Origin of the sequence: Rhizobium sp. PP-CC-3G-465 (assembly GCF_004343445.1) — a bacterium.
GTDB classification, from domain to species: domain Bacteria; phylum Pseudomonadota; class Alphaproteobacteria; order Rhizobiales; family Rhizobiaceae; genus Ferranicluibacter; species Ferranicluibacter rubi.
This window is the reverse complement of the sequence record NZ_SLYH01000006.1, coordinates 167,332-211,839: the sequence shown is the minus strand read 5'-3', so window position 1 is coordinate 211,839 and position 44,508 is coordinate 167,332. Positions and strand designations below refer to the sequence as shown.

The 44,508-nt window shown below is 64.1% G+C and carries 42 protein-coding genes and 1 tRNA gene (1 of these 43 only partly in view); 16 read left to right on the top strand and 27 right to left on the bottom strand.

Annotated features, from left to right (window positions below):
* Positions 1-526: 526 nt before the first annotated feature.
* The gene (locus C8J33_RS20290) at positions 527-2,494 is read left to right on the top strand and encodes a M23 family metallopeptidase (protein WP_110800653.1); all 1,968 of its coding nucleotides are present in this window, start codon (positions 527-529) and stop codon (positions 2,492-2,494) included.
* Positions 2,495-2,541: 47 nt separating this feature from the next.
* Here C8J33_RS20290 and C8J33_RS20285 read toward each other — a convergent pair whose 3' ends face one another.
* The 5 genes from C8J33_RS20285 to C8J33_RS27590 form a co-directional block, all read right to left on the bottom strand.
* Entirely contained in the window at positions 2,542-3,618 is a 1,077-nt protein-coding gene (locus C8J33_RS20285) for a methylenetetrahydrofolate reductase (protein ID WP_110807778.1), read from the bottom strand.
* On the bottom strand, positions 3,615-4,232 hold the full coding sequence (locus tag C8J33_RS20280; protein ID WP_132665148.1) for a methylenetetrahydrofolate reductase C-terminal domain-containing protein: 618 nt from the start codon (positions 4,230-4,232) through the stop codon (positions 3,615-3,617). Before C8J33_RS20280 ends, C8J33_RS20285 begins: the two co-directional genes overlap by 4 nt.
* A 137-nt stretch (positions 4,233-4,369) precedes the next feature.
* On the bottom strand, positions 4,370-5,149 hold the full coding sequence (locus tag C8J33_RS20275; protein WP_132665147.1) for a formyl transferase: 780 nt from the start codon (positions 5,147-5,149) through the stop codon (positions 4,370-4,372).
* Between the two features lie 128 nt (positions 5,150-5,277).
* A complete protein-coding gene (clpB, locus tag C8J33_RS20270; RefSeq protein WP_132665146.1) occupies positions 5,278-7,884 on the bottom strand; it encodes an ATP-dependent chaperone ClpB in 2,607 nt (868 codons plus the stop codon).
* Positions 7,885-8,052: 168 nt separating this feature from the next.
* Positions 8,053-9,585, bottom strand: coding sequence for an NUDIX hydrolase (locus C8J33_RS27590; protein WP_245507224.1), 1,533 nt, complete (start codon positions 9,583-9,585; stop codon positions 8,053-8,055).
* A gap of 133 nt (positions 9,586-9,718) precedes the next feature.
* Between C8J33_RS27590 and C8J33_RS20255 the strand changes: the two genes are divergently transcribed.
* A complete protein-coding gene (locus C8J33_RS20255) occupies positions 9,719-10,129 on the top strand; it encodes a hypothetical protein (protein WP_245507223.1) in 411 nt (136 codons plus the stop codon).
* A gap of 64 nt (positions 10,130-10,193) precedes the next feature.
* On the opposite strand, the gene C8J33_RS20250 is transcribed toward C8J33_RS20255, so the two are convergent.
* The 5 genes from C8J33_RS20250 to C8J33_RS20225 form a co-directional block, all read right to left on the bottom strand.
* Positions 10,194-11,150 (bottom strand): DUF4167 domain-containing protein, encoded by a 957-nt coding sequence (locus C8J33_RS20250; RefSeq protein ID WP_132665145.1) that lies wholly within the window; start codon positions 11,148-11,150, stop codon positions 10,194-10,196.
* A 384-nt stretch (positions 11,151-11,534) separates the two neighbouring features.
* Positions 11,535-12,434 (bottom strand): peptide chain release factor N(5)-glutamine methyltransferase, encoded by a 900-nt coding sequence (gene prmC / locus C8J33_RS20245; RefSeq protein WP_132665144.1) that lies wholly within the window; start codon positions 12,432-12,434, stop codon positions 11,535-11,537.
* 2 nt (positions 12,435-12,436) lie between these two features.
* Positions 12,437-13,519: a peptide chain release factor 1 gene (prfA, locus tag C8J33_RS20240; RefSeq protein WP_110800660.1), complete on the bottom strand. Its 1,083-nt coding sequence runs from the start codon at positions 13,517-13,519 to the stop codon at positions 12,437-12,439.
* 280 nt (positions 13,520-13,799) lie between these two features.
* The gene (ptsP, locus tag C8J33_RS20230) at positions 13,800-16,064 is read right to left on the bottom strand and encodes a phosphoenolpyruvate--protein phosphotransferase (RefSeq protein ID WP_110730126.1); all 2,265 of its coding nucleotides are present in this window, start codon (positions 16,062-16,064) and stop codon (positions 13,800-13,802) included.
* Between the two features lie 71 nt (positions 16,065-16,135).
* Entirely contained in the window at positions 16,136-17,389 is a 1,254-nt protein-coding gene (locus C8J33_RS20225; protein ID WP_110730125.1) for an aspartate kinase, read from the bottom strand.
* A gap of 222 nt (positions 17,390-17,611) precedes the next feature.
* Between C8J33_RS20225 and ubiG the strand changes: the two genes are divergently transcribed.
* Positions 17,612-18,361, top strand: coding sequence for a bifunctional 2-polyprenyl-6-hydroxyphenol methylase/3-demethylubiquinol 3-O-methyltransferase UbiG (gene ubiG, locus C8J33_RS20220; RefSeq protein WP_110800922.1), 750 nt, complete (start codon positions 17,612-17,614; stop codon positions 18,359-18,361).
* Between the two features lie 24 nt (positions 18,362-18,385).
* Here ubiG and C8J33_RS20215 read toward each other — a convergent pair whose 3' ends face one another.
* The 4 genes from C8J33_RS20215 to C8J33_RS20200 all read right to left on the bottom strand — a co-directional run bounded on the left by C8J33_RS20215 (position 18,386) and on the right by C8J33_RS20200 (position 20,912).
* Positions 18,386-18,814: a DUF1178 family protein gene (locus C8J33_RS20215; RefSeq protein WP_132665143.1), complete on the bottom strand. Its 429-nt coding sequence runs from the start codon at positions 18,812-18,814 to the stop codon at positions 18,386-18,388.
* A complete protein-coding gene (locus C8J33_RS20210) occupies positions 18,811-19,674 on the bottom strand; it encodes a carbon-nitrogen hydrolase family protein (RefSeq protein ID WP_132665142.1) in 864 nt (287 codons plus the stop codon). The genes C8J33_RS20215 and C8J33_RS20210 overlap by 4 nt, the downstream gene beginning before the upstream one ends.
* A 13-nt stretch (positions 19,675-19,687) precedes the next feature.
* Positions 19,688-19,945 carry a glutaredoxin 3 gene (grxC, locus tag C8J33_RS20205; protein WP_132665141.1) on the bottom strand — a complete coding sequence of 86 codons (258 nt, stop codon included), beginning with the start codon at positions 19,943-19,945 and terminating at the stop codon, positions 19,688-19,690.
* Between the two features lie 100 nt (positions 19,946-20,045).
* Positions 20,046-20,912 (bottom strand): ComF family protein, encoded by an 867-nt coding sequence (locus C8J33_RS20200; RefSeq protein WP_132665140.1) that lies wholly within the window; start codon positions 20,910-20,912, stop codon positions 20,046-20,048.
* Positions 20,913-21,015: 103 nt separating this feature from the next.
* Between C8J33_RS20200 and C8J33_RS20195 the strand changes: the two genes are divergently transcribed.
* The gene (locus C8J33_RS20195; RefSeq protein ID WP_132665139.1) at positions 21,016-21,921 is read left to right on the top strand and encodes a class I SAM-dependent methyltransferase; all 906 of its coding nucleotides are present in this window, start codon (positions 21,016-21,018) and stop codon (positions 21,919-21,921) included.
* Between the two features lie 4 nt (positions 21,922-21,925).
* Here C8J33_RS20195 and C8J33_RS20190 read toward each other — a convergent pair whose 3' ends face one another.
* From C8J33_RS20190 to C8J33_RS20165, 6 genes are all read right to left on the bottom strand, one after another.
* The gene (locus tag C8J33_RS20190) at positions 21,926-22,123 is read right to left on the bottom strand and encodes a Flp family type IVb pilin (RefSeq protein ID WP_245507222.1); all 198 of its coding nucleotides are present in this window, start codon (positions 22,121-22,123) and stop codon (positions 21,926-21,928) included.
* Positions 22,123-22,443: a hypothetical protein gene (locus C8J33_RS20185; protein ID WP_092935373.1), complete on the bottom strand. Its 321-nt coding sequence runs from the start codon at positions 22,441-22,443 to the stop codon at positions 22,123-22,125. Before C8J33_RS20185 ends, C8J33_RS20190 begins: the two co-directional genes overlap by 1 nt.
* A 247-nt stretch (positions 22,444-22,690) precedes the next feature.
* On the bottom strand, positions 22,691-23,107 hold the full coding sequence (gene mutT, locus C8J33_RS20180) for an 8-oxo-dGTP diphosphatase MutT (RefSeq protein ID WP_132665138.1): 417 nt from the start codon (positions 23,105-23,107) through the stop codon (positions 22,691-22,693).
* 2 nt (positions 23,108-23,109) lie between these two features.
* Positions 23,110-23,886 (bottom strand): GNAT family N-acetyltransferase, encoded by a 777-nt coding sequence (locus C8J33_RS20175; protein WP_245507221.1) that lies wholly within the window; start codon positions 23,884-23,886, stop codon positions 23,110-23,112.
* Positions 23,887-23,927: 41 nt separating this feature from the next.
* Entirely contained in the window at positions 23,928-25,169 is a 1,242-nt protein-coding gene (gene argJ / locus C8J33_RS20170; RefSeq protein ID WP_132665136.1) for a bifunctional glutamate N-acetyltransferase/amino-acid acetyltransferase ArgJ, read from the bottom strand.
* Positions 25,170-25,382: 213 nt separating this feature from the next.
* On the bottom strand, positions 25,383-26,276 hold the full coding sequence (locus tag C8J33_RS20165; protein ID WP_110730116.1) for a peptidylprolyl isomerase: 894 nt from the start codon (positions 26,274-26,276) through the stop codon (positions 25,383-25,385).
* 270 nt (positions 26,277-26,546) lie between these two features.
* On the opposite strand from C8J33_RS20165, the gene secA reads away from it, so the two are divergent.
* The 5 genes from secA to C8J33_RS20140 all read left to right on the top strand — a co-directional run bounded on the left by secA (position 26,547) and on the right by C8J33_RS20140 (position 33,763).
* Positions 26,547-29,267 carry a preprotein translocase subunit SecA gene (gene secA, locus C8J33_RS20160; protein ID WP_132665135.1) on the top strand — a complete coding sequence of 907 codons (2,721 nt, stop codon included), beginning with the start codon at positions 26,547-26,549 and terminating at the stop codon, positions 29,265-29,267.
* A 30-nt stretch (positions 29,268-29,297) separates the two neighbouring features.
* The gene (gene aidB, locus C8J33_RS20155) at positions 29,298-30,122 is read left to right on the top strand and encodes an AidB family quorum-quenching N-acyl homoserine lactonase (RefSeq protein ID WP_132665134.1); all 825 of its coding nucleotides are present in this window, start codon (positions 29,298-29,300) and stop codon (positions 30,120-30,122) included.
* Positions 30,123-30,217: 95 nt separating this feature from the next.
* On the top strand, positions 30,218-30,859 hold the full coding sequence (locus C8J33_RS20150; RefSeq protein WP_132665133.1) for a LysE family translocator: 642 nt from the start codon (positions 30,218-30,220) through the stop codon (positions 30,857-30,859).
* 100 nt (positions 30,860-30,959) lie between these two features.
* Positions 30,960-32,486, top strand: coding sequence for a lipopolysaccharide biosynthesis protein (locus tag C8J33_RS20145; protein WP_132665132.1), 1,527 nt, complete (start codon positions 30,960-30,962; stop codon positions 32,484-32,486).
* Positions 32,483-33,763 (top strand): GNAT family N-acetyltransferase, encoded by a 1,281-nt coding sequence (locus C8J33_RS20140; protein ID WP_132665131.1) that lies wholly within the window; start codon positions 32,483-32,485, stop codon positions 33,761-33,763. The genes C8J33_RS20145 and C8J33_RS20140 overlap by 4 nt, the downstream gene beginning before the upstream one ends.
* Before the next feature lie 17 nt (positions 33,764-33,780).
* Here the strand turns inward: C8J33_RS20140 and C8J33_RS20135 are convergent, their stop codons facing one another.
* The 4 genes from C8J33_RS20135 to C8J33_RS20115 form a co-directional block, all read right to left on the bottom strand.
* The gene (locus C8J33_RS20135) at positions 33,781-35,454 is read right to left on the bottom strand and encodes an AMP-binding protein (protein ID WP_132665130.1); all 1,674 of its coding nucleotides are present in this window, start codon (positions 35,452-35,454) and stop codon (positions 33,781-33,783) included.
* A 132-nt stretch (positions 35,455-35,586) separates the two neighbouring features.
* Positions 35,587-35,820: a hypothetical protein gene (locus C8J33_RS20130; RefSeq protein ID WP_132665158.1), complete on the bottom strand. Its 234-nt coding sequence runs from the start codon at positions 35,818-35,820 to the stop codon at positions 35,587-35,589.
* A gap of 483 nt (positions 35,821-36,303) precedes the next feature.
* Positions 36,304-36,534: a hypothetical protein gene (locus C8J33_RS20125; RefSeq protein ID WP_110807777.1), complete on the bottom strand. Its 231-nt coding sequence runs from the start codon at positions 36,532-36,534 to the stop codon at positions 36,304-36,306.
* A gap of 482 nt (positions 36,535-37,016) precedes the next feature.
* Positions 37,017-37,101, bottom strand: a tRNA-Leu gene (locus C8J33_RS20115).
* Between the two features lie 251 nt (positions 37,102-37,352).
* On the opposite strand from C8J33_RS20115, the gene C8J33_RS20110 reads away from it, so the two are divergent.
* Positions 37,353-37,964 carry a YqaA family protein gene (locus tag C8J33_RS20110; RefSeq protein WP_092935439.1) on the top strand — a complete coding sequence of 204 codons (612 nt, stop codon included), beginning with the start codon at positions 37,353-37,355 and terminating at the stop codon, positions 37,962-37,964.
* A 106-nt stretch (positions 37,965-38,070) separates the two neighbouring features.
* Complete coding sequence (locus C8J33_RS20105) at positions 38,071-38,577, top strand: disulfide bond formation protein B (protein ID WP_281024623.1); 507 nt, start codon at positions 38,071-38,073, stop codon at positions 38,575-38,577.
* A 62-nt stretch (positions 38,578-38,639) separates the two neighbouring features.
* Here the strand turns inward: C8J33_RS20105 and C8J33_RS20100 are convergent, their stop codons facing one another.
* A complete protein-coding gene (locus C8J33_RS20100) occupies positions 38,640-39,197 on the bottom strand; it encodes an HNH endonuclease (protein WP_092935441.1) in 558 nt (185 codons plus the stop codon).
* A 135-nt stretch (positions 39,198-39,332) separates the two neighbouring features.
* Complete coding sequence (locus tag C8J33_RS20095) at positions 39,333-39,977, bottom strand: DNA-3-methyladenine glycosylase family protein (RefSeq protein WP_132665129.1); 645 nt, start codon at positions 39,975-39,977, stop codon at positions 39,333-39,335.
* Positions 39,978-40,033: 56 nt separating this feature from the next.
* Between C8J33_RS20095 and gluQRS the strand changes: the two genes are divergently transcribed.
* The gene (gene gluQRS, locus C8J33_RS20090) at positions 40,034-40,954 is read left to right on the top strand and encodes a tRNA glutamyl-Q(34) synthetase GluQRS (RefSeq protein ID WP_132665128.1); all 921 of its coding nucleotides are present in this window, start codon (positions 40,034-40,036) and stop codon (positions 40,952-40,954) included.
* Here the strand turns inward: gluQRS and C8J33_RS20085 are convergent.
* Positions 40,922-41,875 carry a YihY/virulence factor BrkB family protein gene (locus C8J33_RS20085; protein ID WP_132665127.1) on the bottom strand — a complete coding sequence of 318 codons (954 nt, stop codon included), beginning with the start codon at positions 41,873-41,875 and terminating at the stop codon, positions 40,922-40,924. The two genes, gluQRS and C8J33_RS20085, sit on opposite strands and share 33 nt — an antisense overlap.
* 180 nt (positions 41,876-42,055) lie before the next feature.
* Here C8J33_RS20085 and C8J33_RS20080 point away from each other — a divergent pair, with 180 nt between their 5' ends.
* The 4 genes in view from C8J33_RS20080 to C8J33_RS20065 are tightly spaced (at most 52 nt apart) and all read left to right on the top strand, a layout consistent with a single transcriptional unit that may run on beyond the window.
* Positions 42,056-42,889 (top strand): SDR family oxidoreductase, encoded by an 834-nt coding sequence (locus C8J33_RS20080; RefSeq protein WP_132665126.1) that lies wholly within the window; start codon positions 42,056-42,058, stop codon positions 42,887-42,889.
* Positions 42,890-42,941: 52 nt separating this feature from the next.
* Positions 42,942-43,139, top strand: a complete 198-nt coding sequence (locus C8J33_RS20075) for a twin transmembrane helix small protein (RefSeq protein WP_092935449.1) — start codon at positions 42,942-42,944, stop codon at positions 43,137-43,139.
* A 1-nt stretch (position 43,140) separates the two neighbouring features.
* Complete coding sequence (locus C8J33_RS20070; RefSeq protein ID WP_132665125.1) at positions 43,141-43,719, top strand: cob(I)yrinic acid a,c-diamide adenosyltransferase; 579 nt, start codon at positions 43,141-43,143, stop codon at positions 43,717-43,719.
* Positions 43,720-43,764: 45 nt separating this feature from the next.
* On the top strand, positions 43,765-44,508 hold the 5' portion of the coding sequence (locus C8J33_RS20065) for a rhomboid family intramembrane serine protease (RefSeq protein ID WP_132665124.1). The gene runs 45 nt beyond the window's last position; 744 of the gene's 789 nt are visible here — the first part of the coding sequence; its start codon is at positions 43,765-43,767; its stop codon lies beyond the right edge, outside the window.

The following is a 44,508-nucleotide window of genomic DNA, read 5'->3' as shown; positions in this document are numbered from 1 at the left end:
CGCAACTTCCGCCGCCCACGTTTCTCTTTCTCATCTTCAATTGTCAAAAAACAGACAAACCTTACCGGTCCGTCACATCGCTGAATGATCAAAGCCTAAAGCCACAATCACCGCAAAATCATCCAAACAAGAGCACCAAGCTTTCCGCCCGTGACCCCCAGTCCCACCCGCAAAGTCAAGAAACTTCAGAGCGAGTTCGTTGGTCGCCAGCAGCGCCGCCGCCCTCGTTGGTGTGCGGTTTATAGATCCGAGACAGACACTTCGTCAACAGGGTTTTTGAAAAAAATGACAGTTTTCTGACAAAGCCTTGCGGCATAGGGGCTGGAGCCCCCTCCCCTTCCCGCGTCATGAAGGAAACCTGCCGCAGGGCACCCGCCGCCCTCAGTTTTACACAATCGCAGTGTCTCAGGGAGAACCGCGCACTGTGTCGGATTTGACTCGACAGCGCGAAAGATGCACATCTTCGCACAATATACGCAGCCTATAAGAAGAACCGGCGCGTTCAACAGGGACCCGATCAGCTGGCATGATCACGGACAAATCCATGATACGGTCGCTGGGCAACGAACCGCCCATATTGGCCGATGGCCGCCGGGCGCCCGATCGTCGCGAGATTTCGCTCCGCTGGCTCTCCGGCACATTCCTTACCGGCATCACATCCAGTCTCCTTATGGGCGTTGCGCTCTTTGCCGCACTTGATGGTCGCCAGCAGCTTGCCATCCCCGCGGAAGCCTATGCCGCGGTGGACCCTGCCTTGCGCGGCGGCCAGCCGGCAGCGACCGCCAAGCGCGGCGGTCGCATCGTCTCACCCGTGATCGTCGCCAAACCGTCCGACCGGACGATCCTCGAAGTCTCCACGATGATCCATGACGGCGAGAAGGAAGTGGTTCGTCGCCAGCCCTTCGCGCATGTGAAGATGACGCTGGCGGCCAACCACCAGGCATCGGAATCCTACCCGTCCTTCGATCCCCTCGCGATCTTCTCCAATGACGACGCCGCCTCCGCCCCTCCCCCGGTGCGCACCGGCACCATCTACGGCTCCGACGTCGAATCCGAAGTCGCGCTGAAGACGGTCGATTTTCCCCTCAAGGGCTCGACGCTGAAATTCGGGCCCTCGATGTCGCTCGACGAGGTGGAAGAGAACGTCCGCTCCAACGGCGCGGCCCTGACGGAAGGCAATACGCAGCTCGCCTCGCTCTTCTATGTCGATCCGCGACGCTTTGCCTCCGACGCCTCCGAGCTCGACCTGATCCAGGGCATCACGGCGCGGGTGGTCGAGGAGAATATGACGGTCACGCCGTTCGAGACGATCAACGACAGCAGCGCGGAATTTGCCGACGACGTCATTCCGGTCCGGCGTGACACGGATATGGCGACCGTTCTGAGTGGCGCCGGCTATTCCAAGGCGCAGGCGGCCGATATCGCGGCCATCTTCAAGACGGCGCTGAATTCGGATATCTTCCGTGAAGGCGATGTCGTGCGCATCGGTATCATCCAGAGGGGCGAGAACGAAGAAGCGCGGGTGATGCGGGCGAGCGTCTACGCCAAGGGTGGCGCGCATGTGCTGACCATGGCGTTGGACGACCATGGCACATTCGTGCGTGGCGAGGAGCCGCCGCAGCTTTCCGCCGTCTACACCGCCTTCGACGATAACGGCACACCGACCATTTCGGCCGGGCGCGATCTGCCGCGGGTCTATGACGGGGTCTATCGGGCAGCACTTTCCTACGGCATGAACCAGGGCATGGTCGCGCAGCTGATCAAGCTGCTCGCCAGCAATGTCGATTTTCAGGCACAGTTGAAGCCGACCGACAGCCTCGAGGCCTTCTTCTCCGTTGCGGATGAAAGCGGTCGCGCGACGGATACGTCGGAACTGCTCTACGTCAATGCGAAGTTCGGCGACGCACAAACCCGGTTCTATCGTTTTCAGGACCCTGACGACAACTCCGTCGATTACTACAACGAGATGGGCAAGAGCATTCGTCAGTTCCTGCTGCGCAACCCGGTTCCCAACGGCACGTTCCGCTCGGGCTTCGGCATGCGCCGTCATCCGATCCTCGGCTTCTCGCGCATGCATACCGGCGTGGACTGGGCCGCACCGCGCGGCACGCCGATCATTGCGGCGGGCAATGGCGTTGTAGAGAAGGCCGGCTGGGATAGCGGCGGGTATGGCAACCAGACGCTCATCCGTCATGCGAACGGCTACGTCTCGTCCTATAACCACCAGAGCGCGATCGCCAAGAACGTCAAGCCCGGCGCACGCGTCGCGCAGGGCCAGGTCATCGGCTGGATCGGGACGACGGGCCTGTCGACGGGCCCGCACCTGCACTACGAATTGATCGTCAACGGCAACCGCGTCGATCCGCTGCGCATCCGGCTTCCCGGCGGCAAGTCGCTGGATGGTCCGGCGCTCGCCCAGTTCGAAGAAGAGCGGCAGCGCATCGACGAGCTGCTGGCCAAGGACAATGGCAGCGAAGTCGCGGCCACGCAGTAACAGCGCGTGGCGATGATGGCGCGCCCGTCGCTCCTGCGAAAACGGGATTAGTGCGGTCGCTTCGCCGCCGTTTCCGCAAGGCTCTCCTGATCCTGCATCTCGCCCCCGCGCGCGGCATCCAGACGTTCGGCAACGCCGGCATCTGCCGGGTCCTGTTCGCGCCGCCACGGCCGCCGGCCCTTCAGAACGCCGGACTCATGGACGATCTCGGCCACATATTCTTCCTGCCGATAGGCCATCACGTGAATGCCGGAGACACCTTTGATCTCCTTCACCTCGTTGATGATATCGATGCAGATCTGCTTGCCTTCCTTCTTCTGGTCGGCCGCGCCCTCCAGCCGGGCGATGATGGCATCGGGGATGTGAACGCCCGGCACGTTGGAGCGGATCCAGCGCGCGGTGCGGGCGGAGGCCATCGGGCCGACGCCGACGAGGATATGGCAGTGCTCGTGCAGGCCGAGATCGCGCACTTTTTCCATGTAGGCGCGGAACATCGGCACATCGAAGCAATATTGGCTCTGCACGAACTGGGCACCGGCCTCGATTTTCTTGGCAAGCCGGTACGGACGGAAATCATACGGCGGCGCGAACGGATTGATGGCGGCACCGAGAAAGACGCGCGGCGGCGCGGTCAGCTTGCGCCCGGAGAGAAACTTGGCGTGATCCCGCATGATCCGCACCGTTTCCAAAAGCGACATGCAGTCGAGATCGAACACTGGCTTTGCCCCCGGCTGGTCGCCGGCCTGCACACCGTCACCGGTAAGGCAGAGAATGTTCGCCACGCCCATGGCGGCCGCACCCAGCACATCGCCCTGAATGGCGATCCGGTTTCGGTCGCGGCAGGAGATCTGCATGATCGGAGCGTAACCCATGCGGGTCAGAAGCGCGCAGATACCGACCGAGGACATATGGCAATTGGCGCCCGACGCATCGACCGCGTTGATGCCGTCCACCCAGCCCTCGAACACCGCGGCCCGGGCATAGACCTCTTCCGGATCGGCGCTGTCGGGTGGGTTCAGCTCGGCCGTCACGGCGAACTCGCCGCGCCGAAGCACCTGCTCCAGCCGCCCGCGCGAGGAATGGCCGGGCAGGAGATCGCCAGAAGCATTTGGGAAACCGCTCATGTCGGGCGTCCCGAGGTTGTCGTCTGATTATCCCGCGCCTGTGCCTCGGCTGCCGTCACCCGCAGCCAGGACGACGTTTCGCGCAACGACTGGTTCACCGGCGGCTGTACGGCAAGGATCGCATCGCCGTTCGCCATCTGGCGTGAACCTTCCCAGGCTTTGACCCAGACGCAGGGCATATCGGGTTCCACTTCGCAGTTTCCGTTGGCACGCACGCCACCGCAGGGTCCGTTGCGCAATTGCTTGGGGCAGTTCATCGGGCAGGACATGCCGGTGGACGACAGGATGCATTGGCCGCACATGCGACAGTCGAAGAGCAGGCCCTTCACCCCGCGCTCGACCATGGTCACCGGCGCTTCGGCTCTCGCATAGCCGATCGCCCGCCAGAGCGGATGCAGGGCCAGAAACACCGACGCGAAGCGGTGATAGACCCATTCCAGCAGCCGGGAATGGCGCACCGACCAGAGGCGGATCGCAAAACTGCGCTGCCCGCGCCGGTTGGGCGAGACGCTGGCGGGCGTATAGGCGCCGGTCGCGGCCTTACGGCCGGCCTGCGCATTGCCCTTGTCGGGCCTGGGCGCAGGAGCGAGATCGGAGGGCGAAGGTTTCGTCATATGTATCCGCCTTGTGTCGGTCCCGTCGTGCCCATTGTCGTGGCCGTCATCCGGCAAAAGCTTGCGCGTCTTTTCGACCCGCCGCGCATCCTTGCACGACACGCCGCGACAGTGAAAGCGACGTGCGCCGATAAGCCTTACCAGATGCCACGCGACAGCCCGTTCCAGATCCATGTCCAGACGGTCGGGTGATACCATTGCCGGGATGGACCCGCGACGGTTATCGGCCGAAGCGTCCCGGCCAGAGCATCCTCGACGGCCTGGATGGCAATTCCGGTCGAAGCGGCCGTCTGCAACAGCGGATAGGTGTGCATCGTATCGCCTTTGCCGGGCGTCATGCGCGTCTGGTAAAGAATATCGCCCGTATCGACGCCCGCATCGACCAGATGCACCGTCGCACCGAAATTTCCCTCATCCCGGTTTACCCGCGCCCAGTATCCACCCATCAGGCCCCGATATCGGGGATTGATGCCCGCATGGAAATTGATGACGGGACAGGATATCGCCGACAGCGTTGTGGCCGACAGCATGCGGCACGAGACGAGGAAGACGACATTGGGTGAAAGCTTGGTCAGCCCATGCAGCGCGTCCGGCGTGTTGATCGACGGTATCGGCACCGTTCTGACATCCGCATTCGGCGCATCCGAAACGTCATAGGTCTCCAGAATCTCCCGCGCACGGCCTTCGGTAAAACGCTTGCCGAATTTGGAGGCGACCATAGTCGCGAGTTGCCCGAGAGCCACCGGCCATCCGAGCTTGCGGGCGCGTCGCCTGACGAAGACGGACTTCGATTCCGCCGGCTCCAAGAGAACGACAACCTCGGAAAAGCGATGGGCAAGTGCATTGATCAGGATCTTCGGATTGCGCCCGCCGGCCGTGACCACGACCACAAGACCCGCTCGCTTCATCTCCACCATATCTACGCCTCTGTTCGCCTCAGCGCATTTGTCACCGATCCGGCTTACCGGGTGATTAAAGGCATTGCACGCAAAAGGCCTCCCCGGTTTCCCGGGAAGGCCAGATATCTCGGATCAGGACTAGTCGATCAGGCCGCAACGCGGTCTTCGCCCGTGCCGAGCAGCTTGAAGTTCAGCCGATCGGACCCTTCCAGCACCTTGATCACGGAGCCATCCGGGATGTCGCCGGACAGGATTTTTTCGGCGAGCGGATCCTGCACATAGCGCTGGATCGTCCGCTTCAGCGGGCGTGCGCCATAGACGGGATCGTAGCCGCGTTCCGCCAGCCAGTGCCGGGCGTCGCCGTCCAGTTCCAGCGTGATCTTGCGATCCGCCAGCAGTGTCTTCAGCCGCTCGAGCTGAATATCGACGATCGCCCCCATCTCGCCGCGCTTCAGACGGTGGAACAGGATGATCTCATCGACCCGGTTGAGGAACTCCGGCCGGAAAGCCGAGCGCACCACACCCATCACCTGCTCGCGCACGCTGTCGGTATCCTCGCCTTCGGCAAGTCCGGTCAGATATTCCGCGCCGAGATTCGATGTCATGATGATCATCGTATTGCGAAAATCCACCGTCCGGCCCTGCCCGTCCGTCAGCCGGCCATCGTCCAGCACCTGCAGCAGCACGTTGAAGACGTCGGGATGGGCCTTCTCGATCTCGTCGAACAGCACGACCTGATAGGGCTTGCGCCGCACGGCTTCCGTCAGCGAACCGCCTTCCTCATAGCCGACATAGCCCGGAGGTGCACCGATCAGCCGGGAAACGGAGTGTTTCTCCATATATTCCGACATATCCATGCGCACGAGTGCCGTGTCGTCATCGAAGAGGAAGCGCGCAAGCGCCTTGGTCAGCTCCGTCTTTCCGACGCCGGTCGGCCCGAGGAAGATGAACGAGCCGATCGGCCGGTTCGGGTCCTGCAGCCCGGCGCGCGAGCGACGGACGGCGCGGGACACGGCCTGCACCGCATCCCCCTGCCCCACGACCCACTTGGCCAGCTCGTCCTCCATCCGCAGCAGCTTGTCGCGCTCGCCCTCCAGCATCTTATCGACCGGAATACCGGTCCAGCGGGAAACGATGTGCGCGATATTGTCCGGCGTCACCACTTCCTGCACCATGGATGCGGCCGAACTGTCCTGCGCTTCGGATTCCTGCAACTCCTTTTCGAGCTTCGGGATTTCGCCATAGGCAAGCTCGCCCGCCCGCTGGAACTCACCCTTGCGCTGGGCAGTTGCCAGTTCGTTGCGGGCTTCGTCCAGCTGTCGCTTCAGATCGGCGGCAAGACCGAGCTTGGACTTTTCCGACTGCCAGCGCGCGGTCAGCGCATCGGCCTGCTCTTCGAGCCCGGTCAGGTCGAGTTCCAGCTTTTCCAGCCGGTCCTTCGAGGCGCGGTCGGTCTCCTTCTTCAGGGCCTCGCGCTCGATCTTCAGCTGCATGATGCGGCGGTCGAGTTCGTCCAGTTCTTCCGGCTTGCTATCCACCTGCATCCGCAGCCGCGATGCAGCCTCGTCCATCAGGTCGATGGCTTTGTCGGGCAGGAAACGGTCGGTGATGTAGCGGTTCGACAGAGTCGCAGCCGCGACCAGCGCCGCGTCCGAAATCCGTACCTTGTGGTGCTGCTCGTACTTTTCCTTCAGGCCGCGCAGGATCGAGATCGTGTCCTCGACATCCGGCTCGTTGACCATGACTGGCTGGAACCGGCGGGCAAGGGCCGCATCCTTTTCCACATGCTTGCGGTACTCCTCGAGCGTGGTCGCGCCGACGCAGTGCAGCTCGCCGCGCGCCAAAGCCGGCTTCAGGAGGTTCGATGCGTCCATCGCGCCATCGGCCTTGCCGGCACCCACCAGCGTGTGCATCTCGTCGATGAACAGGATGATCTCGCCCGCATCCGCCTGAACTTCCGAGAGAATGGCCTTCAGCCGCTCCTCGAACTCGCCCCGAAATTTTGCCCCGGCAATCAGCGCGCCCATGTCGAGCGCCATCAGCCGCTTGTCCTTCAGGCTTTCCGGCACGTCGCCATTGACGATGCGCAAGGCGAGGCCTTCGGCGATGGCCGTCTTGCCCACGCCGGGTTCGCCGATCAGCACCGGATTGTTCTTCGTGCGGCGCGAAAGCACCTGGATCGTGCGGCGGATTTCGTCGTCGCGACCGATCACCGGATCGAGCTTGCCGTCACGCGCATCCGCGGTCAGGTCGCGCGCATATTTCTTCAGCGCGTCGAAACCGGCCTCGGCATTGGCGCCGTCGGCGGTGCGGCCCTTGCGAATCTCGTTGATCGCCTGGTTCAGCCGTGCGGCCGTCACCCCGGCCTTGGAGAGAGTCTGTGCGGTCGAAGCCGATGTTTCCACAGACAGCGCCAGCAACAGGCGCTCGACGGTGACGAAACTGTCGCCCGCCTTTTTGGCGGCCTCTTCGGCCGTCGTGAAAACCTTGGCCAGCGGCTGCGACAGGGCGATGCCGCCATTCCCGCCGGACACCTTCGGCAGCTTGGCAAGGGCTGCGTCATTGGCAAGCTTGGCGTCCTTCGCCCGGCCGCCGGCGCGCTCGATCAGCGAGGCTGCCATGCCTTGATCGTCGTCGAGCAGCACTTTCAGCACATGCTCGGGCGTGAACTGGGGATGACCCACTGACAGCGCATAGGTCTGCGCCGATTGCAGGAAACCACGCACGCGTTCGGAATATTTCTCGATATCCATCGTCTACCTCCTTGGAACCGGAACGCCCATGCGGCACGCTCCGGCGGTTGGGATCAGGCTCCCGAAATCGGCAAGCCCGGCATCGCGAAGAGGACCCTGCGGATCGCAGCATCTTCCCGCTTCGACATGAGATATGGGAGGCGTTTTTGCCGAATTAAAGAGCAGAAATCACGTGATTTCGCTTTGCTGCGAGATTGTTCCATCCCGATCGGACGCTTGCAAAAGGACCGGATCGACGATCCAGCCTTCCAGCGGATCGGCATGCGGCGGAATGCCGAAACCGGCCTCTCTCTGCCCATACGCCCAGCCCGCCTGAACCGCACAAAGGAGCGCATCCAGCGCGTCCCCGCTCGGATCTTCGGCCAGCGATCGCGGTGCCTCGATCCGCAGACCGGACAGGGAATGATCAGACGCGGGATCGCAAAGGCGGTCGAACAGATCGAGGCGGGCCGACAGATGCTCGGCCGTCTGCAGACGGCGCGTATCGTTCTTGTAGGATCGCCGCCCGATAAGCCGCCGCGCCATCACGCCGGGATAGGCCTCCACCACGACACGGCTCGGGTCGCCCGCCCGCAGAAGCGGCAGATGCACATCGGATTCGAGCAGCCGGTGCGCGCCCTCGTAAAACATCAGACCGACCGGCACCCCATGCAGCTTCTGCGGACTGATCCCGCCTGTGCTTTTATCGATGAACCGCTGGTGCTCCTTGTCGCCGGGCGCGCGCGGCAACCGGTACTGCGTCATTGCCTCGTAGAACTGCGCACGCGTCAGTTCGGCGACGTGGCCGACATAACCTTCCCACGACAGAGGCCAGCCGATCGTCTCGATAAATCTGCGCGACTGCCCGAAGGGAAAGTCGAGCCCGGCAATCCATGGGCCCGACGATGCGAGAAACCCGGTGAAACCATCGAAATTCGTCCAGCGATGCATCTCTACGAACCGCAACGTCCCCCCATCCAGCCGGCATTCGACGCAGGTGATCGGCTTTTGCCGTGAGGGAGCGGAGGTGAAATCCACACCAAAAACCCTCATCCCATCGCCGCCCCTCTGGGTCTCCCGGTCTCCAAGCCTTGCAGGTTGGGAAAGCGGCGGCATGGGCGATCCATCGGAGCGAGAAGCCGCATCACGTTCCGCCACCGGCTTCAACACAGGCAGCACGGTCATCGCCTGAAGGATCGCGGCAACATGCATCGACTGACCAATCAGTCCGGTGCCCAAACCAGCAAGCACCGTTTCGATCGGCAGAAGCTCGACCGTCAGCCCATTCTCTTCCGGATCGAGCTGTTGCTCCCCCAAGCGGACGACGTCACGAGCGAGAAACGCATGCACGCGGTTCGTCTGCATCGAGGGATTGGGATAGAGCGAACTCAGCCATTCCATCTGCTCGCAGCGATAGCCGGTCTCCTCCAGAAGCTCTCGCCGCGCCGCGGCCTCCGGATCGACATCGCTCGGTTCCATGCTGCCGGCCGGCGCTTCCAGCAAAACCTTGCCCGCAGCATGCCGATACTGGCGGACCAGCACCATCTGCCTATCGGGTGTGACCGCGACGACGACGACCCATTCGGGATAGGTCAGCACATAATAAGGATCGACGCGCAGCCCGGACGGGGTCTCGCAGGCATCCGCACGGACATCGATATGCCGATCGCGGATCAGAGACCGCGAATGCAGGATCTTCCAGGTCTCGTCATTACCAGCCATGGCCGGTCCCCTCCCCTCACGATAAAGCGCGACCATATCCCCATTCGCGTCGCTGTGACGACGTTTCACACAGCTTGCATCCTATTTGTAAGAATTGACAAACGTTTCGGAATACCCAACGTCGAAGAGAGCCTTGCCCCAAGGCAACCCGACGATCCCGGAACAACTGCCCATGCCACCCGCGTACCTGCCAGCCTCGTTTCGGACCATGCTCTCGGCCATTATTGCCTCGGCCCTTGTGCTCTTCAGCCTCGTCGCAGGCCACGCATTCGCGGCCGGAAACACGCCGTGCAGCGGCAGGAAAGGCGGCGTCGATCACTGTCAGGGAGAGCGCTTCATCTGCCGTGACGGCTCGATCAGCGCCAGCAAGAAATCCTGCTCGGCAACCCATCAACCGCTCGGGCTCCTCGGGACGTCATCCCAATCAGCACCGGCAACAGGCACGACGACCTGCGACTGCCGCAGCGGCACGTTCTGCACCGGCCCCCGCGGCGGCCGGTTCTGCCTTTCCGACAGCGGCGAGAAAAGCTATTTGCGGAAATAGTAACGCCCACGAAAAAGGGCGACGTTGCCGCCGCCCTTTCCAGTCATATTGGTCTTGCGACCGATTATTCGGAGTCGGCCAAAGCCGGCGCTTCCGGCTGTTCGCCGGCGGCACCCTCTTCCGCGGCACCTTCGGTGCGGCGCGGGCGACGGGGGCGCGGGGCGGCCCGACGGCGCGGCGCGCGGCCTGCGGCCTCCTCTTCGATGGCGACTTCAGCTGGCGTGCCTTCGATGTCCGGCTGCGGACCGGTGCCGTCGATGACGGTTTCCGGCGTTGCGGCAACGGGATGCTCGACAGCGACAGGGCGCTCTGCGCGGGGCTGACGCTCGGCGCGGGGTGCGCGTTCGGCACGTTCAGCACGCTCAGGCCGTTCGGCTCGCTCAGGCCGCTCGGCGCGCTGCTCCGTCCGCTCGGGCCGTTCCGTCTGCTCGCTGCGATCCGCACGTTCCGTTCGCTCGGGGCGATCCGCCTGAACCGGACGCTCGTTGCGCTCGGCGCGTTCCTGACGGTCCGGCCGTTCGTTGCGCTCCGTCCGCTGCTGCGGCTGTGGCTGCTGCTGGCGGGGCTGTTCGCGGCGGGGTGTCGGCTGCTGCATCATGGCGGGCTGGTCGTCGTAGCCCTGGTCCTGATCGTCGTCCATCATGCCGTCACGGTCGTTACCGTCCATGTCGTTGCCCTCATAAGACGGGCGATCGTCACGCTGGAAACGTTCCTGCATCTGCGCCTGTGCGGCTGCGATGATGCGGTTGTAGTGCTCGGCATGCTGAAGATAGTTTTCGGCGATGACCCGGTCGCCGGAGCTCTGCGCATCCCGCGCGAGCGTCGTGTACTTCTCGGCGATATGCTGCGCGGTGCCGCGGATCTTCACATCGGGGCCGGAGCTGTCATAGGTCCGGGTGAGCGGGTTCTGCCCCTTCCGGTTATGATTGTTGTTACCGCCGCCGCCGCCGCCATTGTTATTGTTGTTATTATTATTGTTGTTACGCCCACGGCCGCGCTTGTTCTGCTGTCCTGGCCTCATCCTATCGTCACCCGAAATCTCTTGATCATGATGGTTCATATGGCGTCCGGCCTCATGGCTCCGGCCATCGTGGTAAACACCTCCTCGCAGCTCCCGACATAAGGGGAGTCGGAACGAGAAGGCACGCCGCGACCCAGCAGCCTGAAAAGGCATCTCGCTGGTTGGCGTCAAATTAACAGGTACCCGCACCAGGCACTGTCGACCCAAGCTCTTGTGTCAGAAGAGCATTCCCTGCGGAGAGGTCTGACCGGAACGAATCCTGACATCCTTGACCGTCTGCTCAGTGCGTGGCGGCAACCTATCCGTCTTCCCCGCCAATTCCAAGCCTTTTCTTTGCGTTTGCGAAAACAACATCGCGTTGCCAAGGCAGTAAACGACCTGTTTTCAACAGGCTGGGAGGCCCACAGCGTATGGCTTAGCAGCATCGGCACGGCGAAAGACAAGCACGCGGTCGTTTCCACCGAGATCGCGCAGGAACGTGACCCTGTCGAAACCTTCCTCCTCAAAGATACGCGTCACGCTGTCCTTCTGGTCAAAGCCGATTTCCAGCCCGACCATGCCCTCATCTTCGAGGAAGGCCGCCGCGCCGGCGGCGATGATCCGGTAGGCGTCCAGCCCGTCCGTCCCGCCATCGAGCGCGAGCATGGGATCGAAAAGCCGGACCTCGGGGTCCAGCCCGTCGATGATATCCGAGCGGATGTAAGGCGGGTTCGAGACGATGACATGGTAACGCCCGTCGATCGTCTCGAACCAGTCGCTCCGCACGATCCGGAAACGCTCCGACAGACCGTGAGCCTGCGCATTGGCGGCGGCGGTCGCAAGGGCATCCTCGGAAAGATCGACGCCAACGCCCGTGGCCTCGGCAACCTCGCTCAGAAGCGCCAGGCAGATCGCCCCCGTGCCCGTGCCAAGATCGAGGATTCGGCACTGCCCAACCCGCGCGACCGTCGCCCGCACGTGCGGCAGCATGGCTTCGACAAGCGTTTCCGTGTCCGGCCGCGGCTCCAGCGTTTCCGGCGAAAGCGACAAGCTCAGCCCGTAGAAATCCCGCGCGCCGAGAATGCGGTGCAGCGGCTCGCGGGCCAGCCGCCGCGCGATCCCGGCTCGAATCAAGGCCGCCTTGTTCGCCGACACGACGTCCCCGCCCCGGCTCATCAGCCCAGTCGGCGTCAAGCCGAGCAGACCGCCGACGAGAATGCGCGCTTCCTGCGCCGGATCGTCGAAATCGGCCTGCCGGAGGGCCGCGCGCACCTCCGCGAGCAGGTTGTCGATCGTGTCGCTCACCGTCAGCCCTGCTGTTCGCCGAGACGGGCGAGCTGGTCGGCCTGATAATCGGCCAGCAGCGCATCCACCACCTCGTCGATCTCGCCCATCATCATCCGGTCGATCTTGTAGAGCGTCAGGTTGATGCGGTGATCGGTCACCCGGCCTTGCGGAAAATTATAGGTGCGGATGCGCTCGGACCGGTCGCCGGAACCGACCTGGCTCTTGCGGGAGGCCGACCGCTCGCTATCCGCCTTCTGCCGCTCCATGTCGTAGAGGCGCGAGCGCAGAACCTGCATGGCTTTCGCCTTGTTCTGGTGCTGCGATTTTTCCGAACTCGTGACCACGATGCCGGACGGCATATGCGTGATGCGCACCGCGCTGTCCGTGGTGTTGACGTGCTGCCCCCCGGCACCGGACGAGCGCATCGTGTCGATGCGGATGTCCTCGGCGCGGATCTCGATGTCGATATCCTCGGCCTCCGGCAGCACCGCGACGGTGGCGGCGGAGGTGTGGATGCGCCCCTGCGTTTCCGTATCGGGCACGCGCTGGACGCGATGGACGCCGGATTCGAACTTCAGCTTGGAGAAAACGCCGCGCCCGGTCACCGTCGCGATGATTTCCTTGAACCCGCCGGCATCGCCATCGCTGGCGCTGAGCACCTCGACCTTCCAGCCCTTGTCGGCGGCGTAACGCTCATACATGCGGAAGAGATCGCCGGCAAAAAGTGCGGCTTCCGAACCGCCGGTTCCCGCGCGGATTTCGAGGATGGCGCTCTTCTCGTCGGCGGCATCCTTCGGCAAAAGCAGGATCTGCATCTCGCTTCCGAGCGTTTCCAGCCGTTCCTCGATCTCCGGCTTTTCCATCTCGGCAAGGTCGCGCATCTCGCGATCGGTCGCCTTGTCGGACAGCAGCGCCTCGATATCGGCAAGCTCCGCGCCGGCCTTCTCGTACTGGCGGATCTTGGCGACGACGGGCTGCAGCTCGGAATATTCCGATGCGAGCTTCACATAGACATCGGCCGCTGGCCCCGCCGACATCCGCGCCTCGATTTCCCCGAACCGCCGCTCCAGCTCCCGCATCTTTTCTATGGGTAGTGTGGCCAATGCTTACTCCAGGCCGCTGCGCGGCAAATGATCGAATGTCAGTACACCGGCAGCCTCGTTGGCGGCGACCTAGCAAAACAAGAAAGACCCTCTCTGCCCTGCCGGGCATCTCCCCCACAAGGGGGAGAAGACTTGGGGCTACCCTCGCCCAGCTTCAGCCGTTCATACTTGAGGTCCGCTTCCAGTGAACAGGCGGGTGCCACGAGTCTTCTCCCCCCTTGTGGGGGAGATGCCCGGCAGGGCAGAGAGGGCCTTCCTTCGCCACCCTAAAGCCCCAGCCCTACAACGGAATCTCATTCTCCGCCGCAAACGCCTTCAACAGTTCCCGCGGCGTGCGCGTTCCCTTCGTATCGTCCAGCAGCGCGTTCAGCTCCGGCGAAAGCCTTGCCAGATCCGTCGCCAGCAGCATCGCCTTGACCGGCCCGACTGCCGTCGGCGACATCGACAGGGAGCGGAAGCCGATGGCGAGCAGTGCCAAGGCCGAGAGCGGCTTCGACGCCATCTCGCCGCAAAGCGTGACGGACGTGGTGTTGCGCTCGCCGGCGCGCACGATATCGCGCAGCATCCGCAGGAACGGCCGGCTGAGCACATCGAAGCGGTCCGACACGCGCGAATTGCCGCGATCCACTGCCATAGTGAACTGGAACAAGTCGTTGGAGCCGACCGAGACGAAGTCGACCTCGCTCATCAGCTCGTCCAGCTGATAGAGCAGTGCGGGAACTTCGAGCATGGCGCCGAACTGCAGCTTGCGCGGCAGCTGTTCGCCGACCTTCGATTGCCGCTGGATTTCCTTCTGCAGCAGTTCGCGCACCGCCTTCAGCTCGAAAACCTCCGTTACCATCGGCAACATGATGCGCAGTTCCTGGCCCGCGGACGCCCGCAGCATGGCGCGCAATTGCGTGCGCAAGAGGCCTGGCCGGTCGAGCGACAGGCGGATCGCCCGCCAGCCGAGCGCCGGGTTTTCCTCTTCCGCAGCGCGGAAATAAGGCACCACCTTGTCGCCGCCGATATCAAGCGTGCGGAAGGTCACCGGCTTGCCGGCCGCCTGCTTCAGGACGTTGCGGTAGAAGGCCTCCTGCTCCTCCATGCGCGGCATGGTCGAAGCGATCATGAACTGCAGCTCCGTGCGGAACAGGCCGATGCCCTCGGCACCCGATTCGTCCAGCTGCGGCAGATCCACCATCAGGCCGGCATTCATCTGCAACTTGATGCGGCTGCCATCCCTGGTGATCGGCTCGACGCCGCGCAGCGCCCGGAACTGCTCCTGCCGCCGCGCGCGCAGACGCACTTTCTCTTCATAAGCCCGCTGCAGATCGGCCATCGGACGCAGATGCACCTTGGCATCGTCGCCGTCGATGATCATCGCATCGCCGTTTTCCGCCAGCGCCACGGCACCCGCCGCCTGGCCGACGACCGGAATACCCATGGCACGCGCGACGATGACGACGTGGCTCGTCACCGCGCCGTCTTCCAGCACCAGCCCGCGAATATTCTCGCGGGGGTAGTCGAGCAGTTCGGCCGCCCCCATCGCCCGCGCGACGACCACGGCATCGACCGGGAAATCCTTGTCCGAGACCCGCGCACCATAGCCCGTCAACTGCCGCAGCAGCCGGTTCGCCAGATCGTCGAAATCGTGCATGCGCTCGCGCAGATACGGGTCCGTTAGGCGCATCATCCGCGCCTTGGTCTCGCTCTGTACGCGCTCGACGGCGGCTTCCGCCGTCAGACCGTTGCGAATGGCCTCCTCCAGCTTGCGCACCCAGCCACGGTCATGCGCAAACATCCGGTAGGCCTCGAGCACCGCGCGGTGCTCGCCCTCCATGGACACATCGCGCCGCGACAGCATGTCGTCGATGGAGATGCGCAGCGAGCCCAGGCTTTCACCGAGCCGCGAAAGCTCCTTGTCGGTATCGTCGTTCAGCAGATTGGTGACGACGATGCGCGGTTCGTGAAGAACGACATAGCCAAGGCCGACGCCCTCGTTGAAGCCGGAGCCCTCGATGGTCACCGGACGCGACAGGTCGAGTTCGAGGCCCGGACGCGTGATCTTCTTGAGTTCGCCGGTCGCGACCATTTCGGCCAGCACCATGGCGGTGGTCTCGAGCGCTTCCACCTCGTCGTCGCGATAGGTGCGGCTTGCCTTGTTCTGCACGACGAGAACGCCGAGCGACCGCCCGGTGCGCAGGATCGGCACGCCGAGGAAGGAGTGATAGACCTCCTCGCCCGTTTCCGGCAGGTAGGTGAAGGCGGGATGCGACTGGGCGTCGGAGAGATTGAGCGGACGCGCGCTGGCGGCAATCGTGCCGACGAGGCCCTGCCCCATCTGCAACTGGGCCAGGTGCACAGCGTCCTTGTTCAGGCCTTCGGTGGCGTAGAGTTCGAGCACGCCATCGGAGCGCAGCACATAGACCGAGCAGACTTCCGCGACCATGTTCTGCGCGATCTGGCGCACGATCCGGTCAAGCCGCTCCTGCGGCTCCAGCGGCTCCGCCATCAGTTCGCGCAGCCGCTTGAGAAGAACGCGTGGACCGGACAGGTCTCTCATCGCGCAACGTCTCCCCGATCAAAGAGTGGGGGTGCAGGCACCCCGGGCCGGCAGCACTTCGGCCGCTTCGCTTAAGTCTTATCCAGCCCGTAGACGGAATGCAAAGTCCGAACGGCCAATTCGGCATATGCACCGTCGATCAGGATGGAAATCTTGATTTCCGAGGTCGTGATCGCCTTGATGTTGATGCCCTTTTCGGCGAGCGCCCGAAAAGCCGACGCCGCAACGCCCGCATGGCTGCGCATGCCGATGCCGATGACCGACACCTTGGCGAGACCCGATTCGTTCTGGATGACGTCGAACCCGATCTTGCTCTTCTCCGCGTCGAGCACGCGCAACGCCTTGTCCACATCGCCGGCCGGCACGGTGAAGGTCATGTCGGTCTTCGATCCGTCCTCGGAAATGTTCTGGACGATCATGTCGACATTGATGTGCGCTTCGGCGAGAGGGCCGAAGATCGCGGCGGAGACACCCGGGCGATCGGCCAGACGCCGCAGCGAAATTTGCGCCTCATCCTTGGCATAGGCGATGCCGGTTACGACTTCCTGTTCCACGATCTCTTCCTCATCACAAATCAGCGTTCCCGGCGGGTTCAAAAGATCGCCCATGCCGGGCGCGTCCGGGTCTTCGAAACTGGAGCGCACGAAGGTGCGGACCTTGTGCACCATGGCAAGCTCGACCGAGCGCACCTGCAGCACCTTGGCGCCGAGCGATGCCATTTCGAGCATTTCCTCGAACGCGATCTTCTTCAGGCGGCGCGCCTTCGGCACGATGCGCGGGTCCGTCGTGTAGACGCCGTCCACATCGGTATAGATGTCGCAGCGATCTGCCTTGACGGCAGCCGCGATGGCGACCGCGCTCGTATCCGAGCCGCCGCGGCCGAGCGTCGCGATCCGGTTGTCTGGGCCGATACCCTGGAAACCGGCGATAACGGCGACCTGGCCCTCGCCGAAGCGGCGGATGAGGTCGGAGCCATCGATATCCATGATTCGCGCTGCACCATGAGCGTTATCGGTGCGAATCGGGATCTGCCAGCCCTGCCAGGAGCGGGCGTTGATGCCGATGTGCTGCAACGCGATCGCGAGCAGCCCCGACGTCACCTGCTCGCCCGAGGCGACGACGGCATCATATTCGCGGGCATCGTGCATGGGCGAGGCATCACGCGTCCAGCCGACGAGCTCGTTCGTCTTGCCCGACATGGCGGAAACGACGACGGCCACCTCGTGCCCGGCATCCACCTCGCGTTTCACATGGCGGGCGACGACCCGGATGCGATCCATGTCCGCGACGGAGGTTCCGCCGAATTTCATCACGATGCGTGCCATCTGCCTCTACCGGTACCAGAGATTGCGCGCGCCGCGCGCCTGCCGAAGTTGGCGGTTCCATAGCGAAGTTGCCGGAAACGTGCAATGGCCAGCGCGGCATGAGGCTGGGCGATGCCCTAGCGACCGGGGGCGACCAAGAGCGCGCAAGTGTCGCAGCCCTTGACAAGAGCCGGGCGCCGGACGACTTCACGGATGACGCCTGAGTTTTCCGGAGACGACATCATGACAGACGCGGCCCGCACGACCATCGACCAGTCCGAAGTCGATCGCTTCTCGGCGCTGGCCGCGGAGTGGTGGAACCCGCATGGCAAGTTCAAGCCGCTGCACAAGTTCAATCCCGTCCGCCTCGGCTATATCCGCGATCGCGCTGCTGAAACCTTCGGGCGCGACCCGAAAGCGCCGCGTCCGCTGGAAGGCCTGCGCCTCCTTGATATCGGTTGCGGCGGCGGTCTGCTCTCCGAGCCGATGGCCCGCATGGGCGCGGATGTGGTCGGCGCGGATGCCTCCGAGAAGAACATCCGCATTGCGCAGACGCATGCAGCCGGCAGCGGCGTCTCCGTCGATTACCGCGCGGTCACCGCCGAAGCGCTGGCAGAGGCCGGCGAGACGTTCGATATCGTGCTCAACATGGAAGTCGTGGAGCACGTTTCCGATGTCGAGTTTTTCCTGTCCACCTGCGCCTCGATGGTCCGCCCCGGTGGCATGATGGTCGTCGCCACGATCAACCGCACGATGAAGGCCGCAGCGCTCGCCATCTTCGCCGCCGAAAACGTCCTGCGCTGGCTGCCGCGCGGCACGCATCAATATGAAAAACTGGTCCGGCCGGAAGAGATCGAGAAGCCGCTCTCGGCATCGGGGCTCACGATCACGGAGCGCACCGGCGTCTTCTTCAGCCCGTTCACGAACCAGTGGAACCTGTCGCAGGATATGGACGTCAACTACATGATGATCGCCAAGCGCCCACGCGACTGATCAAACGGCCAGACGACGGGGCCGTCAGTTGACCTCGTCGGGCAGGATGGGCAGCGGCGCGACGGCGATGCCTTCCTCGATCAGCGCCCGCGCCTCTTCCACCGTCGCGCGGCCGATCAGCCCGCGGGCCTCGGCCTCGCCATAATGGATCTTACGGGCTTCCTCGGGAAACTTCTCGCCGACATCATCGGCATTGGCGCGAATGGTGGACACCATCTCGCGGATCTTGGAGATCGCCACCTGCTGCGCGTGGTCCATCATCAGGCCGCGCTGCTTGTCCTTGCGCCGCCCGGTCGAAAGCGCCGGCGCCATCAGCGCCCGGCCGACCGATGCCGTGCCGCAGATCGGACAGGTCACCAACCCGCTTTCCGATTGCGCCTCGAAATCGGCACTCGACCCGAACCAGCCCTCAAAGCCGTGGCCTTTGTCGCAGGTCAGCGCATAAAGGATCACGCGGCGACGCCCCCGGTCGTGGGAGCACTGTCACCCGCGGACACCACCGAAAACTCGCGAGCGTTTTTCAGGTTCGGGATCTTGCCACGCGCAGCGGCAACGGCGGCGATATCGATATCGGCCGTGATGACGGCTGCGCTGCTCGGGCCGGCTTCGGCGAGGATACGACCCCAGGGATCGACGATCATCGAATGCCCGAAAGTTTCGCGCCCGTCCTCATGCACACCGCCCTGCGCCGCCGCGACGAGGAAGAAGCCGTTCTCGATGGCGCGCGCCCGCAGCAGGATCTCCCAGTGCGCTTCTCCGGTCTGACGCGTGAAGGCGGCGGGAACGGTCATGATCTGCGCACCCACTACGGCCTGCCGGCGGAAAAGCTCGGGAAAGCGCACATCGTAGCAGATCGAAAAACCGAGCTGACCAAATGGAAGATCGACAACCTGCGCCGTCTCTCCCGGCGTGTAGGCGGCACTTTCACGCCAGCTCTCGCCATTGTCGAGATCGACGTCGAACATGTGGATCTTGTCGTAATGGCAGATCTTCGCACCATCCGGACCGAACAGAAAACCGCGATTGGCGATCTTCCCGTCGGCAAGGCCGATGGCGGTCGAGCCGATATGCAGGTGAATGCCGAGTTCGGCCGCAAGTCCGCGCGCCGTGCGCACGATCACATCGTCGTCCTCGCCGCGCAGCGCGGCACGCAGGGCCGCGCGGTCGCGCTGCAGCGCACCGGTCATTTCCGGCGTCTGCACATAGGTGGCGCCCTTGCTCGCCGCATCGCGAACAAGTTCGGCCATGGTTGCAGCATTTCGTTCGGGCGCGGTGCCGGAGCACATCTGGATGGCGGCGACGCGGAGGGTCATGGCGCTGATGTCCTCAGACTGCCAGCATGGGGTCGAGCTTGCCGGCCTTGTCGAGCGCATGCAGATCGTCGCAGCCACCTACATGGGTGCCGTTGATGAAGATCTGCGGGAACGTCGAGCCACCATTCGCTTTTGCGATCATCTCCTTGCGGAGATCCGGCGAATAGGTCGCATCGTGCTCCTCGAAGGAGACGCCCTTGTTGGAAAGAAGCGTCTTGGCGGCGGCGCAATAGCCGCAGGCCTGACGGGTATAGAGTACGACGGAAGCCATCTACGACACCTGTTTTCGGACCGGCAGAGCGCCGGTGCGCTGCGATATCCGACACGTCCAGCAGGAAACCGTCATGGCCCTGCCGCCTGTCGTCCTTCGGTCATATAAGCACGGTCACGGCTCTTGCAAAGGTCAAAACCGTCACCTCGCGCGCCCCGGCCCTCTTCAGCGCCCGCGTCGCCGCAGCAACCGTCGCGCCCGTGGTATAGACGTCGTCGACGAGCACGATGTGCCGGCCGAAGACGAGCGACCGGCCCGCCTCCGTCACCATGAAGGCGCCGCGCACATTGTCCTGCCGCTGCGTCGCGCCCAGCCCTACCTGCCGCATCGTGCGCCGCTGCCGCATCAGCGCGGTCGCCAGCATCGGCCGGCCGGAGAGACGGGCGAGCGCCCGGGCCAGCTCCGCCGACTGGTTGAACCGCCGCGACCAGAGCCGGTACTTATGCAGCGGCACCGGAACGATCGCATCCGCCGCCTCCACCGCCCCTTCGCCTGCCCGCAGCATCCACGCCGCCATCATCGGCGCAAGATCCGTCCGGTCGGTGTATTTCAGCGCATGCACGAGATCGCGGGCAATGCCCGTGTGGATCGCCACCGAGCGCAGGCGCGTGAACGGCGGCGGGTTGGCGATGGCGTCGGCCGAGAGGATGCCGCGCCCGAGATCGTGAGAGAAGGGCACGCCGAGCACCTCGCAGAACGGCCGCTCGATCAGGCGAAGGCTCGCCCAGCAGGCCGGGCACACGGCAGCATGCCGCTGCACGAAGCGGCCGCAGCCGCGACAGACCGGCGGATAGAGAAGATCGGCAACAACCCGGCCGGCGGCAAGAAGGCGCGCGGCGAGCCGTTCCCGAAAGGACGTGCCCCGGCCCGGCAGCGGATCGGCCGGATCGAGATCGATACCACCGGGCGTCTCCCGGCTTGCGACCGTCCGGTTCGTCACATCCAAGGGTTGCCACTCGCCATCCATCGCCCCGATGCGTCCTTCCGCTCTCTCGACCGTTAGAAGATGGCGCGCGCTCTTGCGCAGCCGCGCGCCGGCGATGATATAGGCCGAGAGTTAGGAGAGTATCGTGGATATCGTATTTGACCAGCCTCTTGTGGAAGCCCGGCGCCTGCGTGCGCTGAAGGCCGGCGATGAGAAGGCGCAGTTCCTGCTCGACATCGTGGCGGAGGATCTCGCCGAAAGGCTCACGGTGGTGGAGCGCCGGTTCGAGACGGCGGTGGAGCTTCATGGCTATACAGGCGTCACCGCCCGCGCCCTGATGGCGACCGGCAAGATCGGCACGCTGACACGTATCGAGACGGACAACGCCTTCGGCGGAACGGAAGGCGTGACCGTAGCGCCGCTGGAAACCGTGCCGGTTGCTCCGGCCAGCGCCAATCTCGTCGTGTCACCGCTGTCCCTGCATCTGACGAACGACACGCCCGGCGTGTTCATCCAGGTCCGGCGGGCGCTGGCCCCGGACGGCCTGTTCCTCGCGGCCATTCCCGGCAACGGCACATTGCAGGAACTGCGGGAGGTGCTGCTGGCCGCCGAAAGCGAGATCACCGGCGGTGCCAGCCCGCGCGTCATTCCCTTCGCCGACGTCCGCGACATCGGCGCCCTGCTGCAGCGCGCAGGCTTCGCCCTGCCCGTCACGGATACGGAAACCTATACGGTGCGCTATGCCTCGCTGTTTGCGCTGATGAAGGATCTGCGTGCCATGGGCATGACCAACACGCTGATTGCCCGCAGCCGCAAGCCGCTCTCCCGCGCCGTATTTCTGCGCGCGGCGGAGCTTTATGCCGAGCGATTTGCAGATCCGGACGGCCGCATCCGTGCGACGTTCTCGGTCATCTATCTCTCGGGCTGGGCGCCGCATGAAAGCCAGCAGAAGCCGCTGGCGCCGGGCTCGGCGAAGATGCGTCTGGCGGATGCGTTGAAGGTGGAGGGGACATCCGGCAGCGGCGCAAAAGGCAACGACGGAAGTCCTTGACGCCTCATGGTTTCGCGAGGGCATCCGTGGCGGTGTTGAAGACATTCGTCAGTTGCTGCGTCATCGCCCCGAAACCGGCGATGATGGCGACGGCGAGAATGCCGCCGATCAGACCATATTCGATGGCGGTCGCACCACTGCGGTCGGAGAGGAATCGCTGAAACAGGTGCATCGCGGACGCTCTCTCCAGACCGGTTTTCATCAGCATCCGCTCTTGCCGCCATCGCCATTGACGATGCAGACGGCGCCCGGCATCTCCTGCAGGACGCTGCGGCGTACGGTATAGCGCTTGGTCGCCTTGTCGTCGGGAATGGAGCCTGTCGATATGGTGTCGTAGTCGATCGGCGCGTTTGCGAGAACCTTGGTGGTATTCTTGCTGGCCATCATCGGGGTGAGGATCAACGTCAGCGCGATGACGGCGGTCCCGAACAGCAGTGCGAGATTGAGCACGCCGGTGCGCCGGTACTCACCCTTCGTCAGGTCTTTGTCCTGAACCGTTCTCCAGAAATCATCGTCCACCATGGCCTGCCTCTTGCCTTTCCGACGCGGCGGAATGCTCGGTTCCGTCCTCGATCGCCGCGCACCGGTCCCATCCTCCCGAAGGGCGGCGCGACTCGGCATCACGTGCTGGCCATTGTGCCGGTTGGAGATAAACGTTCCATTAACGCACAGACAGGACTGCCCCGAAAATGCCTTTCCTTCTCCGCATTTAGGAAGAAGTTGGAAAGGTTTTTTGGATAGGGCGACCTTACGCGCAAACGGCAGGCAGCTACAGAAGATCCATGAGATAGGGAATGAGCGGTTCGTCGGCCGGCGGCATCGGATAGTCGCGCAGCGCCTTCGCCCGCACCCATTTCAGCGCCTGCCCCTCCCGCCCCTGCGGCACGCCCTCATAGCGGCGGCAGACATAGAGCGGCATCAGCAGATGGAAGTCTTCATAGGCATGGCTGGCGAAGGTCAGCGGCGCGAGGCAGGCCACCTTGGTGCGAATGCCCAGCTCCTCCTCCAGTTCCCGGATCAGCGTCTCCTCGGGCGTCTCGCCCGTCTCGACCTTGCCGCCGGGAAACTCCCAGAGACCCGCCATGGATTTGCCCTCCGGCCGCTGCGCAAGCAGAATGCGGCCGTCACCATCAATGAGGGCGCAGGCGGCAACGAGCAGCAGCCGGCGAGGCTGAGCGTTCTCCATGGTCATTCTCCCGCAGGCGTTCGATAGAGATAACGGTAGGCCTCGGTGAAGCCGAGCCCGCGATAGAGCGCTAATGCCGGCGCATTCTCCGCCTCGACGGCGAGCCACGCCTTGCGCGCACCCTTCAGCCGCGCCCAGCGCAGGCTGGCGCCGACGATGTCGCGGCCGATGCCTTCGCCGCGACGCTCGGGCCGAACGGCGACCAGCAATAGCCCCGCAAGGTCGTAATCCTGCACCGCCAGCGCGACCGCCGTCGGCCCTTGGCCGACATCCTCAAACAGAAACAGCCCGCATTCCGCCCGGATCGCCTCGATAACGGAGGTCAGCGCGGCTCTGGTTTCCGGCGGGTCGCCGGCGATCGCCATCCGCGCCTCGACGAATCGGGCGACATCGCGCAACGGCACATGACCAAGCTCATCGCTCGCCGGATTCGGCGGGATATCGGCGGTCATGACGATCGTTTCGGAAAAGTGCGTCCAGCCCGTCGCATCGAGATGGGCGACGAGGCCCGGCGGTGTCAGGGGCGTCTGCCGCACGGTCGGTATGAGGCCGGCGTCGCGAAACTGACGCGCGGCCCGCTCGAGCCGGCCCGCCATGTCGCTGCCGTCATGCGGGTCCAGCGGATTGATCGAATTCAGCCGGCGCGAACCGTGTCCGGGCGTCATCCGCACCAGCCAGCTGCCGTCATACTGCGCGGTTGCAGCCGGCCAGGCCCGAAAGCCGATCGCCTCAAGCCGCCGCACCAATGGCAGCCTCAATCGTGTCGTCTCATCCAGCATCGGCATATCCGGTTGGCAATCCTTGAAGCCCGATCTCGCGATCAGCTCCGGTAATCGCCATTGATCTCGATATATTCCTTGGTCAGGTCGCAGGTATAGACCGTCGCCGTGCCCGAGCCGAGCCCGATCTCGACCTTGATGGCGATGTCCTGCTCCTTCATGACGGCGGACGCGGCCGCTTCGGAATAGGCAGGGTCGCGCTCGCCATTGACGGCGACGCGGATGTCGCCGAACCAGATGGCAAGCAGGTCGCGGTCGGCCTTCTCGCCGGCCTTGCCGACGGCCATGACCACGCGGCCCCAATTGGCGTCCTCACCGGCCACCGCCGTCTTGACGAGCGGCGAGTTGGCGATCGACAGGCCGATGCGCTTGGCAGCGGCGTCGCTTTCCGCGCCTTCCACCGTAATGGCCACCATTTTGCGCGCACCCTCGCCGTCCCGCACGACCTGCAAAGCAAGGTCGAACAGCACGGCATTCAGCGCGTCGCGGAAGTCACCGAGTGCCGCATCCGAAGCATCCTCGATGCGCGCCTGCCCGTCGGCAGCGGCAGCCCCCGTCGCAAACAGCATCAGCGTGTCCGACGTCGAGGTGTCGCTATCCACGGTCACCGAATTGAAGGAAGGACCGACACCTTCCGAGAGAAGCGCCTGCAGGGCCTGTGGCCCGATGTCGGCATCGGTGACGACGAAGGACAGCATCGTCGCCATGTCGGGCGCGATCATGCCGGCACCCTTGGCAATGCCGTTGATCGTCACCGTGACGCCGCCGATCGTCGCCGAGCGGGTCGCGACCTTCGGATAGGTGTCCGTGGTCATGATCGCCTTCGCGGCCTCGAACCAGAAGTCTTCCGTACCCCGGTCCTTCATATCGCCGAGGACGCCGGCAAACTTGGTGGCGTCCAGCGGCTCACCGATCACGCCCGTGGAGGCGAGAAACACCTCGCCCGTCGAGCAGCCCACCGCCTCGGCCGCCGATTGACCGGTCAGCTCCGTTGCGGCACGGCCCTTGGCGCCGGTAAACGCGTTGGCGTTGCCGGAATTGACGACGACGGCGCGGGCAACGCCACCGGACAGGTTCTGCCGGCAGAAATCGACGGCGGCCGACGGGCAGAGCGAGCGGGTGAACACACCAGCGACCGAGGCCGGCGCGTCGAACACCATCATCAGCACGTCCGTCCGGTTCTTATACTTGATGCCGGCTTCGGCCGTCGCCATGCGCACGCCGCGCACCGGCGGCATTTCGGCGAAGGTTTTCGGGGCAAGCGGGGAAACGGAACCGGACATGAAAGGACCTTCGCTGAGAGGGCTGACGGGATGAGGAGACGGTACAGGGCAGGCTCGGCAAACGAAAATCCCGAAGGATCGCCTTCGGGATTTTCACTCATGATAGACGGTTGTCACAGCAGCGTGACAGACCGGTGCACAGGAAGCGTGAGGGGGCAAAGCGGCCCCGATCCTCACCGGGAGGACCGGACCTCCCCAAGCCTCGGCTCCGGCTTAGTTGGCGCCTTCGACGGCGTCGCCTTCGGTCGCGCCGGCGTCCTCGGCCTTGTTGGCTTCGTCGTAGGCCTTCTTGAGCGCGGGATCGCTAATCTCGACGCCGGCATCCTTCTTGGCATCGGCCAGAAGTGCCAGATACTTGTCGCGCATGACGAGCTGCTTGACCTGCGGCTCGACCTGATCGAGCGGCGGCGGCGGCTGCAGGCGCTTGTCCTCGAGCAGGATCACGTGAAAGCCGAACTGCGACTTCACCGGGGTCTTCGTGTAGGCGCCCTTCTCAAGCGCGAAGGCGGCTTCGGAGAATTCCGGCACCATGCGTTCCTTGGTGAAGTAGCCGAGGTCGCCGCCATCGTCCTTGTTCGGATCGGTGGACTTTTCCTTGGCGAGCGTCGCAAAGTCCTTGCCGGCGTCGAGTTCCTTGATGACGGCCTTGGCTTCTTCCTCGGTCTTCACGAGGATGTGGCGGGCCTTCACCTCTTCCTGCGGCTTGATCGCGCCGATTTCCTTCTCGTAGCGCGCCTTGACCTCGTCGGCCGTGACGGCATCGACGACGTGCTTCTTGAAGTAGGCATTGTGCAGCTCGCGATCGGTCAGGTATGCGAGACGCTTCTTGAAGTCTTCGCTGTTCTGCACGCCTTCGGCTTCGGCGTCCTTCGCCAGCAGCTTTACGTCCACGAGGCCCGAAAGCGCGGCAGCACGCTTCTGTTCGTCGGGAAGCTGGGCCAGCTGCGGATCGAGGGACGCGAGCGCCAGATCGAGTTCGGACTGGTGGATCTCGGCGGTCCCGACCTTGGCGACGACCGGATCGGCGGCATCCTGGGCGAACACCGGCCCATGGATCGCGATCACGGCGCCAAGCGCCACGGCAGCGAGCAATCTGGATTTGAACATTCCGTAAACCTTTCCCGATGGGGTACCGGATCCGCCCTTCGCGGCCGGCTTGCCGACCTCACAAACACCAGAATGTGGCCGTTGTGTAGCCTTGCAAAACCGGCATTTTCAGCGAAACGTCGGTCAGCAACTCCCGTTGACATCATTCGACCCCCCTCTTATCTGTCACGCAACCTCGCGTCCAGAACAAGATCCGGGCGTTTTGGCGCAGTTGACGGGAATTCAGACCCACGCGCGGAACGCCGACGTCACATGAAAGGACCATCTTCAATGGTCAGTCTCGGCGGCCTCGCCCGCAAACTCTTCGGGTCCTCCAACGATCGCCGCGTCAAGGGCTACAACACCCGTGTAGCCGCGATCACCGCGCTCGAACCCGAAATGACGGCGCTGAGCGACGAAGCCCTGGCGGCCAAGACCGTCGAGTTCCGGGAGCAGATTGCCGCCGGCAAGACGCTGGACGACCTTCTGGTGCCGGCCTTTGCCGTCGCCCGGGAGGCGGCCCGCCGCGTGCTCGGCCTGCGCCCCTTCGACGTGCAGCTGATCGGCGGCATGATCCTGCATGAAAAATCCATCGCTGAAATGAAGACCGGCGAAGGCAAGACGCTCGTCGCAACGCTGCCCGTCTATCTGAACGCGCTTGCCGGCAAGGGTGTGCACGTCGTCACCGTCAACGACTACCTGGCCAGCCGCGACTCGGCGACCATGGCCCGCATCTACGGCTTCCTCGGCCTCTCCACGGGCGTCATCGTCCACGGCCTGACAGACGACCAGCGCAAGGCGGCCTATGCCTGCGACATCACCTACGCGACCAACAACGAACTCGGCTTCGACTATCTGCGCGATAACATGAAGTACGAGCGGGTCCAGATGGTCCAGCGCGGCCATTTCTTCGCCATCGTCGACGAAGTGGACTCGATCCTCGTCGACGAAGCCCGCACGCCGCTGATCATTTCCGGCCCGCTCGACGACCGCTCGGAACTCTACACCACCATCGACGCCTTCATTCCGATGCTGGACGAAGCCGACTACGAGATCGACGAGAAGCAGCGTTCGGCCAGCTTCTCCGAGGATGGCACCGAGAAGCTCGAAAACCTGCTGCGCGATGCCGGGCTGCTCAAGGGCGAGACGCTCTACGACGTCGAGAACGTCGCGATCGTCCACCACGTCAACAACGCACTGAAGGCCCATAAGCTGTTCCAGCGCGACAAGGACTACATCGTCCGCGGCGACGAAATCGTCATCATCGACGAGTTCACGGGCCGCATGATGCCGGGCCGCCGCTATTCCGAAGGCCAGCACCAGGCACTGGAAGCCAAGGAAAAGGTAACGATCCAGCCCGAGAACCAGACGCTCGCCTCGATCACCTTCCAGAACTACTTCCGCATGTACGAGAAGCTCGGCGGCATGACCGGCACGGCCTCGACGGAAGCGGAAGAATTCGGCAACATCTATGGCCTCGAAGTCGTGGAGGTGCCCACCAACCTGCCGATCCAGCGTATCGACGACCATGACGAGGTCTACCGGACGACGGAAGAGAAGTTCAAGGCGATCGTCGAGGAAATCCGCCAGGCGAAGGAACGCAACCAGCCCGTGCTCGTCGGCACGACCTCGATCGAAAAGTCCGAGCTTCTGGCAGCTCTTCTCAAGCGCGAAGGCTTTACCGGGTTTCAGGTCCTGAACGCTCGCTATCACGAGCAGGAAGCCTATATCGTTTCCCAGGCCGGCGTTCCCGGCGCGGTGACGATCGCCACCAACATGGCGGGCCGCGGTACCGACATTCAGCTCGGCGGCAACCTCGACATGCGCATCGAAGCCGAACTGCACGACGTCGAGCCGGGCCCGGAGCGCGACCAGCGCGAAGCCGCGATCAAGGCCGAGGTGCAGGTGCTGAAGCAGAAGGCGCTCGCCGCCGGCGGTCTCTACGTTCTCGCGACCGAGCGCCACGAAAGCCGCCGCATCGACAACCAGCTGCGCGGCCGCTCCGGCCGTCAGGGCGACCCCGGCCGCTCGAAATTCTACCTGTCGCTGCAGGACGACCTGATGCGCATCTTCGGCTCCGAGCGCATGGATTCCATGCTGCAGAAGCTCGGCCTGAAGGAAGGCGAGGCCATCGTCCATCCCTGGATCAACAAGGCTCTGGAACGCGCCCAGAAGAAGGTCGAAGCCCGCAACTTCGACACCCGCAAGAACCTCCTGAAATATGACGACGTGCTGAACGACCAGCGCAAGGTCATCTTCGAGCAGCGCATCGAGATGATGGACAGCGAGGACGTCTCCGAGACCGTGGCCGACATGCGCCACGAAGTCATCGAGGACATCGTCGCCAAGCGCATTCCGGAAAAAGCCTATGCCGAACAGTGGGATGTCGAGGGACTGAACAACGACGTCCGCGAAACGCTCAACCTCGACCTGCCCATCGCCGCATGGGCGGCCGAGGAAGGCATCGACGAGAACGACATCCGCGAGCGCGTCCTGGCCGCGGCCGACCAAGCCAATACCGAGCGGGCAGAACGCTTCGGCCCCGAGATCATGCGCTATGTCGAGCGTTCGGTCGTGCTGCAGACGCTCGACCATCTCTGGCGCGAGCATATCGTCAATCTCGACCACCTGCGCTCCGTCATCGGCTTCCGCGGCTATGCCCAGCGCGATCCGCTGCAGGAATACAAGGGCGAGGCTTTCGAGCTGTTCCAGGCGCTGCTGACCAACCTGCGTCAGGGCGTCACCGCACAACTGATGCGCGTGGAGCTCGTGCGCGACGCGGCGCAGGCACCGCAACCCGAGCCGCCGGAAATGTTCGGCCATCACATCGATGCGCAGACGGGCGAGGACGAATTCGCCGATGACCGCAACGTCGCCGTGGTCGCGCCGGAAAATCGCGACCCGACCAACCCCGCCACCTGGGGCCGCGTCTCCCGCAACGAGGCCTGCCCCTGCGGCTCCGGCAAGAAGTACAAGCACTGCCACGGCGCCTTCGAGGCCACAGAGGCCTGAGAAAAAGGAACAGATGCAGGGGTTCGCAGCATGAAGGATGAAGCCCTGCAGATCGGCCGTTACGAGATCTTCGTCTTCAACGACGGTCTCTTTGAGGCGAAGGCCGAGTACCTCCATCACCTCGACGGCCCCGAGGCCTCTGCTTCGACCGTCGAGCGATGGGGCAAGACATCCACGATGCTGGACGTCAACTGCTTTGCGCTCCGCGGCCCGGACGGCGACATGCTGATCGACACGGGAGCCGGTACGGCTTGGGGACCGGGCTTCGGCCATGCCCGCCCTGCGATGGAGGCCAAGGGGTTTACGCCCGAGAGCATCACCTGCGTCCTGCTGACACACATCCATGGTGACCATGCCTACGGTCTCTTGAACGATGACGGCACCGCCTACTTTCCGAACGCCGATATTCTCGTGCCGCACGCCGATCTCGCCTTTTTCGGCGATCCGGCCCTGCGCGAAACCGTATCGGAGGCGCGCCGGGGCGGCTTTACCGTCGCTGACAAAATGCAACGGGCCTATGGTTCACGAATCCGCAGCCTGTCCGCCGGTCCGATCTTCGAGGGCATCGAGGCCGTCCCCCTCCCCGGCCACACGCCGGGCCAGATGGGCTTCAGCCTGCAGGGCAGCGAAGACGACCTTCTGATCCTCGCGGATGCGCTTCACATCGCCGAGTTGCAGCTCGCCGATCCGAAGCTCGGCCTGGTCTTCGATCTCGACCCGGTGCAGAGCGCAGCCACCCGCCTTGCAACGCTGGAACAGGCCGCACAACACGGATGGATCGTCGGCGGCGGCCATCTCCACGGCTTCGGCCGGATCGAACGCGCGCAGACTGGCTTTCGGATGATCGGCCTCTAGACCGGGCACACGTGGTTCCGTTCGGCCAAACGACGCAACCACCTTGCTGCACGTCTCCGCCTGCGTCATGATCGTGTTCTTCAAGGGGGCGTATCATGACATCTCTGGATCTCTTTCTTCCGTTCCTCATCACCGCAGGCCTGTTTGCCTTTCTGCCGGGCCCAGCCATGCTCTATGTCGCCGCCCGCACCGTCGCGGCCAGCCGGCGAGCGGGTCTCATGGCGACGCTCGGGATCCATCTCGGCTGCTATGTCCACGTGATCGCCGCAGCGGCTGGCCTGTCCATGCTCTTCCAAGCCGTGCCCACGGCCTATCTGGCCGTCAAGCTCGCCGGCGCCGCCTATCTCGTCTATCTCGGCATCGTCCTGTTCCGCACGCCGGCCCGCAGCGAAGGCGACGGGAGCGCCGTGCAGGGCCTTGCGCCGAAATCGGCCCGCCGCGCCTTCGTGGAGAGCATGATGGTCGAGGTGTTGAACCCGAAGACGGCCATCTTCTTCCTCGCCTTCCTGCCGCAGTTCGTCGAACCCGCGGCCGCCATCCCGGTCTGGGTCCAGTTCGCCGTGCTTGGCACCATCGTCAACATGATGTTTTCGCTAGCGGATATCGTCTGCGTCCTGCTTGCGGAAGCGGTTCTCGCGCGGCTGCGCACATCGGGTCGGGCCGAGCGCCTGATGCAGAAGATCGGTGGCACGATCCTCGTCGGGCTCGGCCTCAACGTGGCGTTGAGCCGGGCGTAATCCCTGCCATTCGAGCGTCCATCCCAACGGAATATTAACGCCGATACCGCATCATCCCGCCTTGTCGTACTGCGTACAGGTCGGGTAGCGTTTCGTGTTCATGGCAGCGTGTCAAACGGCAGAACGAATTCTGCCGCCGGGTCTGAAAGACCGGCTCCTGCCGCACATGCGCCGGCTGGAGCCGCTGCTCACCAGCGATGACCCAAAACACCTTGCCCAGCGCATGGCGCTCGTCGCCTTCGCCATCCGCGTGGTCAGCGCCGGCATCGCCTTCGTTTCGCAGATCATCATGGCCCGCATGATGGGCGAGTTCGAATACGGCATCTTCGTTTTCGTCTGGGTGCTGGTCGTGTTGTTCGGCAACCTCTCCTGCCTCGGCTTCCACACCGCCATCATCCGCTTCGTGCCGCAATATCACGCCGTCAACGCACTGGACGAAATCCGCGGCATGACGGCGACGGTGCGGATTTTCGCCCTCCTGTCGGCCACCGTGCTCGCGGTCGTCGGCATCGGCGGGCTGATCGTCTTCGGAGATCTCGTCAACGGCTATTATCTCGTGCCGCTGTATCTCGGCATCTTCGCCCTGCCGATGATCGCGCTCGGCGACGTGATGGACGGCACTTCGCGGGCACATAGTTGGGCGGTCTCGGCCCTCAGCCCCACCTACATCGTCCGGCCCGTCCTTATCCTTGCCTTCATGGTCGGCGCCGTCTGGTCCGGCGAGCCGTCCACTGCACGGACCGCGATGATCGCCGCCATGGTGGCCACCTATGTCACGAGCGTCGGGCAGTTCTTTATTCTCACCTGGCGCCTGCGCAAACGCTATCGCGCCGGCCCGCTCCGCCTCGAATTCCGCACCTGGCTGCGCGTCGCCCTGCCGATCTTCCTCATCGAGGGCTTTGGCTTTATGCTGACGAACTCGGATGTCGTGCTCGTCGGCATCGCGCTCGATCCGGAAAGCGTCGCGATCTACTTTGCCGCCGCCAAGACGATGGCGCTCGTCCATTTCGTGATGTTCGCCGTCAAGGCTGCCGCCGCGCCGCGTTTCTCCGCGGCAATGGGGAAATCGGGCATGGGCAAGCCCGATCGGCAGCAGCTGTCTGCCATCGCCATCGAAAGCGCCAGATGGTGCTTCTGGCCTTCGCTCTTCGTCGGCGGCTGCGTTCTGGCATCCGGCGGCTTCCTTCTCTCCCTGTTCGGGCCCGCCTTCATGTCCGGCTACCCGCTGATGGCGATCCTCTTTGCCGGCATCATGGCCAAGGCGCTCATCGGCCCGGCGGAGGCGCTGCTCACCATGGGCGGCCAGCAGGCGCTCTGCGTCAAGCTCTACGCCGCAGCCCTTGCCGCCAATCTCGCGCTCAACGTCACCCTCATCCCCGTCTTCGGGCTGACGGGTGCTGCCCTGGCAACGGCGGGCGCCATGATGGTCGAGGCGACATTGCTGCACCTTGCCGTGCGCCACACCTTCGGCATCCGGCTCTTCGCCTTTGCCGCTCCCCAGTCCGGACCCGTCGATACCACCCTTCCTGATAGGGGCCTTCCTGATAGAGGCATTCCTGATAGGGGCATTCTCGATGTGGACCAAACGACGACAAGACCGATGGATGCAGAGGCCAGCCGACCATGAGCGTCACGCCCCAGTTCCCGACAGACGCCAACAGCCGTCCCTCGCAGCTGCCCCGCCGCGGGCAACTGGGCAACGACCACATCCCGGCCGACACGCTGATGCGGACCGGGCGTCCGGGACGCGAATTCTGTGTCTACCCTGCCCGCGCCGGCTACGATCTGCAGGAGGAACTCGATTTCCTATCCAACCGCGCCATAGAGCCGAACGTGTTCTTTTCCGGCCGCTTCCTGGCCCCGGCCATGCCCCGGCTCGAGGATCGTGTGGTCCGGCTCGCCGTCATCCGCGACCGCAGCGAGACGCGTAGCCGCCTGCGTTTCCTGATGCCGTTCTCCGTGGAAAGGCCGGGCTTTGCCATCGGCTCGCCGATCATCCGCGCCTGGGCCAACCCCTTCGGTCCGCTCGGCACGCCGCTCTTGGATACGGAAGAAGCCGCGGAAACGCTCGACAACCTGTTCGATGCGCTGGCCAATCCCGAAGCGGGCCTGCCGCCGATCCTGGTCCTGCCCGATATCCGCCTGAAGGGGCCGCTGGCCCGTCTCGTCCGCGCCGTCGCCATCAGCCGCAACCTGCCGCTCACCGTCACCGACACGTTCAGCCGGCCCGTCCTCGACAGCCTGCTCGATGGCGAAACCTATCTGCGCCGCGCGATCAGCCCCGCCCATCTGCGCGAGCTGCGCCGCCAGTGGACCCTGCTCTCGCGCCTCGGCACCGTCACCCATTCCGTCGCGCGCCAGCCGGAAGACGTCCGTCTGCGCATGGAGGAGTTCCTCGCACTGGAAGCCTCCGGCTGGAAGGGCCGCCAGCGCACGGCGATCGTCATGGACCGCTACCGCGCGGCTTTCGCCCGGGAAGCGATCACCAATCTTGCCGAAGCCGATGCCGTGCGCATCCACACGATCGACCTCGACGGCGTGGCCATCGCATCAATGGTGGTCTTCATGATGGGCGGCGAAGCCTATACCTGGAAAACCGGCTACGACGAGACCTACGCCCGCTACTCTCCCGGCAAGCTGCTGCTGCGCGAACTGACGGAGTGGCATCTGGACGATGCGAACATCCTCAAGTCCGACAGCTGTGCGGTGCCCGATCACCCGATCATGAGCCGGTTCTGGAAAGAGCGTGAGGAGATGGGAACCCTGGTCATCGGCTTGCGCGCCAATCGCGACCGCGACGTCCGCCAGGTCGCGACCCAGCTCCACCTCTACCGCAACACCCGCAACATGGCCCGCCTGCTGCGCGAAAAGATGCGCGCGCTGACGCCGAAGAGCTTCCGGTAAGACGAGCGTAGCGCTTGCTACGCGGGGCCCTCCCCCCGGTACGATGGCTCCCGAGCCGACAGCTCCCGGACATCAGCGTCCCTGAGCAGCCGCCGAATGATCTTGCCCGACGTCGTCAGCGGCAGCGCATCCACAAACGCCACCTCGCGCGGATATTCATGCATCGACAGCCGCGTCTTCACCCAGTCGGAAAGGGCCGCCGCCAGCACGTCCGAGGCGGTATAACCCTCGGCTAGCACCACATAGGCTTTCACGATTTCCGTGCGAACCGGATCCGGCTTGCCGATGACGGCGGCCATGCTGACGGCGGGATGGCCGACCAGGCAATCCTCGACCTCGCTCGGCCCGATCCGAAATCCGGACGAGGTGATGACATCGTCGTCCCGCCCGAAGAAGCTGATATAGCCCTCCTCGTCCATCACGGCCTGGTCCCCGGTCGTCATCCAGTCGCCGATGAACTTTGCCTGCGTCGCCGCCGCGTTTCCCCAGTAGCCGAGGAACATCACCGGATCGGGCCGCCGCACGGCAACCTGCCCCACCTCGCCCCGCGGCAGAACCTGCCCGTCATCGTCGATGATCTCCACCACATGGCCCGGCGCCGCCTTGCCCATCGATCCCGACTTCAGAACGCCATAGGCGGCACTGGAGGAAATGACGATGTTGCATTCCGTCTGCCCGTAGAACTCGGCGATCTCGACGCCAAGCGCCTTGGACGCCTGCTCGAACGTCTCGCGCCCCAGCGCCTCTCCCGCCGCTCCCACCGTTCGCATGTCGAAGGCGTACTGCGCCTTGGGGTTCTCCACCGCCTTCATCAACCGCAGGGCCGTCGGCGGAATGAAGGCGTTGCGCACCTTCATCTCCGACAGGATGCGGAACGCCATATGCGGATCGAACTTCTGCGCAGGCGAGGACACGACGGGAACGCCGAGCATCAACGACGGCAGAAGCGCATTGAGGAGCCCACCCGCCCAGGCCCAGTCGGCCGGCGTCCACATGCGATCGCCCGCCTGCGGCAGGCCGGCATGGTGAAACTGGAAGCCGGGGAGATGACCGAGCAAGACGCGGTGTCCATGCAGCGCACCCTTCGGCGGCCCGGTCGTGCCGGAGGTGTAGATCATCAGGGCCGGATCGTCCGGCCCGGTCTCCGCCGCAACGAAGCCGCTTGCGTCGGTTGCCGCCAGCACATCGAACCCGATCGTATCGTCTGCCCCCTCGCCCCCGTCCGTGCAGACGACCAGCCGCAGATCCGGCAACCGCGCCCTGATGTCTTGAAGCCGCAAAGCCCCGGAACGATCCGTGACCACGACGCAAGCGCCGGCATCCCTCAGCCGGTATTCCAAAGCCTCCACGCCGAAGAGCAGCGCCAGCGGCAGGGCGATACCGCCGAGCTTGTAGATCGCCGCATGCGCGATCGCCGCCTCGAAACCCTGCGGCAGCAGAATGGCGATACGCTCACCTGGGCAAACCCCGTGCGTAAGAAGCCCGGCGGCAAGCGAAGACGATCGTGCGGCAAAGGCGCCGTAGGTCAGTGCCTCGTGGTGGCCATCCGGGCTGAAATGCTGCAGGCAGACCCGCTCCGGCGCCCTTGCAGCCCAGGCATCGCTGACGGCCACACCGATGTTGAACCGGTGCGGAATGTCCCAGGTAAAGTCCCGGATCAGGGCCTCATAGGTGGAAGACGTCGGGAGCATGAACTGCCTTGGGAAGAAGATGCCGACAAGGCGGCAGCCTCCGACCCTATCACCGCCCCGGCCGGCAGATCAATCAACCGCCCGCCCCTCGACAACAAGCGGAGACAGCAGCCCACATCATCTGGTCACGCCTCAGCCGTAATGCGCCATCTCCGTACCGCTCAGGCCGTGCAGCGCATGAAAGAGCCCATCCGGCGTCCGGTAGCCGCGCTCGAAAAGCTCGATGGCAGCGCTCGCGGCACTGACGCCGGCCTGTGTCCGCAAACCGATCCGCCTCTCGGCACACCATGCAAAGACCGCGCTCATGACGATATCGACTTCGCGTTCCGGACCTTTTTCGGAGGCCCTCTGCGTGGAAACTGTCATCGATGCCTGCGCCAAGGAAGCGTCTCCCGATATGTAAGGTTCGGGTTCAGAATGACACGCCCTGTCCCTTTCCGGCAAACGCCTTGCATCAGGCCGGTTAAGAAGCTTCTACTTGTGTCTCGACATGAGACGATCAGGCCTGCGGCCTAAGGAAACGACATGGCCACATCAGCACTTCAGTAAAAAAAGACTTTGGAAATGAATGACTTGAGAGAAGCGCGCGCCGGAAGCGCAGAAGGCCCTGCAATCTTTACAAAGCCTTCAGGATTGCCGTGCGATTGTCTGGCCACGCGCGGTTTGTAGAGCGTCCGCGCACCCCTTTCCCCTGTTTTCCTCGCCTCAGGCGAAGCACGAGACGGACATTCGTCCGCTCGCGCGCACTCGCGAGATGACCGGCATCGGCTCATGGCCGACGCCTTCGACAGCACCGCGTATCATCCGGGAAATATCAGGCTCACGATACCGAAGACGCGTACTGGCCGATCATTCCTCGGCATCAAGGTCGAGAAATTCCGGCGCCTTGACCTGGCGAACGACGACCTCGTAGTCACCCATATCGACCCCGTCGATCACGACGTCCTCGACCGTGATGGTCATGATGCTGAACTCACCGGTTTCCATGTGAACGCCGGCCACGTGTTCCGCAAGCCGGTTGGCGCTCTCCTCGACAGGATCCGGTAGCAATTGGCGAGGTATGAAATCCGGCGTCTGCATTTTCACTCCCAAGGCCCGCGTGCTCGGCATCGTCTGTTCAACCTAACGCATCCTGTCGCACCGCGATATCCGACAGATGCAGAACGAACCACCATCTCAAAAACGTGATCTACCTCCACAGGCAAAACTGCAGCGCCTGTACTCAGCGCTATACCCCAGCGCTAAACCAAGGAACTCCGCCGCTGCGATCGGTCGTCCCGGTTCAGAACATCCGCAATATCGCGCGCGTCCTCCCGCTCAAGCCCCGTCAGGTCCCGCCCATCCGACGCCGCCGGCAGCCCGGTCACCTCATCGATGACCGTCCAACCCCCGCTCCGCTCCTGCCGCACCCCATACCGCGCCTCGACCATCCCGGCTTCTCCCGCCTTACCGGATAAAAATGAAGCTGTGCGTCGGAAGTTCAAGGGGCGGAAAGAGCGTGCGGACGTCGGTCCGAGGCGAGGACACGGGCATGCGGCGATCTGAATTTTCAGGTGGTGTGATGGTGCCCCATGCCGGAGTCGAACCAGCACTCCTTTCGGAACTCGATTTTGAGTCGAGCGCGTCTACCAATTCCGCCAATGGGGCACGGAGAGGCAGGATCGGGATTTATACGGGTGGGGCGGGCTTGGTCAACCGGGATTTCGCGGTCGGCGTGGCAATTGCGCGAGAGAATGGGCAAGACGGTCCATCGGCAGACGGCGGGATCGGGAAACGATGGTGCGGAGCAGCATCAGGCGCGCCGTGGTGATTTACAGGGGCTGTATTCCTGCATAGAAGCTGATGGATGCCTCGTCCGGGGCGTTGCCCCGTCTTGTTACGTGAACGAGGAATTGCCGATGCTCCGCAGCCTTTACGACTGGACCATGTCGCTTGCCGCGCGCAAGTCGGCCGAGGTCTGGCTTGCCGTCATCGCCTTCGTGGAAAGCTCCATCTTCCTCGTGCCCGCAGACGTTCTGTTCCTACCGATGGCACTCGCACGGCCGGAGCGCGCCTGGCGTTATGCGGCGGTCGCGACGGTCGCTTCCGTGCTCGGCGGCATCGCCGGCTGGTATCTCGGGCATTACGCCTTCGAGGCGCTGGCGCGGCCGGTGCTCGAATTCTACGGCAAGCTCGAAGCGTTCGAGACGATGCGGGCGTCCTTCAGCAACGAGATGCTGGTGCTGCTGCTGATCACCTCAGGCCTCGCACATCTGCCGCCCATCAAGGTCGTGACGATCCTGTCCGGCGTCGCGGGTATCCACCTCGGACTGTTCATCGTCTGCGCCATCATCGCGCGCGGCGCGCGCTTCTTTCTCCTGGCCTGGCTGCTGCGCCGCTATGGCGAGGAGATCCGGCATTTCATCGAGAAGCGCCTCGGCCTGATCTCGGCGGTCGCCGCCGCCGCGCTGATCGTCCTTTTCGTCGCCTATCGCTTCTTCCTGCACAATCCCGAGATCGTCACGCCCTGACACTTCACGCGAAGCCGCCGCCGCAAAACAGATTTCGATCCCCACCGATATGCTATAAGGGCTTCGTGACCCGCACAGCGAACCTGCCTTCCGGAGCCCGTAGACCGTGACAGCCATCCAACGCTCCCCTGCCCTGTCCTCCGCCGTCCTCGTCACGCTCGGCATGATCGTTACGGTGGGAACCGCGCTCGGCTTCGAGCATCTCGGCGGCTATATCCCCTGCGCGCTCTGCCTGATGCAGCGCGAGCCCTATTATTACGGTATTCCCGTCGGCGTGCTCGCGATCATTAGCGCCGCCTTCCCCATGCCGGCCTGGCTGCCCCGGCTCCTGCTGGCGGTCGTGGCAATCATGATGCTGGTCGGTGCCGGCATCGGCATCTACCATGCAGGCGTCGAGTGGCATTTCTGGGAGGGACCCTCAAGCTGCGCAACCTCGGCGCAGGGCGTCTCGGCCAATGTCGGCGATCTCCTGGGCGATCTCGACAGCAAGCACGGCCCGTCCTGCACGGATGCGGCGCTCCGCGTGCTCGGCCTGTCGTTCGCCGGCTGGAACGTGCTGGCGAGCCTCGTGCTCGCGGCGCTTGCCGTCCGCGGCGCCGTCAAGGCGCGATAACGCGAAAAGGGCGCCCCTTCAGGCGCCCTCGAAACCAGTCGGCTATTCACCACAGCCAAGCCTTATGGCTGTAGTTCGACATCCCAGTAGAGATAGTCCATCCAGCTTTCATGCAGAAAATTCGGCGGGAACAGACGGCCGTTATTGTGAAGGTCCTGAACCGTCGGGTGATACGGCTTCTGGTGCGGGAACATGCCGGCATTGCGCGGCATCTTGCCGCCCTTGCGCAGGTTGCAGGGCGAGCATGCGGCCACCACGTTCTCCCAGGTCGTCTGGCCGCCATGGCAGCGCGGAATGACGTGATCGAAGGTCAGGTCGTCCGGCGAGCCGCAATACTGGCACTCGAACCGGTCCCGCAGGAAGACGTTGAAGCGGGTGAAGGCCGGGTGGCGCGAGGGCTGAACGTAGCTCTTCAGGCACACGACGCTCGGAAGCTTCATCGAAAAGCTGGGCGAAGAAACCTGGTGGTCGTATTCCGCGAGAATAACGACACGGTCAAGGAAGACCGCCTTGATCGCGTCCTGCCAGGACCAGAGCGACAAAGGGTAATAACTAAGAGGCCGGTAGTCCGCGTTCAACACGAGCGCAGGCAAGGCCTGAGGTGAGACTGCAATCGTCAAGTCCAGTGACTCCTGATCGATTCGGCATCTGCACTTCTATATTAGGCCCGTTACGTCAGGATTGTGAAGCCGAAAGGAAATCGGGAACAAAAGATTCATTTCAGATGGTTACGCGCCACACGATGCGACCCCGCATCAGGCCAGAACAGGTGCGACATCGCGGCGCATACAGCGCGCATAATACGCCCAGAACAGCCGCGCCGCGACACTGCGCCAGGGGCTCCACGCGAGGCTGATGGTCTCCAGCGCCCGCGCAGAGGGTCGCGCCTCCAGACGAAAGGCATGCGCCACAGCGCTCTGCAGCGCGACGTCCCCGACCGGAAACACATCCGGGTGACCCGCACAGAAGACGAGATAGACCTCCGCCGTCCAGCGGCCGATGCCGGGTAGCGCACCCAGCGCCGCGATGGCAGCGTCCGGGTCCATATCGCAGATCCCTTCCAGATCGAGCACCCCGGCCTCCACGGCAACAGCTGCGGCGCGCAAGGCCTTGATCTTTGAACCCGACAGGCCGATGGCACGGCCATCCTCCTCGGCAAGCGCGAGGAATGCGCCCGCCTCGACCATGCCGAGCCGCAATGTCATCCGGTTCCAGATCGCCGCCGCACTCGCCTTGGAGATCATCTGCGACACGATGATTGCGGCCAACCCGGAAAAGCCGGGTTCGGACCGCCGCAGCGGCACCGGTCCGGCAGCTGCGATGATGGGCGCAAGGCGGGGATCGAGCGTGCCCAGGGCCGCAAGGCCGAGGGAGACATCGTGATCGCTCGAAATCCGCATCGTGAGGGTTCCCCTGCCGTCTTGGCCCGGCTGCGCATTGATGGCAGAAGAAGACCATGCCGAACAGCCCGTTAAAGCCCCCGGTCTATCGCTTCGCGCCGAGCCCCAACGGCGCCCTTCACCTCGGCCATGCGCTTTCTGCCCTCCTCAACGCAGACTTTGCGAGCGCTGCAGGCGGCCGGCTTCTGCTGCGGCTGGAGGATATCGACCGCACCCGCTGCCGACCGGAATTCGAACAGGCAATCTTCACGGATCTCGCCTGGCTCGGCCTCACCTTCGAAGAACCCGTGCGGCGCCAGTCCGAACATTTTTCCGACTACGAGGCCGCGCTCGACCGCCTCAAGGCCCGTGGCCTCGTCTACCCCGCTTTCCTCACGCGCGGCGAGATCCGCGCGCATGTCACAGCCACCGAGGCCGGCGGCGGCACATGGCCACGCGATCCCGACGGTGCGCCGCTTTATCCGGGTTCCGAGCGAACGTGGAACGCCCGGCAGAAAGAGGAAGCGGTTGCCGCGGCAGAGACGACCGGACGCCCCTATGCCTGGCGTCTGGACATGCGGAAAGCCTGCAGCGCCATCGACAGGCCGCTCACATGGCGCGAGACCGGAACCCGCCCTCAAGGCGGAACGGACAATCCGGAAAGCGCGGCAGGCGCGATCACGGCACGGCCGGAAGCGTGGGGCGATGTCATTCTGTCGCGACCGGATGCGCCCTCCAGCTACCACCTGTCGGTGACAATCGACGATGCGTTGCAGAGCGTGACGCATGTCGTGCGCGGGCAGGACCTGTTTCACGCTACAGCGGTGCACCGCCTGCTCCAGACCCTGCTCGACCTGCCGGAACCCGTCTACCACCACCACCGCCTCATCCTCGGGCCGGACGGGCGCAAGCTGTCGAAAAGCCATCGCGATACGGGTCTGGGTGCGCTCAGGGAAAGCGGCCTCTCAGCCGCGCATGTCCGCGCGCTTCTGCTCTGAGGACGCCTCATCGTCGGGAAGCGCGATGTCGCGCGTCGCAGCGGCCTCGACTGCCGGCATGCCGCGGAAATGGCGGATGACCATGCGCTTGACCTTGTACTTCATGATCGCGGCATTGATTTCTGCGCCGATGATGAAGATGGCGCCGACCATATAGAGAAACACGAGTACGATCATGATCGAGGCGAGCCCGGCATAGGTCGAAACGTAGTTGGCAAAGGTCGAGAGGTAGGAGGCGAAGCCGAAGGCGCCGATCGTCCATGCGATGAGCGTGATGAGGATGCCGGGCAGCACGTCCATGATCTTGCGCCGGCCGTCGGGTAGCCAGAGATGCGACACGATCAGCCCGCCGGTCAGGATCAGAAGCGCGAGCGCCAGGCCCCAATTGTCGACCATGGACAGAACCTCGTCCAGCCAGGGCAGCCAGCGGTCGGCATAGCGCAGCGCGAGCGGTACCGCCACGAGCAGCAGGCTGACGAAGGCGAGGATGACGACGCCTGCCAGCACGAAGCCAAGGCTGGCGATGCGCGTCACGTACCAGGGCCGGCTCTCCGCAACGCGGTAGGCACGATTGAGCGAAATGCGCAGCGCCTCGACGCCGTTGGAGGCGAAATAAGCCGCAGCCAGCACCGAGACGGTCAGCAACCCACCGCGCGGCGTCGTCAGCACCTGCACGATCTCGTCGGCGATCGGCTTTGCGATCGACGGGGGCCAGGTGTCGAAGATCAGGTGGACAGCCGTCGTTGCGAACTGGTCGGCCCCCAGAAAGCTGCCGAGTGCGGTACCGAAGATCAGAAACGGGAAGATCGCGAGCAGCGACGACAGTGCGACGTGGCTGGCCATCGCCCAGCCGTCATCGTCGCTGAAATGCCACAGCGCATCGAATGTGACCTTCCAGGCCATACGCAGGAACAACGGCATCCGGTCTCCGCTCTCAAGGGCACGACGTCCCCTCTACCGGGATACGTAACGCGTCGCGATTTGGTTTCATGCACGTTCATTCAGGCAGGCGCTGCAAGATTGTCACCTGCCTGCGAATATGGGAAACCAGCGCTCCAAGTCCACCTGCCCGCACGCAAAGTCCGGAACCGACGGAGCCTCATGACAGATCGCCCTTCCATCATCGTCACAGGATGCTCCTCCGGCATCGGCGCCTATGCGGCAAAGGCGCTGACCCGCGACGGCTGGCGCGTCTTCGCCACCGTCCGCCGGGAGGAAGACCGCGTCGGACTGGAGGCCGACGGCATCGAAACCTTCCTGATGGACTACACCCGCACGGAAACGATCGCGGCCATGGTCGAGGCGGTTCTGGCGCTGACCGGCGGGCGGCTGGATGCGCTGTTCAACAACGGCGCCTACGGGCAGGCTGGCGCGGTCGAAGATCTGCCGACCGAGGCGCTTCGCCTGCAGCTCGAAACCAACGTCATCGGCTGGCACGACCTGACCCGCCGCATCATCCCGGTCATGCGTACGCAGGGCCGTGGCCGCATCGTGCAATGCTCCTCCATTCTCGGCATCGTGCCTTACAAATGGCGCGGCGCCTATAATGCATCGAAGTTCGCCATCGAGGGCCTGTCGCTCACCCTGCGCATGGAGCTTGCTGGCACCGGCATCGAGGTCAGCCTGATCGAGCCCGGCCCGATCGAATCGCGCTTCACCGCCACTGCCGTCACGCATATCCGCCGCCATATCGATCTCGAGGGCTCGGTCCACCGGGAGGAATATGCCCGCCAGATGCGCCGGCTGACCGGCGAAAGCGGCCCGTCCCGCGGCAAGCTCGGGCCGGAGGCGGTTTATGCCGTTCTTGTGAAAGCTTTGACGGCAAAACGCCCGAGACCGCACTATATTGTGACTCAACCCGCCAAACAGGGCGCTCGGCTGAAAAAACTGCTTCCGGCGGGCCTGTTCTATCGCATTATCGGGCGTCTCGGCTGAGCGGCCGGATTCTCTCTGGTGGGACGGCAAGCGGCCGTCAGAAAGACTGCGCATGAGTTCCTTCCTTACCGGCCTCACTCTGCTCGTGATGGGCCTCGTCGTCATCGTGCTGATCCGTGGCCTGATCACCATGGCCAAGGGCGGCAGCGGCAACGCCTCCAACAAGCTGATGCAGGCCCGCGTCCTGCTGCAGGCGGTCGCCATCGGCCTGATCATGCTGACGCTCTGGATTACCGGCGGAGGACGCTGACATGGTCAAGCTCAACAAGATCTACACCCGCACCGGTGACGACGGTACGACAGGCCTTGCCGCCGGCCCCCGCCGCCTGAAAAACGACCTGCGGATCGAATGCTACGGCACGATCGACGAGGCGAATGCTGCGATCGGCATGGCGCGCCTGACGACGTCGAGCGAACCGGAGGTCGATGCGATGCTGAAACGCATCCAGAACGATCTTTTCGATCTTGGCGCAGACCTCTCGACGCCGGATACCGGCGAAACCCTGCCCTACGAGCCGCTGCGCATCGTCGCCGGTCAGGTCGCGCGGCTGGAAAGCGAGATCGACCGTTTGAACGCCGATCTTGAGCCGCTGCGCTCCTTCGTGCTGAACGGCGGCACCCCGGCTGCAGCCCACCTGCACCTCGCCCGCACCATCGCGCGCCGCGCCGAGCGCTCCATGGTCGCCCTCTCGCACACCGACGGCGAGACAGTCAGCCCGGCAGCGCTCGAATATGTGAACCGCCTCTCCGACTTCCTCTTCGTCGCAGCCCGCTGGCTGAACGATCGCGGCAGCGGCGACGTCCTCTGGGTGCCCGGTCTTACAAGGTAAGGCCCGGCCTTACGCGGTAACGCCGCCTGCGCCGGAGGAGACACGATGTTCATACCGCTTCACGACCGCAACAACCTGAAGCACATCCGCCTGCAGGTCGTGACGATCGGGCTGATCCTTGCGAACGTCGTGATCTTTTTCCTCACCGGCCCGCTTTTCGTCGAAGCCTCCACCGTCAATGCCGATCTTCTCGGCTTCGGCTACATCCCGGCACTGATCTTCGGCGATGCGACGCTGGCACCCGGCATCGCCGTCGTGCCGGAGGCCGCGACCCACATTACCTATGCCTTCCTGCATGCCGACCTCTACCACCTCGGCACCAACATGCTGTTCCTCTGGGTGTTCGGCGACAATGTGGAAGATGCGCTGGGGCACGTCCGCTTCCTGATCTTCTACCTTGCTTGCGCGGCGGCCGGCGCCGTCGTCCACGGTTTCGTCGTCCCGTTTTCGCAGGCGCCGCTGATCGGCGCATCCGGTGCCGTCTCGGGTGTCGTCGCGGCCTATTTCCTCCTGCACCCCAAAGTCCGCGTCTGGGTGCTCGTCCTCTTCCGCATTCCTTTGCCGCTTCCGGCCTTCATCCCGCTCGCCCTCTGGATCGCGCAACAATTCTACATGCTCGCCGTCGATCCCTCGGCCGATGTCTCCTGGGGTGCCCATGTCGGCGGCATACTTGCCGGCCTGCTGCTGGTCCTCATCATGCGCCGCAAGGGCGTTCCCCTCTTCGACCGGGTCGTCGTCGTACCCAAGGCCGTGCGCCTCGTGGAGACCGCACCGCGCGAGACCCTACCG

What these genes read in the sequence shown, in the direction of transcription:
- C8J33_RS20290 (WP_110800653.1), top strand. Translation starts at nt 527, where the DNA reads ATGATCACGGACAAATCCATGATACGGTCGCTGGGCAACGAACCGCCC.
- C8J33_RS20285 (WP_110807778.1), bottom strand. Translation starts at nt 3,618, where the DNA reads ATGAGCGGTTTCCCAAATGCTTCTGGCGATCTCCTGCCCGGCCATTCC.
- C8J33_RS20280 (WP_132665148.1), bottom strand. Translation starts at nt 4,232, where the DNA reads ATGACGAAACCTTCGCCCTCCGATCTCGCTCCTGCGCCCAGGCCCGAC.
- C8J33_RS20275 (WP_132665147.1), bottom strand. Translation starts at nt 5,149, where the DNA reads ATGGTGGAGATGAAGCGAGCGGGTCTTGTGGTCGTGGTCACGGCCGGC.
- clpB (WP_132665146.1), bottom strand. Translation starts at nt 7,884, where the DNA reads ATGGATATCGAGAAATATTCCGAACGCGTGCGTGGTTTCCTGCAATCG.
- C8J33_RS27590 (WP_245507224.1), bottom strand. Translation starts at nt 9,585, where the DNA reads ATGGCTGGTAATGACGAGACCTGGAAGATCCTGCATTCGCGGTCTCTG.
- C8J33_RS20250 (WP_132665145.1), bottom strand. Translation starts at nt 11,150, where the DNA reads ATGAGGCCAGGACAGCAGAACAAGCGCGGCCGTGGGCGTAACAACAAT.
- ptsP (WP_110730126.1), bottom strand. Translation starts at nt 16,064, where the DNA reads ATGAGAGACCTGTCCGGTCCACGCGTTCTTCTCAAGCGGCTGCGCGAA.
- C8J33_RS20225 (WP_110730125.1), bottom strand. Translation starts at nt 17,389, where the DNA reads ATGGCACGCATCGTGATGAAATTCGGCGGAACCTCCGTCGCGGACATG.
- ubiG (WP_110800922.1), top strand. Translation starts at nt 17,612, where the DNA reads ATGACAGACGCGGCCCGCACGACCATCGACCAGTCCGAAGTCGATCGC.
- C8J33_RS20210 (WP_132665142.1), bottom strand. Translation starts at nt 19,674, where the DNA reads ATGACCCTCCGCGTCGCCGCCATCCAGATGTGCTCCGGCACCGCGCCC.
- grxC (WP_132665141.1), bottom strand. Translation starts at nt 19,945, where the DNA reads ATGGCTTCCGTCGTACTCTATACCCGTCAGGCCTGCGGCTATTGCGCC.
- C8J33_RS20200 (WP_132665140.1), bottom strand. Translation starts at nt 20,912, where the DNA reads ATGGATGGCGAGTGGCAACCCTTGGATGTGACGAACCGGACGGTCGCA.
- C8J33_RS20190 (WP_245507222.1), bottom strand. Translation starts at nt 22,123, where the DNA reads ATGAAAACCGGTCTGGAGAGAGCGTCCGCGATGCACCTGTTTCAGCGA.
- C8J33_RS20185 (WP_092935373.1), bottom strand. Translation starts at nt 22,443, where the DNA reads ATGGTGGACGATGATTTCTGGAGAACGGTTCAGGACAAAGACCTGACG.
- mutT (WP_132665138.1), bottom strand. Translation starts at nt 23,107, where the DNA reads ATGGAGAACGCTCAGCCTCGCCGGCTGCTGCTCGTTGCCGCCTGCGCC.
- C8J33_RS20175 (WP_245507221.1), bottom strand. Translation starts at nt 23,886, where the DNA reads ATGCTGGATGAGACGACACGATTGAGGCTGCCATTGGTGCGGCGGCTT.
- argJ (WP_132665136.1), bottom strand. Translation starts at nt 25,169, where the DNA reads ATGTCCGGTTCCGTTTCCCCGCTTGCCCCGAAAACCTTCGCCGAAATG.
- C8J33_RS20165 (WP_110730116.1), bottom strand. Translation starts at nt 26,276, where the DNA reads ATGTTCAAATCCAGATTGCTCGCTGCCGTGGCGCTTGGCGCCGTGATC.
- secA (WP_132665135.1), top strand. Translation starts at nt 26,547, where the DNA reads ATGGTCAGTCTCGGCGGCCTCGCCCGCAAACTCTTCGGGTCCTCCAAC.
- aidB (WP_132665134.1), top strand. Translation starts at nt 29,298, where the DNA reads ATGAAGGATGAAGCCCTGCAGATCGGCCGTTACGAGATCTTCGTCTTC.
- C8J33_RS20150 (WP_132665133.1), top strand. Translation starts at nt 30,218, where the DNA reads ATGACATCTCTGGATCTCTTTCTTCCGTTCCTCATCACCGCAGGCCTG.
- C8J33_RS20145 (WP_132665132.1), top strand. Translation starts at nt 30,960, where the DNA reads ATGGCAGCGTGTCAAACGGCAGAACGAATTCTGCCGCCGGGTCTGAAA.
- C8J33_RS20140 (WP_132665131.1), top strand. Translation starts at nt 32,483, where the DNA reads ATGAGCGTCACGCCCCAGTTCCCGACAGACGCCAACAGCCGTCCCTCG.
- C8J33_RS20135 (WP_132665130.1), bottom strand. Translation starts at nt 35,454, where the DNA reads ATGCTCCCGACGTCTTCCACCTATGAGGCCCTGATCCGGGACTTTACC.
- C8J33_RS20130 (WP_132665158.1), bottom strand. Translation starts at nt 35,820, where the DNA reads ATGACAGTTTCCACGCAGAGGGCCTCCGAAAAAGGTCCGGAACGCGAA.
- C8J33_RS20125 (WP_110807777.1), bottom strand. Translation starts at nt 36,534, where the DNA reads ATGCAGACGCCGGATTTCATACCTCGCCAATTGCTACCGGATCCTGTC.
- C8J33_RS20110 (WP_092935439.1), top strand. Translation starts at nt 37,353, where the DNA reads ATGCTCCGCAGCCTTTACGACTGGACCATGTCGCTTGCCGCGCGCAAG.
- C8J33_RS20095 (WP_132665129.1), bottom strand. Translation starts at nt 39,977, where the DNA reads ATGCGGATTTCGAGCGATCACGATGTCTCCCTCGGCCTTGCGGCCCTG.
- gluQRS (WP_132665128.1), top strand. Translation starts at nt 40,034, where the DNA reads ATGCCGAACAGCCCGTTAAAGCCCCCGGTCTATCGCTTCGCGCCGAGC.
- C8J33_RS20085 (WP_132665127.1), bottom strand. Translation starts at nt 41,875, where the DNA reads ATGCCGTTGTTCCTGCGTATGGCCTGGAAGGTCACATTCGATGCGCTG.
- C8J33_RS20080 (WP_132665126.1), top strand. Translation starts at nt 42,056, where the DNA reads ATGACAGATCGCCCTTCCATCATCGTCACAGGATGCTCCTCCGGCATC.
- C8J33_RS20075 (WP_092935449.1), top strand. Translation starts at nt 42,942, where the DNA reads ATGAGTTCCTTCCTTACCGGCCTCACTCTGCTCGTGATGGGCCTCGTC.
- C8J33_RS20070 (WP_132665125.1), top strand. Translation starts at nt 43,141, where the DNA reads ATGGTCAAGCTCAACAAGATCTACACCCGCACCGGTGACGACGGTACG.